Source organism: Virgibacillus sp. 7505, from assembly GCF_002272135.1.
Lineage (GTDB): Bacteria > Bacillota > Bacilli > Bacillales > Amphibacillaceae > Terribacillus.
In genome coordinates this window covers 172,190-229,654 of record NZ_NPBF01000018.1, presented here as the reverse complement: position 1 = coordinate 229,654, position 57,465 = coordinate 172,190, and the positions used below count along the sequence as shown (strand labels likewise).

Annotated in this window: 63 protein-coding genes and 1 other RNA gene (2 of these 64 only partly in view); 10 read left to right on the top strand and 54 right to left on the bottom strand. The window is 44.5% G+C overall.

Going from position 1 to position 57,465, the window contains the following annotated elements:
• A protein-coding gene (locus CHH91_RS06990) for an FAD-dependent oxidoreductase (protein WP_095222729.1) crosses the window boundary here: on the bottom strand, nt 1-88 show its start. Its footprint begins 1,430 nt before the window's first position; the window shows 88 of its 1,518 coding nt (coding positions 1-88); it begins with the start codon at nt 86-88; its stop codon lies off the left edge, out of view.
• 114 nt (nt 89-202) lie between these two features.
• On the opposite strand from CHH91_RS06990, the gene CHH91_RS06985 reads away from it, so the two are divergent.
• A complete protein-coding gene (locus CHH91_RS06985; RefSeq protein ID WP_176465708.1) occupies nt 203-475 on the top strand; it encodes an acylphosphatase in 273 nt (90 codons plus the stop codon).
• Between the two features lie 34 nt (nt 476-509).
• Here CHH91_RS06985 and CHH91_RS06980 read toward each other — a convergent pair whose 3' ends face one another.
• Both CHH91_RS06980 and CHH91_RS06975 read right to left on the bottom strand, forming a co-directional pair.
• The gene (locus tag CHH91_RS06980; protein WP_095222727.1) at nt 510-2,021 is read right to left on the bottom strand and encodes an FAD-dependent oxidoreductase; all 1,512 of its coding nucleotides are present in this window, start codon (nt 2,019-2,021) and stop codon (nt 510-512) included.
• Between the two features lie 87 nt (nt 2,022-2,108).
• Nucleotides 2,109-2,348, bottom strand: a complete 240-nt coding sequence (locus CHH91_RS06975) for a ferredoxin family protein (RefSeq protein WP_093728423.1) — start codon at nt 2,346-2,348, stop codon at nt 2,109-2,111.
• Nucleotides 2,349-2,580: 232 nt separating this feature from the next.
• On the opposite strand from CHH91_RS06975, the gene CHH91_RS06970 reads away from it, so the two are divergent.
• Nucleotides 2,581-3,768, top strand: coding sequence for a M14 family metallopeptidase (locus CHH91_RS06970; RefSeq protein WP_176465707.1), 1,188 nt, complete (start codon nt 2,581-2,583; stop codon nt 3,766-3,768).
• Here CHH91_RS06970 and CHH91_RS06965 read toward each other — a convergent pair.
• The 11 genes from CHH91_RS06965 to CHH91_RS06915 all read right to left on the bottom strand — a co-directional run bounded on the left by CHH91_RS06965 (nt 3,765) and on the right by CHH91_RS06915 (nt 13,922).
• Nucleotides 3,765-4,316, bottom strand: coding sequence for a histidine phosphatase family protein (locus tag CHH91_RS06965; protein ID WP_095222725.1), 552 nt, complete (start codon nt 4,314-4,316; stop codon nt 3,765-3,767). The two genes, CHH91_RS06970 and CHH91_RS06965, sit on opposite strands and share 4 nt — an antisense overlap.
• Before the next feature lie 130 nt (nt 4,317-4,446).
• Nucleotides 4,447-4,650: a DUF6501 family protein gene (locus CHH91_RS06960; RefSeq protein ID WP_095222724.1), complete on the bottom strand. Its 204-nt coding sequence runs from the start codon at nt 4,648-4,650 to the stop codon at nt 4,447-4,449.
• Nucleotides 4,650-5,720, bottom strand: coding sequence for an AbrB family transcriptional regulator (locus CHH91_RS06955; protein WP_095222723.1), 1,071 nt, complete (start codon nt 5,718-5,720; stop codon nt 4,650-4,652). Before CHH91_RS06955 ends, CHH91_RS06960 begins: the two co-directional genes overlap by 1 nt.
• A gap of 5 nt (nt 5,721-5,725) precedes the next feature.
• Entirely contained in the window at nt 5,726-6,484 is a 759-nt protein-coding gene (locus CHH91_RS06950; protein ID WP_095222722.1) for a TerC family protein, read from the bottom strand.
• A 76-nt stretch (nt 6,485-6,560) separates the two neighbouring features.
• On the bottom strand, nt 6,561-7,514 hold the full coding sequence (gene msrA, locus CHH91_RS06945; protein ID WP_095222721.1) for a peptide-methionine (S)-S-oxide reductase MsrA: 954 nt from the start codon (nt 7,512-7,514) through the stop codon (nt 6,561-6,563).
• A gap of 67 nt (nt 7,515-7,581) precedes the next feature.
• Nucleotides 7,582-8,130: a VrrA/YqfQ family protein gene (gene vrrA, locus CHH91_RS06940; protein ID WP_095222720.1), complete on the bottom strand. Its 549-nt coding sequence runs from the start codon at nt 8,128-8,130 to the stop codon at nt 7,582-7,584.
• A gap of 168 nt (nt 8,131-8,298) precedes the next feature.
• Nucleotides 8,299-8,547, bottom strand: coding sequence for a DUF2584 family protein (locus CHH91_RS06935; RefSeq protein WP_095222719.1), 249 nt, complete (start codon nt 8,545-8,547; stop codon nt 8,299-8,301).
• Between the two features lie 13 nt (nt 8,548-8,560).
• Nucleotides 8,561-11,668: an AAA family ATPase gene (locus CHH91_RS06930; RefSeq protein ID WP_095222718.1), complete on the bottom strand. Its 3,108-nt coding sequence runs from the start codon at nt 11,666-11,668 to the stop codon at nt 8,561-8,563.
• Nucleotide 11,669: 1 nt separating this feature from the next.
• Complete coding sequence (locus CHH91_RS06925; protein ID WP_095222717.1) at nt 11,670-12,821, bottom strand: exonuclease SbcCD subunit D; 1,152 nt, start codon at nt 12,819-12,821, stop codon at nt 11,670-11,672.
• Between the two features lie 71 nt (nt 12,822-12,892).
• Nucleotides 12,893-13,630: a YqcI/YcgG family protein gene (locus CHH91_RS06920; RefSeq protein WP_095222716.1), complete on the bottom strand. Its 738-nt coding sequence runs from the start codon at nt 13,628-13,630 to the stop codon at nt 12,893-12,895.
• Nucleotides 13,631-13,703: 73 nt separating this feature from the next.
• The gene (locus CHH91_RS06915) at nt 13,704-13,922 is read right to left on the bottom strand and encodes a WYL domain-containing protein (RefSeq protein WP_095222715.1); all 219 of its coding nucleotides are present in this window, start codon (nt 13,920-13,922) and stop codon (nt 13,704-13,706) included.
• A gap of 113 nt (nt 13,923-14,035) precedes the next feature.
• On the opposite strand from CHH91_RS06915, the gene CHH91_RS06910 reads away from it, so the two are divergent.
• Complete coding sequence (locus tag CHH91_RS06910) at nt 14,036-14,368, top strand: YolD-like family protein (RefSeq protein WP_095222714.1); 333 nt, start codon at nt 14,036-14,038, stop codon at nt 14,366-14,368.
• Between the two features lie 45 nt (nt 14,369-14,413).
• Here the strand turns inward: CHH91_RS06910 and CHH91_RS06905 are convergent, their stop codons facing one another.
• From CHH91_RS06905 to CHH91_RS06865, 9 genes are all read right to left on the bottom strand, one after another.
• A complete protein-coding gene (locus CHH91_RS06905; RefSeq protein ID WP_095222713.1) occupies nt 14,414-15,814 on the bottom strand; it encodes an L-cystine transporter in 1,401 nt (466 codons plus the stop codon).
• Between the two features lie 186 nt (nt 15,815-16,000).
• The gene (locus tag CHH91_RS06900) at nt 16,001-17,833 is read right to left on the bottom strand and encodes an LTA synthase family protein (RefSeq protein WP_095222712.1); all 1,833 of its coding nucleotides are present in this window, start codon (nt 17,831-17,833) and stop codon (nt 16,001-16,003) included.
• The gene (locus CHH91_RS06895; protein WP_095222711.1) at nt 17,833-19,434 is read right to left on the bottom strand and encodes an aminotransferase class V-fold PLP-dependent enzyme; all 1,602 of its coding nucleotides are present in this window, start codon (nt 19,432-19,434) and stop codon (nt 17,833-17,835) included. The genes CHH91_RS06900 and CHH91_RS06895 overlap by 1 nt, the downstream gene beginning before the upstream one ends.
• 6 nt (nt 19,435-19,440) lie before the next feature.
• A complete protein-coding gene (gene plsY / locus CHH91_RS06890; protein WP_176465706.1) occupies nt 19,441-20,037 on the bottom strand; it encodes a glycerol-3-phosphate 1-O-acyltransferase PlsY in 597 nt (198 codons plus the stop codon).
• A gap of 130 nt (nt 20,038-20,167) precedes the next feature.
• Nucleotides 20,168-20,383: a YozE family protein gene (locus tag CHH91_RS06885; protein WP_095222709.1), complete on the bottom strand. Its 216-nt coding sequence runs from the start codon at nt 20,381-20,383 to the stop codon at nt 20,168-20,170.
• A gap of 111 nt (nt 20,384-20,494) precedes the next feature.
• Complete coding sequence (locus CHH91_RS06880; protein WP_095222708.1) at nt 20,495-20,989, bottom strand: dihydrofolate reductase; 495 nt, start codon at nt 20,987-20,989, stop codon at nt 20,495-20,497.
• A gap of 12 nt (nt 20,990-21,001) precedes the next feature.
• The gene (locus CHH91_RS06875) at nt 21,002-21,958 is read right to left on the bottom strand and encodes a thymidylate synthase (protein WP_095222707.1); all 957 of its coding nucleotides are present in this window, start codon (nt 21,956-21,958) and stop codon (nt 21,002-21,004) included.
• Between the two features lie 14 nt (nt 21,959-21,972).
• Entirely contained in the window at nt 21,973-22,587 is a 615-nt protein-coding gene (locus CHH91_RS06870; protein WP_095222706.1) for an HD domain-containing protein, read from the bottom strand.
• 3 nt (nt 22,588-22,590) lie between these two features.
• A complete protein-coding gene (locus CHH91_RS06865) occupies nt 22,591-23,454 on the bottom strand; it encodes a DUF72 domain-containing protein (protein WP_286160708.1) in 864 nt (287 codons plus the stop codon).
• A 380-nt stretch (nt 23,455-23,834) separates the two neighbouring features.
• Here CHH91_RS06865 and CHH91_RS06860 point away from each other — a divergent pair, with 380 nt between their 5' ends.
• The 3 genes from CHH91_RS06860 to CHH91_RS06850 all read left to right on the top strand — a co-directional run bounded on the left by CHH91_RS06860 (nt 23,835) and on the right by CHH91_RS06850 (nt 25,253).
• Complete coding sequence (locus tag CHH91_RS06860) at nt 23,835-24,035, top strand: cold-shock protein (protein ID WP_038560820.1); 201 nt, start codon at nt 23,835-23,837, stop codon at nt 24,033-24,035.
• A gap of 129 nt (nt 24,036-24,164) precedes the next feature.
• On the top strand, nt 24,165-24,848 hold the full coding sequence (locus tag CHH91_RS06855) for a queuosine precursor transporter (protein WP_095222705.1): 684 nt from the start codon (nt 24,165-24,167) through the stop codon (nt 24,846-24,848).
• A 12-nt stretch (nt 24,849-24,860) separates the two neighbouring features.
• Entirely contained in the window at nt 24,861-25,253 is a 393-nt protein-coding gene (locus CHH91_RS06850; protein WP_095222704.1) for a ribonuclease HI family protein, read from the top strand.
• On the opposite strand, the gene CHH91_RS06845 is transcribed toward CHH91_RS06850, so the two are convergent.
• Nucleotides 25,247-25,528: a DUF6123 family protein gene (locus tag CHH91_RS06845; protein WP_095222703.1), complete on the bottom strand. Its 282-nt coding sequence runs from the start codon at nt 25,526-25,528 to the stop codon at nt 25,247-25,249. The genes CHH91_RS06850 and CHH91_RS06845 overlap by 7 nt on opposite strands.
• Nucleotides 25,529-25,719: 191 nt before the next feature.
• On the opposite strand from CHH91_RS06845, the gene CHH91_RS06840 reads away from it, so the two are divergent.
• A complete protein-coding gene (locus CHH91_RS06840; RefSeq protein ID WP_095222702.1) occupies nt 25,720-26,250 on the top strand; it encodes a hypothetical protein in 531 nt (176 codons plus the stop codon).
• A 32-nt stretch (nt 26,251-26,282) separates the two neighbouring features.
• Here the strand turns inward: CHH91_RS06840 and CHH91_RS06835 are convergent, their stop codons facing one another.
• The 17 genes from CHH91_RS06835 to CHH91_RS06755 form a co-directional block, all read right to left on the bottom strand.
• Nucleotides 26,283-27,773: a carboxypeptidase M32 gene (locus tag CHH91_RS06835; RefSeq protein WP_095222701.1), complete on the bottom strand. Its 1,491-nt coding sequence runs from the start codon at nt 27,771-27,773 to the stop codon at nt 26,283-26,285.
• A 17-nt stretch (nt 27,774-27,790) separates the two neighbouring features.
• Entirely contained in the window at nt 27,791-28,924 is a 1,134-nt protein-coding gene (locus tag CHH91_RS06830; protein WP_095222812.1) for a THUMP domain-containing class I SAM-dependent RNA methyltransferase, read from the bottom strand.
• A gap of 94 nt (nt 28,925-29,018) precedes the next feature.
• An RNA gene (gene rnpB, locus CHH91_RS06825) (RNase P RNA component class B) lies at nt 29,019-29,392 on the bottom strand.
• Between the two features lie 62 nt (nt 29,393-29,454).
• Nucleotides 29,455-29,829, bottom strand: coding sequence for a cell division regulator GpsB (gpsB, locus tag CHH91_RS06820; RefSeq protein ID WP_095222700.1), 375 nt, complete (start codon nt 29,827-29,829; stop codon nt 29,455-29,457).
• 75 nt (nt 29,830-29,904) lie between these two features.
• The gene (locus tag CHH91_RS06815) at nt 29,905-30,474 is read right to left on the bottom strand and encodes an SLOG family protein (protein ID WP_095222811.1); all 570 of its coding nucleotides are present in this window, start codon (nt 30,472-30,474) and stop codon (nt 29,905-29,907) included.
• Nucleotides 30,475-30,554: 80 nt separating this feature from the next.
• Nucleotides 30,555-30,980, bottom strand: coding sequence for a CotD family spore coat protein (locus tag CHH91_RS06810; protein WP_176465705.1), 426 nt, complete (start codon nt 30,978-30,980; stop codon nt 30,555-30,557).
• Between the two features lie 80 nt (nt 30,981-31,060).
• The gene (gene fni, locus CHH91_RS06805) at nt 31,061-32,101 is read right to left on the bottom strand and encodes a type 2 isopentenyl-diphosphate Delta-isomerase (RefSeq protein WP_095222698.1); all 1,041 of its coding nucleotides are present in this window, start codon (nt 32,099-32,101) and stop codon (nt 31,061-31,063) included.
• Between the two features lie 23 nt (nt 32,102-32,124).
• Complete coding sequence (locus tag CHH91_RS06800; RefSeq protein WP_095222697.1) at nt 32,125-33,594, bottom strand: phytoene desaturase family protein; 1,470 nt, start codon at nt 33,592-33,594, stop codon at nt 32,125-32,127.
• Nucleotides 33,591-34,712 carry a glycosyltransferase family 2 protein gene (locus tag CHH91_RS06795; RefSeq protein WP_095222696.1) on the bottom strand — a complete coding sequence of 374 codons (1,122 nt, stop codon included), beginning with the start codon at nt 34,710-34,712 and terminating at the stop codon, nt 33,591-33,593. The genes CHH91_RS06800 and CHH91_RS06795 overlap by 4 nt, the downstream gene beginning before the upstream one ends.
• A gap of 14 nt (nt 34,713-34,726) precedes the next feature.
• The gene (locus CHH91_RS06790) at nt 34,727-35,389 is read right to left on the bottom strand and encodes a lysophospholipid acyltransferase family protein (protein WP_176465704.1); all 663 of its coding nucleotides are present in this window, start codon (nt 35,387-35,389) and stop codon (nt 34,727-34,729) included.
• Entirely contained in the window at nt 35,355-36,086 is a 732-nt protein-coding gene (locus tag CHH91_RS06785) for a carotenoid biosynthesis protein (protein WP_095222695.1), read from the bottom strand. Before CHH91_RS06785 ends, CHH91_RS06790 begins: the two co-directional genes overlap by 35 nt.
• A complete protein-coding gene (locus CHH91_RS06780) occupies nt 36,083-36,937 on the bottom strand; it encodes a phytoene/squalene synthase family protein (RefSeq protein ID WP_095222694.1) in 855 nt (284 codons plus the stop codon). Before CHH91_RS06780 ends, CHH91_RS06785 begins: the two co-directional genes overlap by 4 nt.
• A complete protein-coding gene (locus tag CHH91_RS06775; RefSeq protein ID WP_095222693.1) occupies nt 36,906-38,387 on the bottom strand; it encodes a phytoene desaturase family protein in 1,482 nt (493 codons plus the stop codon). The genes CHH91_RS06780 and CHH91_RS06775 overlap by 32 nt, the downstream gene beginning before the upstream one ends.
• Complete coding sequence (locus CHH91_RS06770) at nt 38,384-39,907, bottom strand: phytoene desaturase family protein (RefSeq protein WP_095222692.1); 1,524 nt, start codon at nt 39,905-39,907, stop codon at nt 38,384-38,386. Before CHH91_RS06770 ends, CHH91_RS06775 begins: the two co-directional genes overlap by 4 nt.
• Nucleotides 39,908-40,041: 134 nt before the next feature.
• The gene (locus CHH91_RS06765; RefSeq protein WP_095222691.1) at nt 40,042-40,458 is read right to left on the bottom strand and encodes a cytidine deaminase; all 417 of its coding nucleotides are present in this window, start codon (nt 40,456-40,458) and stop codon (nt 40,042-40,044) included.
• On the bottom strand, nt 40,455-40,844 hold the full coding sequence (locus tag CHH91_RS06760; RefSeq protein WP_286160707.1) for a DUF1798 family protein: 390 nt from the start codon (nt 40,842-40,844) through the stop codon (nt 40,455-40,457). The genes CHH91_RS06765 and CHH91_RS06760 overlap by 4 nt, the downstream gene beginning before the upstream one ends.
• A 45-nt stretch (nt 40,845-40,889) precedes the next feature.
• Entirely contained in the window at nt 40,890-41,141 is a 252-nt protein-coding gene (locus CHH91_RS06755) for a hypothetical protein (RefSeq protein WP_095222690.1), read from the bottom strand.
• A gap of 102 nt (nt 41,142-41,243) precedes the next feature.
• Between CHH91_RS06755 and CHH91_RS20240 the strand changes: the two genes are divergently transcribed.
• Nucleotides 41,244-41,354 carry a spore protein gene (locus tag CHH91_RS20240; protein WP_141234138.1) on the top strand — a complete coding sequence of 37 codons (111 nt, stop codon included), beginning with the start codon at nt 41,244-41,246 and terminating at the stop codon, nt 41,352-41,354.
• Nucleotides 41,355-41,371: 17 nt separating this feature from the next.
• Here the strand turns inward: CHH91_RS20240 and CHH91_RS06750 are convergent, their stop codons facing one another.
• Entirely contained in the window at nt 41,372-42,331 is a 960-nt protein-coding gene (locus CHH91_RS06750; RefSeq protein WP_095222689.1) for a DUF2515 family protein, read from the bottom strand.
• Between the two features lie 92 nt (nt 42,332-42,423).
• On the opposite strand from CHH91_RS06750, the gene recU reads away from it, so the two are divergent.
• Together recU and CHH91_RS06740 are read left to right on the top strand one after the other, a co-directional pair.
• The gene (gene recU, locus CHH91_RS06745; RefSeq protein ID WP_483372389.1) at nt 42,424-43,032 is read left to right on the top strand and encodes a Holliday junction resolvase RecU; all 609 of its coding nucleotides are present in this window, start codon (nt 42,424-42,426) and stop codon (nt 43,030-43,032) included.
• The gene (locus tag CHH91_RS06740) at nt 43,032-45,656 is read left to right on the top strand and encodes a transglycosylase domain-containing protein (protein WP_095222687.1); all 2,625 of its coding nucleotides are present in this window, start codon (nt 43,032-43,034) and stop codon (nt 45,654-45,656) included. The genes recU and CHH91_RS06740 overlap by 1 nt, the downstream gene beginning before the upstream one ends.
• A 51-nt stretch (nt 45,657-45,707) precedes the next feature.
• Here CHH91_RS06740 and nth read toward each other — a convergent pair whose 3' ends face one another.
• The 12 genes from nth to bshA form a co-directional block, all read right to left on the bottom strand.
• Entirely contained in the window at nt 45,708-46,361 is a 654-nt protein-coding gene (gene nth / locus CHH91_RS06735; RefSeq protein ID WP_095222686.1) for an endonuclease III, read from the bottom strand.
• Between the two features lie 15 nt (nt 46,362-46,376).
• On the bottom strand, nt 46,377-47,084 hold the full coding sequence (locus tag CHH91_RS06730) for a DnaD domain-containing protein (RefSeq protein WP_095222685.1): 708 nt from the start codon (nt 47,082-47,084) through the stop codon (nt 46,377-46,379).
• Nucleotides 47,085-47,153: 69 nt separating this feature from the next.
• Entirely contained in the window at nt 47,154-48,446 is a 1,293-nt protein-coding gene (gene asnS, locus CHH91_RS06725) for an asparagine--tRNA ligase (protein WP_095222684.1), read from the bottom strand.
• Between the two features lie 39 nt (nt 48,447-48,485).
• A complete protein-coding gene (locus CHH91_RS06720; protein ID WP_095222683.1) occupies nt 48,486-49,016 on the bottom strand; it encodes a cell wall elongation regulator TseB-like domain-containing protein in 531 nt (176 codons plus the stop codon).
• Nucleotides 48,982-49,155, bottom strand: coding sequence for a YpmA family protein (locus tag CHH91_RS06715; protein ID WP_093728373.1), 174 nt, complete (start codon nt 49,153-49,155; stop codon nt 48,982-48,984). Before CHH91_RS06715 ends, CHH91_RS06720 begins: the two co-directional genes overlap by 35 nt.
• A gap of 200 nt (nt 49,156-49,355) precedes the next feature.
• Nucleotides 49,356-52,121 carry an ATP-dependent DNA helicase DinG gene (gene dinG, locus CHH91_RS06710; RefSeq protein ID WP_095222682.1) on the bottom strand — a complete coding sequence of 922 codons (2,766 nt, stop codon included), beginning with the start codon at nt 52,119-52,121 and terminating at the stop codon, nt 49,356-49,358.
• Between the two features lie 78 nt (nt 52,122-52,199).
• Complete coding sequence (panD, locus tag CHH91_RS06705) at nt 52,200-52,586, bottom strand: aspartate 1-decarboxylase (RefSeq protein WP_093879685.1); 387 nt, start codon at nt 52,584-52,586, stop codon at nt 52,200-52,202.
• Nucleotides 52,587-52,603: 17 nt separating this feature from the next.
• The gene (panC, locus tag CHH91_RS06700; RefSeq protein ID WP_095222681.1) at nt 52,604-53,473 is read right to left on the bottom strand and encodes a pantoate--beta-alanine ligase; all 870 of its coding nucleotides are present in this window, start codon (nt 53,471-53,473) and stop codon (nt 52,604-52,606) included.
• A gap of 2 nt (nt 53,474-53,475) precedes the next feature.
• On the bottom strand, nt 53,476-54,306 hold the full coding sequence (gene panB / locus CHH91_RS06695) for a 3-methyl-2-oxobutanoate hydroxymethyltransferase (RefSeq protein ID WP_095222680.1): 831 nt from the start codon (nt 54,304-54,306) through the stop codon (nt 53,476-53,478).
• A gap of 4 nt (nt 54,307-54,310) precedes the next feature.
• Complete coding sequence (locus CHH91_RS06690; protein ID WP_095222679.1) at nt 54,311-55,291, bottom strand: biotin--[acetyl-CoA-carboxylase] ligase; 981 nt, start codon at nt 55,289-55,291, stop codon at nt 54,311-54,313.
• Nucleotides 55,275-56,444 (bottom strand): CCA tRNA nucleotidyltransferase, encoded by a 1,170-nt coding sequence (locus tag CHH91_RS06685; RefSeq protein ID WP_095222678.1) that lies wholly within the window; start codon nt 56,442-56,444, stop codon nt 55,275-55,277. The genes CHH91_RS06690 and CHH91_RS06685 overlap by 17 nt, the downstream gene beginning before the upstream one ends.
• Nucleotides 56,441-57,465 carry the 3' portion of an N-acetyl-alpha-D-glucosaminyl L-malate synthase BshA gene (gene bshA / locus CHH91_RS06680; protein ID WP_095222677.1) on the bottom strand. The gene runs 103 nt beyond the window's last position, so 1,025 of the gene's 1,128 nt are visible here — the last part of the coding sequence; its start codon lies beyond the right edge, outside the window; its stop codon occupies nt 56,441-56,443. The genes CHH91_RS06685 and bshA overlap by 4 nt, the downstream gene beginning before the upstream one ends.

Here is a 57,465-nt window from a genome sequence, read left to right as displayed (position 1 = left end):
TGACGATTTCACTTTCTGTATCGTAACGGAGTGTCTCAAACTGCGGTATCTCCGTCTTCTCCCGCCAATAGCTTTTATTATGTGTCATGATTATCCTCCATCTGTAGTAATAGCACCATTTTTGCCAAAGAAATGATGTGTTAATCAAATGTTTTTTGTATACGCTATCAGGGAAGACGTTTTGCAAGGAGGCGGTATAGGTATGAAATGCGTTCAGATGGTAGTTGGAGGTAAGGTTCAAGGTGTTGGTTTCCGGCTTGCTGCCGCTGAAATCGCCCGAAATCTTGAGTTAGTGGGTTTTGTCCGGAACGAGGCAGATGGTACTGTTAGAGTTGATGCTGAAGGTGATCCAGAAAAAGTAGAACAATTCATCCAGCAGATTCGCAAAGGTCCGAATAACTTTATAAAAGTGAAACAAGTTGATTTGAAATACTTAGAAAAACAGCAAGGCTTCAGACGTTTTGAAGTAAGGTAAATGAAAAACGCCCGGCATATAGCCGAGCGTTTTTTTAATCTACCTTTTTCAAGTCCTTTACCGCCGGTCCTTCTATAACTTCCCCGCTTGCTCTGAAGCGCGAGCCATGGCAAGGGCAATCCCAGGTTGTTTCTGCATTGTTCCAATGTACTTCACAACCCATATGAGTACATGTAGTGTCTACTTTATGGACAGTACCATCATTATCTTTATAGATACCAACAAGCATGCCATTTTGTCGTATTTTTCCTGCCTCACCACGATCCAGCTCTTCGATGGTCTTTTCTGTTTTCTCGAGTTTTCCGGATACGAGCTCTTTACTCACTTCCACCATATTTTTGGCTAACGTACCAATGCCTTTGATTCCATCCTGCCTTGCCGGATTGTAAATATCGTTATACATACTTTTGCCATTTTCAATCAAAGAAGTGATTTCCTTCGCTGCGGTGATACCCCCGGACATACCCCATTTACGAAATGCGGTGGCAACATAAAGATTTGGAGTCCGTTTCGTTATACGGCCGATATAGAAAAGACTATCCAGACTCATGAAATCCTCTGCGGACCAGTTATAATCAAATTCACCTATATCGAATTCCGATCTGCCCCAATTGCGGAGATTACTATAATGTTCTTTCATATTATTTCCTTTACCGGTTCGATGCCCATCGCCACCGATCAGCCATAATGTATTCCCGCTCTTGTCCTTTGCACTTCGGACAGATCTTGATGGACTGTCAATGGATATATACATACCGCCTGGATAGGTATACGGGCTTTTACCTGCAACAATGTAAGATCTAGCGATATCCAAACGTGCAAAGTAAGCTCCTTTGAAATCATAAAAAGGGAAGTGAGTAGCTATTACCACATGCTTGGCTGTTACACTCCCGCCACCCTTCAGCTTGACAGTAGCTGGTTCACCTTCTTCGATCGTTTCGGCACGAGTGTCTTCATAAATATGCCCGCCATGTGAGCTGATGTATTCTGCCATCGCTTGGAGGAAAAGAAGCGGATGGAATTGTGCTTGATTATCCATCCTTACCGCTTTTTGTACGGAAAGCGGCAGTGCTATTTCGTCTACCAATGCACCTGGTATGCCTAGCTTCTCATATGCTTGCCATTCCTTTTCAATTTGGCGGACATTTTTCTTTTCATCAGTGAAGACATAAGCGGGTTCCTGGCTTATTTGAAAATCTGCCTGTAAATCCTTTTCTGTTTCCCTTACAAAATCAATTGTTTCCATTGCTGCATCAAAATGAATTCGAGCAGTTTCTTCGCCAAATTTGCTGATTAGCTGATCATAGATTAAATCATGCTGAGCTGTCAATTTGGCTGTCGTATAGCCTGTTGTACCATGCCCAAGTTTCAATGCCTCAATTAAAGTGATTTTATAGCCTTTTTTTGTAAGTAAGTAAGCAGTAGTGATTCCTGCGATGCCTCCGCCGACTACGCAAACCTCTGTTTCCGTATCCTCTTGCAGCTTCTCATAGTTCGGAAAACTGCTTGTTTCGATCCAATAAGATTCATGCTTGCCAGTCGACATATAGTGACAACTCCTTTTTTGTTACACTTAACCTATTTGAGGAAAAGATAAACAAAAAAATCCACTGCCTCTTGGCAGTGGATCTGCTTAATTTTCCTGGAAGAACTTGCGGTTGATTTCAATATACTTCGTTTCTTCCGCTGGTACCTCATCTTCCATGAAGATCGCTTCAACTGGGCATACCGCTTCACATGCACCACAATCGATGCAGATGTCAGGATCGATATAGAACATATCTTTACCTTCCGCGATACAGTCAACCGGGCAAACTTCCATGCATTCGCCTGCCTTTTCCGCTTCACATGGGGAAGTAATGACAAAAGCCATGTGTACAGCCTCCTCTACTACTATAAATGAACCGGTCATTCGACACGGTTTTTATCCAGGTATACTGCGACTTCGCAAAATACAACGAACTATATGTATTTATACCCTATCGATTCAAATTATAACAACAATATTCGATAATAACAACGGGCGTACTCAATATTTGACAGCTTGCCTGTTCTGCCTAAAAACTTCATACTTGACATACACTGTAGCTAAGGAGGCGATCCATATGGAGATAACACTGCAGGAAAGCTGTCAATTAAGTACGGTGGCAACACTGTTCCACCTCCCGACGTATGTCCTGTTCGCTGCAAATCCGTTTCTGTCCACGCATGTAAAATCACAGCAGCCTATCCAGGTTCCTGGCTATGCTCCCAAGTCATTCACTCTCGATAAGGAGATGACAGATGCTGCCTTAGCATCTGCTTATAAGCTTCCGCTCCGACTGGTTCAACTATTGTATAACGCATCCCACTTCCCAGCAGGTACTGAGCTCATACTCCCGCAGCAAGTGACCTATCCGGTAACATGCTTCCGCCAGCACTATGATTACGCTACTTGTCTTCATGATATAAGAGCGCTTCATCAGCTTTTTCCGTATATCCGCATGCGTACAGTATACAAATCGGTACTCGGAAAACCAGTAACGGAACTCCAAATTGGCAAAGGGAAGAAAAAGATTCATATAAATGCAAGTTATCATGGCAATGAGTGGATCACTTCTTTGGCTCTTATGAGATTCGTAAATGAATACTTGCTCGCTGTCACACATGACAAAAAGCTTTTCGGTTACCCTGCAAGCAAGTTATATCGAGAAGTGACGCTTTCAGTTGTACCTATGGTAAACCCGGATGGTGCTAATCTTGTCATTCATGGAAGTAAAGCTGCCTATGACTATGAAGAACTCGTCCAATTCTTGAATGAGGGCTCTTCTGACTTTCAAGGGTGGAAGGCAAATATAACAGGTGTTGATCTGAATAAGCAGTATCCTGCCAAGTGGGAATACGAGCAGCTGCGGAAACCGAAACTGCCTGGTTCTCGTGATTTTCCGGGTCTTACGCCTTTGACTGAACCGGAATCGATTGGTATGTATGAGCTCGTTCGCAAGGAAGATTTTAATTCAGTTGTGGCGCTGCACACGCAAGGAGAGGAAATCTACTGGAGCTTCGAGGAGAAAGAGCCGCCTTCTGCGGAAAAGCTAGTCGCTCAGATGGAACATCTAAGCGGATACAAAGCAGTAAAGGAACTCGATAACTATGCTGGATTTAAAGATTGGTTCATTGGATCATATCAACGCCCTGGCTTTACGATTGAACTGGGCAAAGGACAAAATCCCTTGCCCCTAGAACAAGTCGATACAATTTATGAAAAGCTGTGCACCATTTTAATGGTCATACTTACAAGTGATAGTATTTAGGCATTCCAGATTCGTTCGACCATATAACTGCCGCCAGTGCGCTGCACCAGAAATACATCCGGATTAGAAAAGCCTTTCCAATGAGAAAATCCGATATCAGTCTGGAATTCCTTCAAAAGGATTGCCAGAAGATTCCCATGTGTGACCAGGACTACAGTTTCCAGATGCTCTTCAGCTTCCAGTTCATCGATCAGGGCGCGCACCCGGATTCTGGCATCATTTGATGATTCTCCGCCCGGAAGGCGCAGATCAAAGTCGGCAAACGACTCTTCCAATACTTCCAGCCAATCATCAACAGGTTCTTCACTTAAGATTCGCTCCTGCAGCCGCCGGTCGAGCTCTATCGGTATATCTGCTGCATCGGCAAAAGGTTTAATTGTCTCGACGGCCCGGAAGAAGGGGCTGGAGAGGACACGCTGGATCGGATAGTCCAGCCGTTTCAAAAAAGCAGCAAGCGATCGGGCATCATTTATTCCTTCATACGTTAGCGGCGAGTCTTTATGCTGTCCTTGTGCATTGCAATGACGAACAAGAATAATCCTTTTCACAAGCCCCATCTCCTTCTAGCTATGCTTAGCCTTATTATCGGTTAACAATCGGACAATTACAAGCATAGGAAAATACTAGCCAACAAAAAAGGCTAACCTCTACTAGGTTAGCCTTTACCTTGTTCATTTATTACACTTCTTTGAAATAATCTTTCCGAAAAGCACCGACGCGGTTTGTATTGTCGATAATAAAAATGAATTCTTCTGTTTCATTTTTAACATCATATATTTTTCCGGGTGTAAGTGTCGTATTCACGACATATTTTTTTGCATCTGTGTGGACACATTCCACTTGTTTGATTGTTTTCGTATCTTGCCAATGTTTATGGATCATCATGTTTCTTCCTTTCGTTGATGTTTCTCGAGCTTTGGTAGGGTCCATTGCAGCAGAAGCGGTAAAACAAGTACTACTAAAAGCAGCCTTATCGTCTGCAAGGAGCTGACAATGGATGGGTCTCCGCCAGTCGTCTGTGCTGTCAGCGCCATCTCGACAAGGCCTCCAGGCGCCATGCTGAGTACAGAAGTAGCCATGTTCAATGATGTGAACTTGCTGAACAAAAATCCTAGTCCAAAGCAAAGTAAAATAAGCAGTATAGACAGACCGGTATAATAGAGACAAAGTCTGCCAGCTTTTTTTAAATCTCTTATAGAAATAGAATGACCTAAATATACGCCAATTGTCAACTGTGCCGCGACGAAAAACAGATGCGGAAACTGATATAAATGCATCCCGCTTACTTGCAGTATAGCTGTAAGCAGCATCGGAACGATAACAAGCGATGACGGTATAAATCTGTTTGTCAGACGGGCAACTATGTACATGAGGACATATAACCCGATTGTCCACCAAGCTCCTTGCTCTGTCTGGGGCAGCTGTACTGCTCCTTGACTCCCTGTGTCCATGAAGAGATGTGTAGCAGCGAACGGAATGATGAAAAGGATGCTGACTAGGCGAATCGTCTGGAATATCGTTACGAGACCCGTATTAGCCTTCATGGATTCGCTTAGTGCCGATACGGCAGACAAACCGCCTGGTATACTGCCGAGCATGCTTGTTTTCATATCGACATTCACCCATTTACTGACCATATATGCATTGACCATGCAAATTGCAATCAATAGTAATGTCAAAAGCGTATAGATTATTAGGTATGGCTGTACGTTATGGAATGTATGCACCGTAAATGTGTTACCAATCTGGATACCAAGCAGCCAATAGCTCACTTTACGAAGCCGCTGTGAAGCAGCTGTCTTGTTATTCCAGATGATCTTGGAAAGCAAGAGGCCTGTTACCGGCCCAAGTATCCATGGAAGCGGCAAATGCAGCAAAGTGAAAAGGCCGCCACCTATCAAGGCGATCAGATAAGACTTCAGGATGGAGCGTAATTGACCGTTTTCCCCCATGGAAGTCAGGCCCTATCGCTTTTAGGTTTATAAAACCAGCCGCCGATGGCAATAACAGCCATTACGATCCAGAATGTAGCATTCCAGCCAGCAGAGTCAGGGAAATGCTCCGATATGATCTTCAATGCAGGATGTGCCAATGTGTGGATAGCCAATTTGATTGCTACCCAGCCGATGATCAAATACGCAGCTGCTTCAAGTCCAGGACGCTTGTCCAGGATTTTAACGATATAAGACGCAGCTATTCTGATTAAGATCAGACCGATCATGCCTCCTGTCAATACAACAAGGAATTGACCGCCATCCATTCCGCCGATGTGAGGAAGTGGTGTAGCCGATAAGGAAGCCGCGAGAGCAACTGCAGTAAGGATAGAGTCTACCGCGAAAGCAATATCCGCTAATTCCACTTTCAATACTGTCATCCAAAATCCAGAGTTTTTCTTGCTGAACGGACTCTCGGCATCTTCCCCGCTGCCGTTTTTCTTTAATTTGATAAGGTTCGATATACAAATATATAGTAGATAAAGAGCACCTAAAGCCTGGATCTGCCAAATATTCACTAAGAAGCTGACAAAGAAAAGGGAAGCGAAACGGAAGATGAATGCCCCTCCCAGGCCATACAATAAAGCTTTACGCTGCTGTTCAGCAGGTAAATGTTTTACAATTAGCGCCATCACAAGCGCATTATCAGCTGCAAGCAATCCTTCCAGTCCAATCAATACCAGAAGAATCCAGCCGTATTCAATCCATAATGTAGAATCCATTCTCATACTCCTCGTCCAAAACAATGCTCTTGTTCCTTCATATAGCGAACAAGAGCAAAGCTGTTACTGTATTTATTTACTTGAAGAGATATAAATACTCTCCATAACCTTCTTTTTCCATTTCATCAACAGAAATGAAGTTCATTGCTGCAGAGTTCATGCAGTAGCGCAGGCCGCCTGTAGCTCTCGGACCATCATCGAACACATGACCAAGATGCGAATCACTTTCAGCTGCCCTTACTTCGGTCCGCACCATACCATGTGAAAGATCCATATTCTCTTTCACTTCGTAAGAATCGAGCGGTCTTGTAAAGCTTGGCCAACCGCAGCCGGCGTCATATTGGTCCTTGGAAGAAAACAATGCTTTGCCGGATACGATATCCACGTAGATTCCTTCTTTGGTATTATTCCAATATTCGTTTTCGAAAGGACGCTCTGTTCCATTCTCTTGCGTAACGTGATATTGGATCGGAGTCAACATTTCTTTCAGCTTCGCTTTATCTTTTTTAGGACCCCAGTTTTGCTTGATGAAGTCCTCCCGACCGGAACCACGCTTGTACATCTTGTAATGGTACCTGTTCTTCTTGTAATAATCCTGATGTTTCTCTTCTGCCGGATAAAACGGCTTGGCAGGCAGGATCGGGGTTACGATATCCTTCTGGAAACGTCCGCTCTCCTGCAGCTTCGCTTTGGATGCCTCTGCCACTTGCCGCTGTTGTTCATCGTGGTAAAAGATCGCTGTTTTGTAAGATTCGCCACGGTCATGGAACTGCCCCCCAGCATCTGTAGGGTCGATCTGCTGCCAAAATGTTTCTACCAGTTTCTCATAAGAGAATATATCTGGATCGAAAGTAATTTGAACGGCCTCGACATGACCAGTTGTGTTCGAGCACACTTCCTCGTATGTGGGATTCGGTTTGTCGCCGCCAGTGTAACCGGAAACTACTGCTTCGATACCAGGTCGCTCCGTAAATGGTTCAACCATGCACCAAAAACAGCCTCCTGCAAAGGTAGCGTGTTGTAATGCCATAATAAATCCCTCCTTCATCGTATGCTATATATTTTCCTCTTTTGCGGAAAAAAATCAAGTAGCACGCTTAAATATACATTTTCGGAAGGGACTCTCCGGATTCGTTCTTCGCCAGTTTCTGTTTAGATGGTTCTTTTTTTTCCTTTTGGATGGAGGACAATGTCTTCTTGCTATCATCCTCGCTTTTATCCTTACCCTCATCATTGATTTCTGCCCCAGACGCTTCTTCCTCATCATCATCAAAGTTGATATCCTTCAAAGCTTTCATCATCTTGAGCATGGAAGGCAAGTTCTTCACCATCGGTCCATATTCCTGTACCATCGGCATGAAGGACTCAGCCGCCTTTAATGCGCTTTGTGTATGATTCAGCATGTCAAGTAACGATACTCCTCCAGAAGAACTGCTCGTTGCAGGAAGAGCTGCTCTGGCCGTTGGTTGTGCGCCTTTGCTTCCACGGTTCAGAATCTTTTGCAGAATACCAGGTAAGCCGCCTGGTGGGCGCTGTGGCTGCTGCGGTGCGACTCTCGGTTGAGGAAGAAATGGATTCCTCCTTACAGGTGGCTGTGGCTGGCCTCGTCGCCCGAAGACGGAGGGACCAAATGGATTTCTTGCCATTCTCATACCTCTTCTCGCGTCAATATTTCTACCAGTCTACGCAAGCAAGAAGTCTTTTGTTCCATTCTATTCTGGATGCGTGCAATATATTTCCCTCTTTGGCCCTCTATTTCCCGGGCAAGCGCAAGATTCTCCCTCTATCTACTTTTAAAGTAGAATTTTATGTCGTTAATTGACGCTTGATAACGAAACTAGCTGATACGTACAAATAGTTTGTTCCTCTTTCAACGTCAATTCGACAATGATTGCTTTGCCAATTTCATCTGTATCTTTCGCTCGCTTGATATCGATTGGCTGATGCAGGGGAAATAAATGATAACCCTGCAGTTTCAGCTGAAAAATATTTTCTTTGCTGTCAATGCGTTTTTCTTTTCCTTCTGTACGAAGGACTGTTTCAAAATTGATGGGAGTTCCCAAAGTTGTCTCCTCCTTATTGGAAAATGAATTTCGCTGACGAACCTGTCGGCGAAGTATCAATCTGCAGTTTTGTATGAATCTCTTCTTTCAGCTGTGGTACGTGAGAGATGATGCCGAGTACACGATTGCTCGCCTGCAAACCTTTCAGGCTGTCAATTGCCTGCTCGAGCGATACTTCATCCAGTGTTCCGAATCCTTCATCAATGAATAGGGTTTCGAGTTCAACACCGCCTGCATGCGCTTGAACAACATCAGACATGCCGAGAGCAAGCGATAATGCTGCTTTAAAGCCTTCACCACCGGATAATGTCTTGACTGGACGTTCCTGTCCAGTGTGATGATCGATTACTTCAAGATCCAAACCGCTTTGAGCGCCGCGTTTTGCGATCTGGCCGCTTCGTTTCAGCTGATAGCGGTGATCTGTCATTTCTTCTAATCGTATATTCGCCTGCAGGATGATTTCATCCAAGAAGCTTGTCAGCACATAGCGCTCAAAGGAAAGTCGCAGGCTGTTATCCCCTTTAGCCAAATTAGCTAGTTCACCAATATCGTAATACTGTGCTTTTTGATCTGCCGCTTCTTCCTGAAGCCGTATCAGGGAAGTCATGATATCTTCATGATGGGAGGCATAGCTTCTTGCCGTATTCAGACTGCTATTTTTCGCTTCAAAGATTTGCTCTGCTTCTGACACTGCTTGCTCGAACAAAAGTAAATCTGGCTTTTCCTTCTGATTGGTTTGCTTACGCAAAGAGTCGATTTGTTCAGAAACACTGCGTCGCTGCTGTTCATGCTGCTCCAATTCTTGCTGAAGCTTTCTTACGTCCAGCTCCGAACCGCTGGCTTGCCTGAAAGCTTCCGTATCAGCAAATCCTGCATCTTCAAGCTTAGCGAGGAATGCTTTTTCCTCCCGGAAGTACGTTTGCTCCAAATCTGCTGCAAATTTTGCAGTTGATTCAAAAGCCGCTGCTATTTGCTGTCTGCTTATGGTGATTTCCTCGTACTGGTGCTGCAGAGCTTCCCATTCGCTGATCGCAGCTTCAATTGCAGCTTCCTCTAGTTTGATCTGGTGTTCCCATTCAGAATGGTCCTGAAGGACTTCAGGGAGCTGTTTACGTTGATAACTTACTTCTGCCTCGGCGCGAGTGTATGTTTCCTCGAGGGTGCGTAGGTTGTTTTGGAGCTCTTCAGCGGCCTTCAGCTCTTGTTCAAGCGTTTGTTTAAGCTGCTCCAGTATCTGTCTCTTTTGTTCCAGCTTCTTACGCTCTTCCTGCTTCGAACGAAGAGAGGCTGTTGTTTTGTCCTTTTTCGAGTGTATATCATGTTCCAGCTCATCCAGTTTTGTCTGATCGTATGCTGCTTCTCCTGTGATGTTCCGATAAAGCTCATCTGTCACCTGCCGGATGGCCTGCCCATTCGATTTTGCTTCCACATATTTTTTCTGTACTTCATCATATGCACGCTGGGCATCTTCGAGCATCAATCTCTTTTGTTTCAGCGTCTCAAAAGATTGAAGATGCGTTGTTGTTTGAGCCGGTGAAGGATGTTCGGTGGATCCGCAGACTGGGCAAGGTTCTCCAGATGCCAGCTGTCCGGCAAGATGTGCAGCATGATGGGCCGCTTGCGCTTCTTCCATCTCCGAAATCTCCTGCCGCATCTGCTGCACATGATGCTCTTTTTCCTGCAGAAGATTTTTGGTCTGCTGATAAATAGTGCGCATTTCCTGTAACTGACGGACAGCATCCTTCAATCGAGCTGCTTCCTCCAGTTGCCGATCAAGTTTCTCTAGTATTCCTTGATCCTCATAGAATGCTTGAATCAGTGCCGCTTCCTGGCTTAAATCTTGTTCCAGTATATGTTGGTGCTTCTTCTTATCTGTGTGTGACTGTTTTAACTTGAGTAAACGCTGCTGCTTATCTTCAAGCATCTTCTGAATTCGTGTTAATTCCAGTTTGCGTTTTTCATAGTCCTTCCACTGCTCAAGCTGCTGCTTCTGCTTTTGCAGCTGTTCCTGCCGGCTTCTTCGCTGCGGTTCAAGCTCTTTTGCTTTTGTGTAGGAAGTGGAGATAGCGAGGTACTGCTGTTCTAACTGATCTTTTCTTTCCTTCGTTTCCTGCTGCGCTTTTGCCTGGCGCTGCCACTCCTGTTTGCGAGTCGCGAGCTGCTGCTCATAAGGTACTAGACGATTTGCCCGTTCCATATCCCGAAGGCGCTGCTGTTTTTGTTTGATCTCCGGCAGCTTGTGATCGAGTTGTTCTTTTTGGACAAGTGCTTGCTCCAGCTGTTTGAACGTATCAAGGAGCTGCTTTGCTTCGTAATATTGCTGCTGCCGTTCCTGCCAGATGTTTTTATGCTTTTCAAGCTCCTGCTCTCCCTGTGTGACAGCAGCTTTTATAGCATCAAGTTCTATCTGCAGCTTCTTCATCGTATCTGGTACACTGTCTGTCTCAGCGGGCTCCTGTGTACGCCACTCGATTTTGCTGATTTGCTGCTGTTCTTTCCATTCTGTCTGCTGCAAACTTTCCTTCAGCTGTTTGGCTTCGTCCTTCAGAGCCTCCGTCATGCGTTCATAGAAGTATGTGCGGAAGATGCGCTGTAGAATTTCTTCCCTTTCTTTACTGTTCTCAGAGATGAGCTTTCGGAATTCTCCTTGCGGAATCATAATCATTTTACGGAATTGTTCATAATCGAGACCGATCTTCTCTTCGATTGCCTCGTTCACTTCCTTGATTCTGGAGCTGATCAGTACCTGCTCTCCATCTTTCCACTCATAAAATTCCGCTCTTGCCGGATCATCTGTAAAACCGTCACCGCGCTCTTTCTTTTTCTGCTGTTTCGGGTAACGGATAACCTCATACTCCGTACCGCGAAGTGCGAAACGGTAGCGTACCTCCGTCGTTTCACCCGGTGCTGCGAAGTGGCTGCGAAGGGAATCTTGATCACGATCACTTCCGCTGGCACGTCCATACAAGCTGTAACATATTGCATCAAAGATTGTCGTCTTTCCTGCACCAGTCGGACCTGTGATCAAGAAGATGGATTCTGATCCAAGCTCCCGGAAATCTATCGTCTGCGGTTTGTGGTAAGGACCGAAAGCGGTCATATTCAATGTAATGGCACGCATATCAGCTTCTCCTCTCTTGCTCAACCAGACGCTGGATGATTGCTTCCATATGAGTCTTACGGTGTTCCGGTATTTCTTCACCTTTCATTTCCTCATAAAAGGCAGCAAATAGCTGCATATGCGACATACGCTGCTTTTCCTTGATTTCTTTGATGTCGGACATGGAGCTCGCGCCTGCTTTTGCCTTGCGCTCCAATCGAAGGATATTTGGATAAAGTTTGCGCAGTTTCCCCATAGGGTCAAGCAGCTGCCCATCATCCAAGAGGCGTATATGCAGATAATCGTCCGGGTTTCCTGCCGTTCCTTCCATCAGTTCATCAAAGTATCCTTCTACAATACGCATGTCCCGCTCAGGTGTGAGATCGATCTTTTCAAAAGATTGGAATCCGTCAGCATCAAGCTCCACCATTGTCACTGATTTCTTATGGTTTGCCTCTGAAAACGAATATTTAAGCGGTGATCCGCTGTAGCGTATATGATCACTGCCAATCCGCTGCGCCTGATGCAAATGCCCAAATGCTGCATACGTGAATGGTTGGAAAAGAGCTGCATCCACATATGGACTCCCGCCGATCATCGAAAGCCGTTCCTCAGAGTCGGATTCCATACCGCCTGCAAGGAAAGCATGTCCAACAAAAACGTGACGTTCTGTCATGTCATACGTATCAGTAATATAGGAAATGATCTTTTCCATTGCACGTTGATGGGTTGTGATAGTGTCATCTCCGAAGAATGCACGTACGTCAGCAGGCTCTGTGTACGGGATTAGATGAAAATGCACGGGACCATGTGCATCTTCCAGTGTGACCGGAGTCATTCCAGGCCGCAGCTTCGTTTCGATGTACAACTTACTTGCCTTGAACAGCTGGCTGCCGAAATCGAGACGATCCGGGCTGTCATGGTTTCCGCTGATGGACAATACTGGTATTTCCTTATCTCCGATCAGCCAATTCCATGTGTTATTCAGCAGTTCCACTGCATCGCGGGGCGGAATGGCCCGATCATATAAATCGCCTGCTACGATGACTGCATCAGGCTGTTCTCTATCGATTATCGTTTTGATTTGCTCCAGGATGAGAGCTTGATCTTCTGTCATATGTACGCTGTTGACGATCTTGCCAAGATGCCAATCAGCGGTATGCAATAGTTTCATACGAATTCCTCCTGCTATTATTCTAGCACGATTTAGAAAAGGGTGGTATGGGAAGAACCGGCAGGAAACTGCTAGTCTTGCTTTCTTCTATGAAAAGGGCATTTGGAAGGCGAGGTATTGTCATCATGGAGGAAGTACTGCTTCCATTCAAGATTATCCTCATTGCCGTATGCATTCAAATCAGGATGAATATCGCTAGAATCGTAATCGAGGATCCGTTCCCGGATTTTCTGTTTGATGGCAGCTGCAGCTTTCGGTTTTGATTCGAATGTCTCCAGCGCCCACCTTGGCGTAATGGCCAGCATCATACACGGAAAATGCCGGCTTTTCTTACTGGAATGTGCTGGAGTGGCACAAAACATGAAATATTGCTCCCCTCCGAAACAATATTCCCATAATGCATCTTCCGGGTCTTTGGGAATATGAACTGGCCAGCTCTGTGAATCATAAGCGGCCGTCTTGCTGAGCAGGTCCCAAAAAATTTCAAAATAAGCAGGCACATCAAGGTGAAGCTCCTGCTGCTTTGTTGTATCAAAGAAAATAATCAGGGAAGTATAAGAACCTAATTTCTTTGCTTGCCGTCCGTATGCGCACAGAAAATCTGCCAGCTGTTCAGCTGCAGCTGCTGTCGTCGGGTCAGCGGCAAAGCCATAACGGAATTGACCAGTCCTATGACCGACTGTGGCTGGTATGCAGGGGAAATGGAAATGCTGGTCGGATAATTTATCATGAAAAGTGAAAAGTACTTCTTGCTGCCAAGAAGTCTTGGGGTGATTGTCAGCATCATAGCTGTCAAACATGATCGTCATCACTGGTTCTCCTTTTCCTGGCTTAATCCCTAGTACTTTATTCAGGATGGAGACAGCAGGTGACTGACAGGAATTATGAAGACATCCGCCATAATTTACGCTGTGGCTGGATAGCTAGTATTCGATCCATCCGGAAGGTGCGCAGCTGCTTACGCAAATAACAATACCCTGTTAGGGAGGACTCATTGATTCGCTCGATTTTTACTTGACGCTTCGTTAAGGAGCCATCCTTCGCCATATAAATCATTGTGACCTGCTGCTCTACGAATTTTGCCAATGCAATTCTATCCATTACGACCCCTGCCTTCTGTATAAGTTCATACACATATTATATACGAACTTATGTTCTGTGTCACTTGAAAAAGAACACATGTTCGACTATACTGTTTGCAGGAGGAATGACGTATGGTGAATGATCGCGGGAAAATCAAATGGACATCCCTGATGCTGCCGGAGCATGTAGAGATGCTGCAGCAAATGGGACGGGAAATTGGAAAAACAATGCCCCCAATCATAGATGAACAGCAGTTGGAAGAACTGGAACAGAAGATGCGCTCTATCCAGGTTGGCAAAACAAAAGTCAGTATGATGTACAGAAAAGGGCGCGATGCAGAACATGCATCAGGCGTCGTTACAGGACTGAAGCAGTCTGGGCAATATTTGCTTCTGGACACAAAGGATAGCTTGTACCCTCTCCGCATTCCATTCGACCATATTATAGATATTACGCTTCATTGAAAAAAGCCGCTCTCGGTTGAGGCGGCTTTTTTCATAGTGGTCATCTTAACGTGCCATGCTTTTCGCTGGTGTTTCATCAGAAGCATATGTTTTTGTGTCCAATTCGCCAAGTGTCCGGCTGGTTACGAGACCTGATACCATTGATCCGCTGACATTGAGTGCCGTACGGCCCATGTCAATTAACGGCTCAATTGAAATTAGTACGCCGGCTAAAGCCACTGGCAAATTCATCGTAGAAAGAACGATCAAAGAGGCAAATGTTGCTCCTCCGCCTACTCCAGCTACACCGAATGAACTGATCATAACAACTATTATCAAGGTTGCAATGAACGACGGTGATAAAGGATTGATACCTTGAGATGGCGCGATCATAACCGCGAGCATAGCTGGATAAATTCCAGCACATCCATTTTGTCCGATTGTGATCCCAAATGAGGCCGAGAAGTTGGCAATAGATTCTGGTACACCTAATTTATTTCGCTGTGCTTCCACGTTCAGCGGAAGAGTGCCAGCACTCGTACGGGAAGTGAAGGCAAAAGCCAATACTGGAAAGACCTTTTTTAGATACTGCTTTGGACTTAGTCCTAGTACAGCCAGCACAATAAGATGAACAACGAACATGGCAATCAGCGCCACATAAGAAGCGATAACAAATTTACCCAATGTTGCGATTGCGTTAAAATCACTGCCTGCTACCGTCTTTGCCATCAAAGCAAGTATGCCATATGGCGTTAGACGCAATACCAGTGTGACAATACGCATGACAAGACTATGCAGAGCTTCAATCATCTTTTTGAAGAAAGCTGCATGCTCAGGAGTCTTTCTCTTAATCCCAAGGTAAGCTACTCCTACAAATGCCGCAAAAATAACGACCGCAATCGTGGAAGTTGGTCTTGCTCCTGTCAAATCCAAGAACGGATTAGCTGGCAGGAATTCCAATATCTTCTGCGGAACTGTTGTGCTTTCCACTTCCGTCAGACTTGTTTCCAAATCTTCACCACGTGTTATTTCTGCATCGCCAGCTGTTACATCAATCGCTTTCAGGTCAAAACCTGCAGCAGCTGCAATTCCGATTGCTGCAGCAATTGCTGTTGTCACCATAAGTGTGCCGATGACAAGTCCGCTTATTTTCCCAAGATTAGAAGACTTCTCCAGTCTCGTAAAAGCAGCTACAATCGAGATGAAAACAAGCGGCATGACGATCATCTGTAAAAGCTTCACATAACCGCTTCCTACCAAACCAAACCAATCATTCGTCATGACGATGGTTTCAGAGGCTGGGTCATAAACTAACTGCAGTACCACTCCATACACAATACCGAGAGCCAACCCGGTCAGTACCCGTTTGGAAAAGGAAACATGCTTCTTTTGCATGTAAAAGAGTACGCCGATTAAGGCAATAAGAATAATAATGTTCACAATAGTGAATAAGTCCACACAAATCATCCCCCTTATTAAAATATATAATTCCAATCAACTAAGTATGAATTGACCTTATACACAATAACATGATGGAAAGATTATGTAAATATGAATCTGTGTTACTAAAATGGCAGTAACGTATTGGATGCTGTAACAAATATATGAATTCACTCAACAAAAATCCGGTTCCCCAACTGGAACCGGATTTTGTCAATCGGCGAAACGAAGAAGATCACCATTCAGGATAGCATCTGAATAATATAAATCTTGATTCCGTTTCTCGAAGTATGGAGAGCATTTGTCCATTTCTGTTTGTTCTGCAGATGCTTTGTCATAGCAAAGCTGTTTTGTGTAAATAACTTTTTCGGAAACAAAATCACCATCTCGGAACACAACGAACGGATCACGATCAGGTGCCAGCAGATCTTGGCCAAAATTCGGATAAACAGCAGTATCCACGCCAAGCAGATGCAGGATCGTCGGCTGAATATCAATTTGTCCTCCAGGGCTATGGAAGGTTTCTCCTTCCTGTCCTGGTACATGAATGATTAGCGGAACCCGTTGTAAGTCGATTTTCTCCGGTGTTGATAGATTCTCATCCAGATAAGCTGCTATGCCATCATAATAGTTTTCTGATATACCATAATGATCACCAACGAGCACAATGATGGAATCCTCGTATAAGCCGCTTCGCTTTAGTTCAGCAAAAAAATCCTTGAGTGCTTCATCCTCATACCTAACTGTCTGGAAGTAGCGGTCCACGACATCCAAACCTGTGTTTGCTTTATCTAATAATATATCCTCTTCATCCAAAAGAAATGGAAAATGGTTCGTTAGCAGCAGGAACTTGCTGTAAAAAGGCTGTTTCAGTTCTTCGAGATAAGGCATTGATTGCTCGAGAAAGTCCTCATCCTTTATACCATAATTAACAGAATTTCCTTCGGAGACTTGATAATAATCCTTTGAGAAGAAATCGTCATAGCCGAAAGCATCGTATGCTTCTTCCCGATTCCAGAAACTGCCGATATTGCCGTGGAAAGAAGCGCTGTGATAGCCGGATTTTTCAAGGATTTCCGGCATAGCGATAAACTCATTCTCCGGACGCCTCACATAAACAGAACCGCTAGCTAACGGATAGAAAGACTGGTCGAACATAAACTCTGCATCTGAGGTCTTCCCTTGGGCAGTCTGATGATATATCTGGTCAAAATAGAAACTTTCCTTCGTTAAGCTGTTCAGGAACGGCGTGATTTCCTCACCCTTTACTTTTCTTCCGATGACAAATTGCTGTGTGGATTCCAAATTAACTAGGATGACGTTCTTTCCTTTTGCAGCACCAAAATATTCTGAGGCTACATCTGTACCGGCAGCCTCCAAATACGCTGCAGCCTCCCTATAATCCTGCTCTGTCGCGAACGTACTGCTGAGCTCTGCGCGCGCAGTTTGGTAAATATCATACCCGTGATAATAGACAGGTCCCAGCGTACTCACCATTGCTGAGCGGTTATAACTTCCATCATGCTGATCTCCTCCAATATAGGAGAACCCCACATTAACACAAATTAATAATGCCGCACATATAGCGAAGACGCCCTTTCGGCTCCATTTAAAAGCTGCAGGAAACGGCCGTTTAAAGATCCACCATAAAAGAAGAATCACAGCATCTGCGAAAAGAATTAAATCCAGAGGGTCCATCAATTCAGCAGTACTTTGACTGAGTCCCCCGACGTTTTTGAACTGGAAAAGAATAGGGAGTGTCACAAAGTCGATATAAAATCGAAAATACAATAGATTTCCGTACAAAATTCCTGATACGATGATATGCAATAGTAAGAACGCACCAGCACGAAGTTTTCTTGCAAATAGATACAGCAAGACAGTCAATAGGGCAATCGACGACATACAGGACAGGAATAACCGGATGTAATCAAATGGCTCATATAGAGGCAAATCGAAATAGATGAGACAAATAAGGTACATTTTACTTAGTAGGAGAACTGCTCCTGCCGAACAGAATCCTTTAGCGGAAGTGAAAAAATTCATCAGGCGAATGTTTCCTTCTTTCCGATCAGAACGGCAAGTGCATCTGTCACATGCTCCAAATCCTTCTCCTTATGATGTCCCATGACCGAGATTTGCACCCAATTACGTTCGATCAGGTAACTGCTATTACAGCTGATCAAATAGCCTTTCTTTGCGAGTTCCCGACCGACGATATCTGCACGCTGCTCCTTTGGCAGAACGATAGTAACAATCCCCGGGGCCCACGCTACTTCAGCTAAAGGCCTCAGTCCCTTCATTTTACAAAGCTTGATCAGTTTTTTTGTCAATTCGCTGACCTGCTGCAGCAGTTTTGCATCTTCCCATTGATCGATTGCCGCGGATAAAGCGCTGATCAAGTTAGATGAATGCGTGAACGGGGCACTGTCATATGTATGGTAAAGACCCAGATCCAAATAACGAGGAATGCTCGTGGTTAATTCAATTGTATGATGATAAAAGACGAATGCCAAACCGGCATAAGAGGCCAGTCCCTTCCCGCTTCCGGCAGTTGCCAGGAACACATCTCGCAAATCGATTGGTACGTTGCCAAGGGAACTGCAGCAGTCCAGAACCAGCTTGCTGTCTGTTTTCTTTGCTATGTACTTCAGCTGATCTATGTCTTGCAGCACACCGGTTGAGGTCTCTACATGGACAGCCCATATCCAGGCGGCATCACATGCCCTTGCCTCTGCCAATATATGTTCATAATCAAAGCTTTCACCCCAAGGAATTTCCACTGTGTTGAAACGCAAACCTGCCCGTTGCGCATGATCTGTCAGCCTTGAGCCGAACTCTCCATTAACGAGAATCAGCCCCCGCTGATCCAATATGCGTAACTGAGCTGCCACGGCATCGTTTCCTAGTGTTCCGGTTCCCAGCAATATCTGGACATGCGCTGCCTGAGTAAGACTTCTTAGTCGCCCTTGCAGCTGATGAAGGTGATCAAGAAACGCAGGTGCACGATGCGAACATGCTGTCTCACCCATTACTTTTTTTACTTGATTTGCCATTGGAACAGGACCTGGCAAGAAACTTATCGGATCTCGACTTTGCAAAAGAATGCGCTGAAAAGCTCGCGCTTTGCGCTGGAACAATTCTTCCGTCACATACATCGGCTGGAACTGTGCATCTCCTGATCCAGTCAACGGCCCGAAAGCTACGAATCCCATATGCTTGTACAGCTTCTGCTGCCGTAAGACGCCAGAAATAACGGCCATATCAAATCCATTTTCGAGACAATATTGGATAAGCGCTTCTGCTAGCCTGAAAAATACGAAACTGTCACGATAGGCTTTTTCGACTGCCAGTAATCTGATCTCACATTTGGCATTATGAGGAGGCAGATAGTCATCCAGTCCCTCTATTTTTTCATCAAGCGAAAAAGGCCTGACTGAACGGATGGCTATCATTGCAACGACCGTTTCCCCATCCAGGCCGATAATGTATGTATTTTCCTGATTGAACCTATCTATTCTTTTACGCTCCTGATTGGTTTCGTGCTGTGGAATTTCCTCTGTGAAGGTACGATAATTAAGCGCATGCACCTGTTCAAATTCCCACGGTTCGGTAGCAATCTTGTACTTTAATTGTGTCGAATTCATCGTATGTCACCTTTCGTTACGTAATAGCAAATAGCTCCAAGCAGCTTTCAGATGAGTATGATGGGCTGCCAGGATAAGGACGGTCACTACAACGTAAACAGCAATAGTTGTCATGTCCAATCGTAAAAATGGAAGCAGCATGGCTGTAGAGGCATAAGCAAGCAATCCTGAGATACTGAATTTTTTAACAAAAAGATAGATAACTAGAAAAGCAGCAATCAGCAGTAAGGTTGCCTGGTAAGAGAAAATGACAAGTGCCCCAAGGGACACTGCTATTCCTTTACCGCCTTTAAAACGAAGCTGAATCGGGAATATATGACCCAGCACTGCTGCAATAACACTGAAACCTGCAATAATTTCAGTCTGGCCGCTCCATTTGATGAGCACTACAGCTAGCATTCCTTTGGCTATATCGAACACAAGCACCCAAAAGAAACCTTGCTTACCCATTGCTCTGCCAGCATTCGTTGCTCCTGCATTCCCGCTTCCAGTCGTACGGATATCGATTCCATGCTTCCATTTCATCATATAATAGGCTCCATTCAGTGAGCCGAGCAGATATGCTAATATGATTGTTATTAAAGCGAGCCCTACGGCTTCCATAAACTTACACCACCTTGCATTAGTTCCATAGTATAAATAAACATCTGAACTTTCAATGACATTTGACAATTTTCTACCTAAATATGGCATAATAAATGCCTGTATCTGCTGATACAGGCATTTATTTCATTTATTCTGTTGTTTCGTAAGCCCGCCATAGACGATCGAAAACCTGCAGCGCTCCATGGAAAGGACTGTTCCATTCCAAGTATTCACTGATTTCGTCATAAGACGAGCTGTGCTTAGGAAAATTATGATCACTAAACATCCAGTCTGCCAACTGGCTCTCATCCGTTGGCTTCTTCCGTCCTCGATATGTCATCATAAAATGATAAAAAGAACGCATTCATTCACCTTCTTTCGGTTGTACTTCGTTCTTCTTCCTCCACACTGGGTAATAAATTGTCAGCACAATCAATAAGAAGAAAAAAACAGGCGGCAAAAATACATGCAGCATTTAGTGCCTCACCCGATCATATTGTATAAAGTAATAATCGTAAGGATTGCGTTCGTCCTTGGTACCTTTTTCCCGAGAGATTTCCTGCCACTCATCCACCGGAAAGTCAGGAAAGTGTGTATCTGCCGGAAAGCTTTCCTCTATATACGTCATATAAATACGATCAGCGATCTCCAACGTCTGGGAAAAAATCTCACTTCCACCGATAATAAAAATCTCTTTTTCAGCGTGCTTTTCCGCCAATTCATTTATGTCAGCCACATCATGCAAAACTGTGACACCATCCGCTTGAAATGCTTCATCCCTCGTAAGCACAACATTCGTCCGATTCGGCAGCGCACCATTCATGGAATCGAGCGTCTTTCTCCCCATAACGATAATTTGACCGGTCGTCTTCTCCTTGAAGAATCGCAAATCCCTTGGCAGCTGCCAAGGAAGGTCATTTTTATACCCGATACCCCGGTTTTGATCCATCGCAAATAATAATGAAATCATGCTTGTCCCTCCTTATACGGCAACTGGCGCTTTAATGGCAGGATGCGGTTCATATCCAATGATTTCTAAGTCGTCCATAGAAGCATCGAATACTGAGCTGAAGCTATCTTTAATCTGCAATGCCGGCAATGGTTTTGGTGTGCGGTCAAGCTGTGTCTTCACTTGCTCAAGATGATTCGTATATAAATGCGCATCTCCAATTGTATGGATGAATTCTCCGACTTCCAACCCGCACTCTTTGGCAATTAAATGCGTCAGCAGACTATAGCTTGCAATATTGAACGGTATGCCAAGGAAAATGTCGCCGCTGCGCTGGTACAGCTGACAAGAAAGCTTATTGTCCGCTACATAGAACTGGAACATCGTATGACAGGGTGGCAGCGCCATCGATGGGACATCCTCTGGATTCCATGCAGAAACTATCAATCTTCTTGAGTCTGGATTTTTCTTTATCATTTCAATTATGTCTTGCAATTGATCGATACTTTCACCTTGTGAAGTCTTCCAGTTTCGCCACTGCTTCCCATATACGTCCCCAAGATGGCCAAATCGTTCGCTGAAGGCATCATCAGTCAGAATCATCTGTTTAAATTTTTCCATTTGCGTTTCGTATGTTTTCCGGAAGTCATCGTCCTGCAGAGATCTGCGGCCAAAATCGGCCATATCCGGTCCGTCATATGCGTCACTTTCCACCCAATTCTTAAACGCCCATTCATTCCAGATGTTATTGTTATGCTCTAACAAATAGCGGATATTCGTATCTCCCTTTAAGAACCAAAGCAGCTCACTGGCAATCAGCCGGAAAGGGACTTTTTTTGTTGTAAGCAACGGAAAACCTTTCTGCAGGTCAAAGCGCATCTGGTAGCCGAAAACGGAAACGGTGCCTGTGCCTGTGCGATCTTCTTTTTTAGTGCCATATTCCAGAACATACCTGCATAGATCCAGATAAGCTTGTTCAGAGGTTGTCATATAATATCATTCCTTTATCGTATATCATCACACGGCATCTCCCATTCCTCAAAAAATCGGTTCAGGAAGTCCTGCATGTAAGCATGTCTCGATTCAGCCATATGCAATGCTGTTTTCGTGTGCAGTGTTTCTTTCAATTTTAACAGTTTATCATAAAAATGCTGAACGCTCGAATGCTTCGGATCATTCGGCCAATGGATAAGGCGGCTCGCTGCCCCGCCAAACGCGAACGTACGGGCGATCCCGATAGCTCCTATAGCATCAAGACGGTCAGCATCCTGGATGATCTTACCTTCCAATGTATCAGGAGTACGTCCTTTACTGAAGGAAATATTGCGGCATGCTTGGAATATATCTTTAATCCTGTTTTCATCCAACCCGATACGACGGAGAAAACCTTGGGCCTCAGCCACAGCATCAGCTGGCTCATCAAACAGTTTGTGGTCCCCAATATCGTGCATCCAGCCGATCGCCTCTGTCAGGAACGGATCTGCGCCCTCTTCAAATGCTATTTTCCTTCCCATCTTAGCTACCCGCTTCATATGATAAAAGTCGTGCCCTGTCGCATCCTTGCGGAAAATGGTATATGCATAACGCTCCATTTCTTCCAATTGTCTTTTCTGTTCCATCGTTCATCGCCCTTCCTGGTCAAATAGGTTCAGCTGTTCTGGCGGAGGATCCGGCAGCTTCTGACCAAGGAGCTGCATCATCTCCTTGGCATTATCACTGGCATCACCGCCGGAATTATTATTGAATAGTAAGATGACACGTGCGCTGGAATGCTCCAGCTTTAAAGCCGTATCCCGCCACTCCTTCAATTCAGCTTGATTGTATCGATAAAGAAAGCGGACCTTTCGCCAGTCCTCGCGACCGTTTTGATTCCAGCCATGCACATTCCGCCCATGAAAGCGTACTAGCGTCAGCTGATCATTTGTAACTGCGGAAACAGCCGGAACAGAACCGCTCCCTGCCTGTGGTTCATCGCAAACTGTATGTATGAATTCCAGCTCACGCAACAGATGAAGTGTCCTGTCCCTGTATTCGTCCGCATACCAAGACTGATTTCGAAATTCAATCGCTACTGGCAGTCCTTTCATCAGCTCACGAATAAACCGGAGCCGATCGATACTTGTCTTTTCCACTTGGAACCACGGAGGAAACTGGAAAAGGACCGCAGCTAGCTTATCTGCTTCTATAATGGGCTGGATCGATGTCAGAAAGTCATCAAATAGTGATGCTGCTTCTGCCCGTGTCATCTTTTTCCGACTCTGGCCAGTCATGTCCTGGTGCGCTTTTATGATAAAGGAAAAATTATCCGGTGTTTCTTCTGCCCATTTCGTATAATTACTGACAGACTGAATGGCGTAAAAGGAAGAATCCACTTCGACAACATCAAAATGGGTTGCATATGTTTTCAATTTCTGCTGCCTGGTTTTCGTATCCGGATATAATTTATCGTGATCTCCCCAACCGGTCACACCGACTTGTATTGTCAAACCTTCTCCTCCTTTCGACAATATACGATTTATTATATTGTAATGTAATCGTATCAAGCCATCAACGAAGAGCAATGCCTTGCCATGAAAAAACATTAAATGTCGCAAAATGACGAAAGAAGACATAATATAACCTTCAATCTAATCAGAAAGCGATTACTTTCCCAATATAACCCCATTTTTCCGTACTTGACGCATTTTTCAAAATAAGCTATATTTGTGTCAAGCAAACAAGATGAGCGGAATAAGAACGATGGCAGCTTGTTAGAAGAGCTAAGAAATTCCGCCCTTCTAACAGACTGCCTTTTTCAATTCATGCACGTCTTATTTGTATTATTACATGCGTTTTCTGTGAAACGTCTTTTAGGAGGATTAGGAATATGCCAAACGGTATTGTAAAGTGGTTCAACGCTGAAAAAGGTTACGGATTCATTCAAGTAGAGGACGGTAACGATGTGTTTGTACATTACTCCGCCATCCAGGAAGAAGGCTTCAAGAATCTTGAAGAAGGTCAGGAAGTATCCTTTGAAGTAATCGAAGGAGAAAGAGGCCCTCAAGCAGCTAACGTAGAAAAAGTCTAAAATAATCGTAAGCGGCAATCCAATGGATTGCCGCTTTTCTGTATACACTTCCTTCCATAAGTTGCATCCGTTTGGAAAAGCGCGTATACTCTTCCATTGTCTATAGTTTTTTCACTAGGAGGAGCAGCATTGAATAATGATTTACTATGGATTGTCTTTTCGATTATAAATTTTGTCCTGCTGTTAATCATGTATCGGCTGTTCGGACGTCTCGGTTTGTTCGTATGGGTCGGTATGGCTACAGTACTGGCAAATATTCAGGTGACGAAGACAATCGAGCTGTTTGGTTTAACAGCAACAATGGGAAACATCATATATGGAACCATCTTCTTGGCTTCAGATATACTGAACGAGAATTATGGTAAGAAAATAGCCAGAAAAGCTGTCGGTCTAGGCTTTGCTACCCTTATCATCATGACGATCATCATGCAGGTTGTTCTTGTATTCGACCCGGCGCCAAGCGACATTGCGCATTCATCTCTCAGCACGATTTTCGGATTCCTACCTCGAGTCGCACTTGGGAGCCTGATTGCATACGGCATCAGCCAATATGTTGATGTCTGGCTGTATGCATTGCTCAAGCGAATGCTGCCAGATGATAAATTTCTTTGGGTGCGAAACAATGGAAGTACAATGCTCAGTCAGCTGCTGGATACGCTCGTCTTTTGCACAATTGCATTTGCAGGGACATATGAAGGATCGGTATGGATGGAGATATTCATCTCGACGTATTTGTTGAAATTCGTGGTCAGCATCATTTCGACACCGTTTCTTTACGGGGCAAAACGTATGTACAGGCAAATCAACGATTAGGGGGAATGGATATTGATCGAGGTATATACGGATGGTGCCACTAGTGGTAATCCAGGGCAAAGCGGTGCAGGTATCGTAATTATAAATGATGGAACACGCCAGACTTACAGCGTAGCGCTCGGTATGATGACAAATCATCAAGCGGAGTTTTGGGCCATCATCAGAGCACTGGAAATCTGTCAGAGCGATTACCCCGACGATATCATCTCCTTACGCTCGGATTCCCAAACGGCAGTACAAGCAATCGATAAGGAACATACGAAGAACAAGGAATTCCAGCCACTATTGGAACAAATCATGCAGCTTAGTCGGCAGTTTCCTTATTTCTTCATTAAATGGATACCAGAAAAACAAAACAAAGCAGCTGATCAGCTTGCGCGGGAAGCGATTCGGCAGAATCAATGATATTGAAGCTGAAATCCTTTTCTCGCAAGCAGATCTTCTGCTTGTTTTTTTGTATGTATCTTATCTTCCCCTATTAAATCGAGCACACTAAGATAGAAGCTGCCGTCAAAGGCATGCTGGAAGCGCAACGTCATTTGCACAGCAAAAATAACCTTCCAATCAGGAGCATTGGCATAATTTTTGCCAAAATAAATGAATTGTACGTCTTCGTCAGTCAGTTTGAATCCTTTTGCCCATAAATCGTCCAGAAAATAGGCCAAGCTATGTTTCGTCAACTCGCAAAACCCCTTTATCAGAATCCGACTATTATTATAGCATTCTTGTTTCCGGTTTCAATGATTTTATGATAATTCCGTTTTATTGCATTTGTTAGATTTTTCTAACTTGCGCAACATTTCTACTAAGTATTTACAATTCAAAAAGTTAGCATTAAACTAATAAAGCCAATCAGAAAGGGGATGTTAGCGTGAAAAAGCTTATGTATTTGCTTGCGTTAACGGCTATCGTAGCCATCTTTGCAACAGGTTGTTCAAATGCTGATTCACAAAGTAAGTCAGACAGCGGTTCAGAAAAAACAGAAACGACCGATGTCAAAAAGGAACTTCTGCGTACACAAATGGATTTCACAGCAGATTTCAGTCCTAACTATGCACCGATTGCAGCTTACCAAACTGCACTAGCTGACGAAGAGTCAGCAGACGATGTTATCAAAACGTCTGCTGAAGCTGCTAAAAAAGCAGCTGATGAAGGTGCTGCAAAGCTTGCAGATTACAAGCTGGAAAGCAATCTTCCAGATGAAGAGAAAGAAGCCTTCACTGCTTCACTTGAGTCTTTGAAAGCATACTTCGAGGAAGTTAGTAAAGCAATCGATGCTTCTCAAACAGAGCCTAACTTAGATGCAGCTCAGAAACAATTCGACACTTTCCAGTCCGACTTAGAAGAACTCTATAAAGATGCTGGATTGCAAGTGCCGGATATGGCAACAGCTCTAAGCTAAAAAAACGATGCAGATCACTCTGCATCGTTTTTTTATAATTGATAGATTTTACTGTATTTCTCAGTCAGATAGCTTACAAGATGATTGGCATTCAATCCTTCACCCGTTACATCCTGCAGCAATTCCAAAGGTTTCTTAGCTTTACCGTATTGATGGATTTGTTCCGTTAACCATTCTTTGATCGGAGCGAAGTCCCCTTTTTCAATCAGTCTGTCCGTATCCAAAGACTCCTGCATCTTAGCATGGAACTGCGCTGCGTACATATAACCTAATGCGTATGAAGGGAAATAACCGAAGTCCCCTCCTGACCAGTGAATATCCTGCAGCACACCTTGGGAATCGCTTTCTGGCACAATTCCAAGGTACTCTTCCATTTTACTGTTCCAGATTTCAGGCAGATCTTTCACCTCGATCTCATCTTTGAATAGTGCTTTCTCCAGTTCATAACGGATCATGATATGCAATGCGTACGTCAATTCGTCTGCCTCAATCCGGATGAATGAAGCTTTTACCTCATTCACTGCCTGATAGAAAGTCTCAAAATCAATCTCCTGCAGTGATGCAGGCGCATAAGTTTTGAATTCCTCAAAATGGCCTTTCCAGAATGCCTCGCTGCGTGCGACGAAGTTTTCCCAGAATAAAGACTGAGATTCATGAATTCCCATGCTCGTTCCGCTTGCTAAAGGTGTCGAAGCTAATGTTTCCGCTATGTTCTGTTCGTACAGCGCATGACCGCCTTCATGAATCGTACCGAAGACAGCCATCCGGAAATCTTCTTCATCATAACGCGTCGTGATACGGACATCTTTCGGATTCAATGTGATTTCAAATGGATGAATTGTATCATCCAGTCTTCCAGCTTCAAAGTCATAGCCCATTTTTTCCAGAACAGAAATAGTAAAAGCTTTTTGCTGATCCTTCGAGAAATGTGTCTGCAGCACACTAGTGTCTGGTTTCACCTTTGACTGTTTGATTTGTTCAAGTAAATTTGTAAGGGCTTTACGCAATGCTGGGAACACTTCATCCAGCGTCTCCATTGTCACGCCAGGCTCATACATATCCAGCAGAACGTCATAAGGATGCTGATCAGCATTCCAATAAGAAGCGAATTTCTTTTTGTAGGCAACCAGTTCCTCCAGATATGGCTGAAGCAAATTGAAATCACCTTTTTCCCTTGCTTCTCCCCAAACAGATTCGGCTTTGGACTGAAGCATGATATACGCTTTAAATTCTGCTTCAGGAATTTTCTTGTTTCGATCGTATTCTTTTTCACTCTCAGCTAATGATTTGACCAGTATTTCATCCTCTGCGATCGGCTTCAGTTCGTCTATCAGTTCTTTCAGTTTGTCAGATGTGGATAGACGATGCGACTGCTGTGATAAGTAGCTGATCGCTTCAGCCCGATATTCCATACCAGCTTTCGGTGCTTTTGTCCGCAAGTCCCAATGCATGAGGGCTATTGCTTCTTCATACGCTTTTTGTTCCTTGATCAAGTCCCAATACTGCTGTGTTGCATCTGACATACTATCCGCTCCCTTATTTAGATATGTTTACCGAAATACTGATAATAGTCGGTTTTGATAAAACCATTGAAAAGCTTGCGTTTCTTCGTTGCCTGCTTGCCGTAGAATGTTTCGAAACCTTCATGAGATGTCAAGATATAACCGCTCCATGAAGGGTTATCCTTCATGATAGAGCCGAGCTCTTTGTAGGCTTTTTCCACCTCAGGGCGATCTCCCATTCTTTCCCCATAAGGCGGATTCGTTATCATGTAGCCATTATCCTGCTTCGGATTCCAATCTGCCACCTGCATCTGTCTCCAGTTGACTAATTCCCCAAGGCCTGACTCAATACTGTTTGCCTTTGCGATTTCCACCATTTTATGATCGATATCCGAACCGGAAATATGGAGTTCCTGATCATAATTGGCTAAGTCCTCGGCTTCTTCCAGTGCCTTTTCCCAAAGGTCAGATTTCACCCAATGCCAGTTTTCGGCATCAAATTCACGGTTAAATCCAGGTGCAATGTTCTGCCCTATCAGTGCTGCTTCGATAGCAATCGTACCGCTTCCGCAAAACGGGTCGTGAAGCGGGAATTCCGGACGCCAATTCGTCAATAGCACCATTGCGGCTGCGAGTGTTTCCTTGATAGGAGCTTCGCCTTGCCCGACGCGATAGCCACGTTTATGCAAGCCCGTCCCGCTAGTGTCCAGTGTAAGGCTAACCGTATCCTTCAAGATAGCCACTTCAATCCGGTGTCTTGGACCGGACTCCTCCAGCCAGGAAGCAATACCGTGCTTTTGCTTCAGCCTCTCTACAACAGCCTTCTTTACGATACGCTGACAATCCGGGACGCTATATAACGTCGATTTGACGCTTTTTCCGATAACCGGGAATTCTCCATTTTCCTGTATGTACGTTTCCCAAGGCAATGCCTTCGTCTGTTCAAAAAGCTCATCAAAAGTAGTCGCTTTGAATTCCCCAACAAGCACTTTGATACGATCAGCTGTCCGCAGCCAGAGATTGCAGCGTGCAATGGCGGACGGATCTGCCTGGAATATTACTTTGCCATTGTCTACTTGAACATCTTCATAGCCCAGCTGCTTCACTTCGCGTGCAACGACAGACTCCAATCCCATCGCCGCAGTGGCAATCAGGGTCACTTGCCTTTTCATCATGTAAAACCTCGCTTTTATGTATTAAAAAGCCCTCTCTAGCTGAAACCAGTTAGAAAGGGCTGTTTGTTGTATACAGTGGACCAAATGAATGTTCTGTAAGCCATGTTCTGTACCGATGCACTGCGAGCGGTGGTCAGCCTCGTACAACGGCAGTAATCATCTATCTACAAGCTCATCACTTGTCCCTTTTTAGGTTGAATTCCCATAATCAAGGGTGCCCCTACCAACATTTGGGTTGCTCACTCGTGGGGTTTACCTCGTTCCACTCAGCAAGTTTCCAAGCTGACTACGTCACTGTGGCACTTTCAAGACATGTCAGCCATATCCGAAGACTTAGGCTTTCTGCCTGCCGTTAGCATTGCTACTACCTTGGCTTATGAATTCGCCAAGCACGAACACTACAAGCATCTCAGCCTGTGTGAGCATGGACTTTCCTCTGCATCACTGCAGCGATTACTCAAACATTCATTTTTAAGTTGCTAACCTATTGTACGCGGTTCGACGTCAATAGTCAAGACCGCCCAGCATCAAACATCATTCTCAGCGAATTTTTTTCCGAAAACGGCCTTCTCCAAATTGGACAGACGTTTAAGGATGTCATAATTCACTTGATGATTTGTCTGAGTCTCTCGCTCACGTACTGGAGCAGCCGGCTGTGGAGCTTGTTCTTTCGGCTGCTGTACAGATCTGGTTGATCTCACAGTGTCGTTTGAGGACTGCTGCTGTCTAAGACGTTCGTTTTCACTTTTCAGTCGATCGATTTCTTTTTGGAATGTTTCGTAATCCTGAATGATTTTGTCCAGATACTCATCGACTTCATCTTGGTTATAACCACGCATACCTGTTTTAAAATTCTTTTCAAAGATATCTTTTTGTGTCAGTTGGATGTTTGCCAAAGCCATACACAAGTCACCTCATTTATACAATTGTATATAAGTCCATTCTTTCAAAATCAGTTGAGATTGTCAATTTTCTTCTCATGTCTGATCCCAATATGTAGGATCATTCATCTGTTCCCTCTCAAGTGTGTCCTGCAAATCCAGCGCAGTTATATAGTAGAGCTCATAATCAAGCGCTTCTTGATAGCTGCGTGCTTCTTTGAGGAAGAAGTCGATACTGCCTGTCTGATTTTCGTCATACATGACAAGTGCACCCTCCGTTTTGGACAGCATCCATTTATCTCGTGCTTTGAATTGGTAAGGTCCCTTATAATCACCTTCATATATCGGCTGATAGAAATCAGCAAGCATGATCAGTTCCTGGTACTCTTCCTGCAAATCTTCTGACCAGCGTGCGTCCTGATTATCAAAAGGCGGGATGACAGCAAGCTGTATATCATATTCCTCTTCCTTCAGATCAAGTACAACCTGGGCTGCCCAAAGCTCCACACCCGTCTGTCCGGACAGAAGCACCCATTCCAATCCAGTTTCAATCAGACCGATCAGCTTGTCCCGTATGGTTTGCTTGATATAATGCACACGAGGATCACTCATCTTAAAGATTCCCATTTCGTAGTGCTTGTATCCAGTCACATATAAATTCTTCATCTGGGACATGCGCTCCTCTTCTTTTCACTGTTTCTATCTAAACATAAAAGAGCTGGCTGACGCCAGCTCTAATACAGCTATTAGTACCACTTTTTCTGAGTTGGTTTAGGTTTTGGTGCCATTTGCGGCTGCTGCTGAGGTTGCGGCTGCTGCTGGTACATTTGCGGGCTAACCTGCTGCGGCATTGGCATAGGTGCTGGCATCGGCATTGGACCACAGTCATGACAAGGGTTCGGTCTTGGCGGACTATTATGAGTAGGACTAAGATGTGTCTGCTCCATCGATTTTTCATTGGCAAAAGAAGTCGTATGCGGATACATGTGGACGTTCTTCACCTTATGATGGTTCACCACTGTAGTATGAACTGGGTGTATATGCTCAATTACCTCTTCAGAGTAAGTGTGTTGTACATTGTTGATGACAGGATCGACAATAGTCTTCGTTCCGCAGTGCACTGGACCACAATGTACTGGGCGCGGAGGAGGACAGCAATGTCTTTTACGCATGTTCTTTCCCCTTTCTGTATTGGATTCTCTATAACATATGAAAGGGCGAAAGAACATGTACTATGACAAAAACCTATATTTCAGGCGTTTCGACTGATTAACCTGTCCGTATTTCTTAATGACTCCAAATTATGAGCTCCGATTCCGAACATGCTGATCCTAAGCTCAAGTTCCAGCTGCTCGAATCGTTCCAGCAGTGCCTCTTTCGAATCCACAGCTTCCGGTAAGATGGAACGACCGTAGCCTGCCATATCAGCTCCTAAAGCTATCGCTTTAGCTGCTTCAACGCCAGTCGTGATTCCTCCGCTTGCAATCAGGCAGTCAGGGGCTTTTGGCAATCTGCTCAGCTGCTTGATGCATGTAGCTGTCGGAAGACCCCAATCAAGAAATGCTGACGCAGCTCTTTGCTTTATAGGATTCTGAGAACGATATTTCTCCACTTCGATCCAAGAAGTCCCTCCTGCTCCCGCTGTATCAATGAATTGTACTCCTGATTCAATCAGCAGGCTGCATGTATCAGGAGCGATCCCAAAGCCCACTTCCTTGATGCCGACCGGTACAGATAATGTATCAGCCACTCTTGCGATTTTAAGCAGGAGGCCGCTGAAGTCTGTATCCCCTTCATCTTGGAAAATTTCCTGCATGCTATTAAGATGGAGCACGATAGCATCTGCACCTGTCAAACTTACGATTTGACTGCATTCCTCAGGTCCATAGCCGTAATTCAGCTGGACAGCACCGATATTTGCGAAGATCGGAATGGTCGGCGCTTCTTCCCGCAGCTGAAAGCTCGAAGCAGCTGTCTTATTTTCCAGCGCCACTCGACTGGAACCAAGCCCTAATGCCCAGCCTTTTTCTTCAGCAGCTCTTGCTAAATTCCGGTTTATCTCATGTGCACGGGGCGTGCCGCCGGTCATACTGCTGATCAGAAAAGGTACTTTCACCTGTTTTCGAAGAAATGTGGTGCTAGTATCAATAGTATTGAAGCTGATTTCAGGAAGAGCTTGATGCTCGAATCGGTAAGATTCAAATCCGGTTGAAATTCCTTTTCCTTGCACTTGTTCATTCAACGTAATATGTATATGTTCATCCTTACGGTTATCTATAGATCTTTCTTTCATCCTGTATCCCCCTGGCTCAAAACCTATCCCTGTAATATTGCTTGCGCTGTCAATTTCCCGCTCAAAGTGACCATTGGTGTACCGCCTCCTGGATGTGTCGAACCACCAGCAAACCAAAGACCCTTCAAATGCGTATCTTTATTTGGTATTCGGAAAAAAGCTTGCGTGAAGCTGTTCGAACTCATTCCGTAAATTGCTCCTTGAAAAGCACGCGTTCGCACAGCTAAATCAGCTGGCGTTTGAAGTTCTTCGAAAATGATATTCTCCGACAAACCAACAAGTCCTCTCTCTTCTAGCTGCTGGATCAGCTGATCCTTGTACCGTTCTTTATCCTGCAGCTGGTTCAATCCAGTAAGAGACGGTGCATTTGCAAGCACGAACAAATTGCTCATATTGGCAGGTGCCATATCCGGATCACTGGCTCCCGAAAAACAAATATATAGTGCTGGTTCCTTGATATACTGCTTGTCTTTAAAGAGCGACGTGAATTCCGCTTGATAATCGGAAGGAAAGAATACATTATGATGAGCTAATTGAGCGTAACGCTTTTGAACACCTAGGAGCATTGTGAAGCCGGACAGAGAAGGCTCCACTTTCTTAATCTTTTGATCAGAAAAATGCGGTCGATCAGACTTATCCAGCAGTCCACTGTACAAGCTTAGGGCATCTCCGTTTCCGATAAGCGTATCACAAGCATAGTCACCTTTGGTAGTCGTAACCCCTGTCACGGTGCCTCGGCTTGTCTGTATACTGGTCACGTCGGTTTCTTTTTCAATGTGAACACCTAATTCCACAGCTAGCTTTTCAAATGCTTCCACGAGTTTGTATGTGCCGCCTTTAATGCCATACACTCCTTCCCCCGCTTCCAGGAATGCCAGCATGGCAAAGATGGATGGTGCTTGATTAGGAGAGGACCCGACATATGTCGCATACCTGCCGAACAGACGTAATGTATTCGGATGCCGGAAGTATTGTTTTAATAGAGATTGAAACGATTGTATAGGGCGAATTTTAGCAAAATTGCGCAAAAGCTCAGGCTGCAGTTTTTCCTTCAGTAGAAATAGAGGTTTATGAAGAAATGCCCTCTCAGAAATTTGAAACAGCCTCTTGCTTTCGGCAAGAAAAGCAGGATAAGCCCTTGCGTCAGCCTTACTATAGACGGCCAGCTGTTCCTGCATCTTCTCGACGTCTGCGGTCAGCTCGACAATACTCCCGTCAGGAAAAAAATTCTTCCCAATTGGTGTGATTGGGTAGAAGGACAAATAATCTCGGCTGTCTCGTCCTGTATCATGGAATACTTGTTCAAAAATGTGCTTTAGCGTGATTGTACTTGGTCCTAAATCAAAATGGAAACCATCCTGGTTAACCTGTTGAAGCTTGCCGCCAAGTGTTTTATTCTTTTCAAGTATTCTTACATTCCAGCCAGCATGGGCAAGATATATACTGGTCGTCAAACCACCTAATCCGCCCCCGATGATGATAGCACGTTTCATTCGTAATATCTCCTGCCTTTCCATTCGTATCCCTCTTTTTGTTTATGAATCCTTACTGCATCCATAGCAAGCAAAATAAAACAGGTACATGCAATTGGGTAGAGAAAGAATGTATACCAGCTTGTCTTAGCTTGAAAATCAATGAAAAATTTAATGATAGCTCCGATCATATAAGCCAAAGCTGCTGCGAGCGCCGTTTGCGTAGCGCCAATCAATAGAGCAGAAACAAAGCAAACTGTCGGTACAACATATATCAGTGCATATAACACACATATAAATAAAGTAAGGAATATATTGCTTCCCGTCCCCGTGAAAATATTTTTCCGGAATCCGAGCCACACAGAACGGTTAGCCTCGTACATTCGCATACTGGCGAATTTTTCACCGCGCAGCAAAGCGACTGGAAACTGAGACCGTTTCATCAGACGCATAAGTTCCATATCATCCACTATGGCAGATTTGATAGCAGCATGACCGCCAGCATTCTGATAACTTTCCTTGTGAATACAAATGAACGCACCGTGAGCTGCAGTGAATTTAGGATCTTGGGCTTTCGTTACTTGTCGAATTGGTAAGTGGCAAATGACGAGGAAAACCATGAATGGTACAAGCATGCGTTCAAGAAAAGTATGAACACGCTGCCTCGGAAAAGCAGATATCATATGATAACGACCGTCAAGATATGGCTGAAGCAGCACAAGTCCACTTTTCTCCACTGTCACATCCGCATCGAGAAACAGCAGCCAATCCCCTTCCGCATATTGCCCCAATTGATGACAAGCATAGTTTTTACCTGTCCAGCCCGAAGGCAGCTCCTTGCCTTGAATTAGTTTCAAGTTCTTTAGCTTAAGCTGGAATTGCTGCACAATAGCAGCTGTTCCATCCGTTGACTGATCATCCAATACAAGAATTTCTTTTATGTAGTCCTGTTGCGGTATCAGACTCTCAAGTAACTGTCCAATGTTATCTGCTTCATTTCGTGCGGGTATCAGTATGCTCAATGGCTTGACCGCAGGACTTCTTTGCGTGAAGCTTTTCGGAAAAGCGGTGCTGTTATACAGCACCCAAATCAGCTGAAGTAGAAGCAGGAAGTTGATTATTAATACTAGTACAAGCATAACGCATCCCCTTCCTAGCTGATCTGTTCCTGGGACTCCATACGCAGCCCCCCGATGATCGTCTGTTTATGCTCGTCTGCTTGTTCTTCGAGTAGTTTAGATAAATACATACTGACACTGGAACGTGTCATGCTTTCCCAGTTCTCCTGAATCGGTTTACCGAAGTGCAAGGAAGCAATGGGCTTCTTTTCTTCCCCGAAATGATAATGTAAAGTAACCGGGACGACCGGTACCTGCTTCTGATGCAGCAAATAACCTATTCCCGTCCCAAAAAGATATGGACGCTGGTCTTGATGCAAAATCTGACCCTGGGGAAACAGCCAAACGCAGCTGCCCGCTTCCAGCAGCTGTGTTGCATATTGAAGGGAAGCGACAACATCGCGAATTCTTGTTTGGTTAATGGAGAAGGCACCGAGCTTGCGAAAGAAGCGATAATTTTCCAGTCCTTCTTGGGCCATCAGCATATAATGATTGCCTCTCAAATGATCTTCCACAACCTGGAAGATTAGCAGTCCATCCCACCAAGAACTGTGATTTGCAATATAAATGACGGGTACTTCTGGTGACTGGACATGTCCGGTAGCTTCAACACGTTCAAAGTTACGAGGAAGCAAATAATACCGTTGATAAGCAGCGAAAAGTTTAATGAACCATCGCTTTTTTTCTGCTTGAATCAAACACTCTCCTCCCTTCTGTAACAAGAATGAACAGAATGGCCAGACAAGCAACAAGGATGAAACCTTTCTTCAGAGCCAGCAGACCGAAAAACAGGAACATCAATTCCAATAATCGATACGACTGAACTGACGGCTTCACTCCCCTTTGCAATGGAAGCACTAATGACAGAATAGCAGCCAGGAAAAACCATGTAATAAAATTCGTTGCCGGAATCCCATAATAAAAACCGCCATTATCCCATTGCCAAAAGTCCCAAGCTAATGCGACAGGATCAAGTATTAAATCAATGAATACGACCCATATACCAGTTTCCAAAGCCCGCAGCCACTTATTTTGCTGTGTACTGATCATAGTGCTGTTAACGATAAAACCAACCCAGGCAATGGCGATTGTAAAGGGTACTCCCAACACATGATACCCGAGCATGGTCGTATATCCGTAATCGCCGAACGGAAATCCTGTATAAACACTTAGTGCTTCAATGAGCAATGTAGTAAAACCGATGATTAACAGAACAGCGGTCGTTTTGATCTTTTTCGTGTTATGGAAGAAATATGCTTTGCTTTCTGCCAGAACGGATGCCGTATAAAGAATCATAAAAATACTATTTGCAAAGTAGAGCCATTCCGGCAGCTCCCAGAATAAAAGAAGCACTAGTCCTATAAACAGCCAAACAGCGAAGATACGATACATCATGTAATCGATTCCTTTTTCCTCGCCTTTTTGGCAGCTTTGTAAAGTGCTAGTTTACGTGACTGCGGTACATATGCACGCTTATGGAATACATCATAATCATTTTCCTTGATTGCATCCATGATTGCTGCATAATAGCTGCTTGCCAATGTGATTGCAAATGCACTCGATTCGGGATACGTACTCAAACCTTCCAGACCCTCTTCAAACCAATTGTCAGCAGTAGTTATCAAGTCATCAATCACCTGATTGAACGAAAACGATAGTTCCTGGGCATAAAACGCTTCTTCTGTATAGTCATAGGCTGACATGATAGACAGCGGAACATATCGTCGACCGCGCTCCAAGTCCTCTCCGATATCCCGCAGGATATTGACAATTTGCATTGCCTTACCAAGCTTGATTCCTGCTTGAACAATTTGCTCTGACGGGTAATCATGCAATACCGGCAGCAGCATTTCGCCGACAGATCCGGCTACGTGGTAGCAATAGTTTTCCAGCTGTTCAAATGTTTTGTAATGCGTATGCTCCTCATCCATGCGCTGACCCTTTATCTGGGTGAAGAACGGCGCTGGTTCCAGATTTGGAAAAGTGTCGAACAGCCAGCGAAGGGAAGGCCAGATAAAATGCCCTTCCGCTTGGCTGAGATGGTGAAAGTTCCACTCCAGCTCGTCCAGCGTATAAGCGCTGTTTTCAGGTTCATCCATGCTGTCATCAATCATCCGGCAGAAAGTATAAATAACAAAAACAGCTTCCTTACGCGGAGAAGGAAGCTCGCGAAAAGCTTGATAAAAGCTCGCGGAGTGCTGCTTCATCGCCTTCTCACACGCTTTTGCGTACGGTTTCTTGAGCATAGTCTCCCACCTCACTCTTTATTAGGTCACTTAAATTCTTCGCTCCTTGCATGACGATCGGTACACCTCCGCCTGGATGGACAGAAGCGCCGACAGCATAAAGTCCTTCAATACCGAATGGTTTGTTCTGCGGGCGGAAGCCTCCTGATTGAAGCAGATTCGGAGCTATTCCAAAGCTCCCTCCTTGATACAGCCCAGCTTGACTTGCATCGGCCGGGGTCCTTACCTTCAGCCATTCAATTGATCCCAACAATCCTGGCAGCAGCGTCTGCTCTGCTTTGTGAAGAACACGTTCAACGAGTAAGTCTTGCTGCTGATCCCAATTGATATGGTCGCCGGATGGAACTGGGACTAGGAAATATAATGCCGATTTTCCGGCAGGAGCACATGACGGATCTATTGAACCCGGATTGAATACATAAAAGGACGGGTCATCTGGGATAGTCCTGGACTCAAAAATAGCTTTCATATTTAGCTGGAACTGTTCAGGTAGCACAAATTGATGTGTTTGCAGCTCTTCCCATTTTCGATTGGTACCTGCATAAATGAGCAGGCAGCCACTGGAGGCAGCAGGCTGCTTTTTCTTTTTTGCTTTATTATCATCAAGTAAAGAATGAATGGCAGGAAAGTCACCGTTGAACACTACATTATCAAAAGGCTGGTATACTCCGTCCATCTCGATACCGCTTACTCGTTTCCCATTCTTCCGGATTTTTTCCACTTTCGAATTGTACTGAATAGTGACACCCCGTTTTTCACAATAAGAAACCAACGTTTCGATCAGTCCCGCATAGCCTCCTTTCACATACCAGATACCGTGCTCATGCTCGCTATAAGAAATAAGGCCATAAATTGCAGGAGTCGTATAAGGAGAACCTCCTATATACAAGGATTGGAGTGCATAAGCATCTTGCAGCTTCGGTTCGGTGAAATAATCTCTGATAAAAGAATGAACATTACGGTAAGCTTTTGTTTTATAAAGGAAACGCAGGTTGCTTGTCGTAAAGAAACGTAACCTGTTCGAAAAGCCCCGCTCCAAAAATTGACTCACCCCAAACCGGTATACGTTTTTCATATCGCGCATGAATTGATCAAATTGTGGCGCAGAATCTGGAAACTTCTCCAGTAATTCTTTTTTCTGCTTTGCAGGATCGGCATATTTTGTATACGCAGTACCATCCGCGTAATGAATCCGGTAAAGCGGATCACATTTAATCAGTTCAAGATCCTTCTGGGGAATAGCGCATGACTCCAATACACTGCGAATCATATCGGGCAGAAGGACAATTGTCGGACCTTGGTCGATTCGGAACATGCCGTCAGTTTCGTACTGCATACGCCCACCAGGATTCGACTGCTGTTCAAAGATCGTAACCTCATTTCCCTGTCTTTCCAGAAGCAGTGCAGTTGTTAGCCCACCGATACCTGCACCGATAATTGCCGTTTTCACATCGTCACCTTCTTCCGAGAGGAATTTATCATTTGATAAGTTTTCGCTCCATTATTCTTCTCCACTAGATCGGCACTGATCTTTGCTGACTGAAAAATGGTTGGCAGTCCGCTGCCAGGATGCGTTCCCCCACCAACAAGGTAACAATGGGATAGCTCTTTCACTTGATTATGAGGTCGATTGTACATCATTTGATCAAGTGAATGAGCAAGATTAAATACTGCTCCATGCTTAATATTCATCGCTTCCCAATCTGACGGGGTGATGCAATGCTCCGTTTCAATCAGAGCTTCAATATTATCAATGCCGGTTTCACGAGCAAGGATATCCAGCATTTTCTGCCGCATACGAGGACTTGCTTCGTTCCAATCAATGTCAGCCTCCGTATTCGGCACTGGCATCAGCAAATATGCTGTAGACTTTCCAGCAGGTGCCGTTGTCGGGTCAAGTTTCGTCGGATAGTGAATGTAGACGGACGGATCCTTTGAAAGAACGAACTGTTCTGTCATCTCTTCTACATTCTTTTTGTAGTCATCTGCAAAGACAACTATATGATGAGGAAGGTCGACTTCTTGCTTCAAGCCTAAATAAAGCATGAAGGTTGAGCAGGAATATTTTTTATTCTCCGTTTTCTTCCGGAATTTCTTCTTCCACCTACCATCAAATAAATGCTGCATGCTATAACTGTAATCCGCATTGATAATTACTTCGTCAGCATGAACGACATGACCATCTTCCAGACGTATACCTGTGGCCCGTTTGCCTTCTGTAAGAACTTGAGCAACAGGTTTTCCGGTATGGACAATGCCTCCGTACTCCTCAATCACCTGACGCATCGCTTCACAAATTCGATTTACGCCACCTATGGGATGGTACAAACCGAACTTATGCTCAAGATAAGATAGTATCGTGAATGTGCCAGGACACTTCCAAGGTGACATTCCTAAGTATTTTGCCTGGAAGGTAAAAGCATATTTTAATCGTTCATCATTAAAATAGGTAGAAAGCTTACTATATACTGTCTGAAACATATCCAGTTTCGGCAGCGCATGCAGCACATCCTTAGTCAGATACGTGCGTTTATGTACGAAAGGACGGCGCAGAAGTTTTTCCACTCGGTCGAACTTCTCCCCTTCTTTTTCCATGAACTGAATGAAACCTTCGCTTTCGCCAGGAAAGACCCGTTCGATTTCATCCAGCATATCTTGTCTGTCGACTCGCGGAGTAAAAGTGACGTCCCCAAACCGAAGCGTATATAATGGATCTAGTCGATGCAGCTGGACATAATCGTGAAGATTTCGACCCGCTTCCTCGAAAAGCTCCTCCAGAAGCTGAGGCATCATGAAGAAGGTCGCACCAAGATCAAATTGGAACTCGCCTTGCTTCAAACGTGAAGTCCGGCCGCCAATCACATCATTTTTCTCATATATTTCTACGTTATACCCTTTGGCTGCAAGCAGCATCCCAGCTGTCAGACCCCCAGGACCAGCTCCGATAACTGCTACTTTTTTCTTAGTCAACGGTCAGACCTCCATTCCAATAGTCCCCTTTACCCTGTTCGCCTTATGAAGAAACCTATCGAACGATAAATAAAAAAATAAAAAAAGGACCCAAAGTGTAAAAACACTTTTAGTCCTTGAATCAGTGTCGATTGTTACTGCGCAGCTTTTTCGTCAGAGTAGAGATCTTCTGGCTGGAATGAAAACGGAAGCAGCTCTTCCATAGTAACTGTCTTTGAAACACCATTCATGTTCGAAATGTGGATGACAGCATCCTGCGGGAAGAATTCAGCCATTACCTGGCGGCAAGATCCGCAAGGCGGAACTGGACGTTCTGTATTCGCAACAACTGCGATTTCAGAGAACTCCCTTTCGCCGTTTGCAATTGCTTGGAAAATTGCTGTTCGTTCAGCACAGCATGTAACTGGATAAGCAGCATTTTCGATATTGCATCCTTGATAAACTTTTCCTGCCTTTGTCAGTACTGCAGCACCTACTCCAAATTTAGAATAAGGTATATATGCCCGTTCTCTTGCTTCTTTAGCCAGATTAATCAATTCTTCTTTCGTCATTTGTTTTCTCCCTCTCCGTTGTATCCTTCAATTCGGTCCAAATCTTCATCTAGCAATTGGATGACGTAGCCGATTGATTGGTGATAATCCATATATCGTTCTGACTTGATGTCTATGTAATAACTATGCAGAATGATTAAATGGACATTTTCTTCTGTAGACTGTACCTGCTGCGGATGCACACTGACCTCGCGCTGCTGGACAAATTCCTCAGCAGCCTGGTGCCACTTCCTAAGCAGCAGATACATTGGTTCTGTTTCCTTCTTGACCATCTCAAAAAATGCTTTATCGTGCTTTTCGCTTGGAGGCTCATGCGTAAGGAAGCGCTCTTTCAAACGTGCCATCAAGTCGGATAGCTGCTTATTATATATCGGTAATGTAGTCAATATAACCCCTTCTCTGCTTTTCGTGTTGTTCTATTATACAAGCAGTCAGGCTAATTTACCATGCTCATGATTCCATTTATCATGCTTTTTATCCAGCTGGGACTCTGCTCGGAGCACTCGTTCAATCAAAGGCTGTTTTAACGTCATCCTGGAACGGTTCGCCTGTACGGTGAGTCTTTGGTCCAATTTCCGATATGCGCCAGTCAGCTGGAACAGAGCCAGCTGCAATTCTTCTTTGGTCACACCATTTTGCTTGTTCATCCGTATGCCCCCTTTTTCCTTACTGTTTCTGCCCATTTAAGACAACTCCTGCACAGTTGACAAAACAACAAAAAATACGGGCACATTCGCATGATTCAGAGCTGTTTCGCTCATCCTAACTATAAAGGAGGGTGAAAGATGAAAAAGCAGGAAAGAAAGACATCGACTGGCCAGAAACGGCCGACAGCCCGCACTGCCGGCGACGGGTATGATAAAAAGCTTGATGGACCAAACCGTCCTTCCATATAAGAAAAAAAGCAAAGCGGTCAATTGATCGCTTTGCTTTTTTTCTTGATCAATGCCGCAATCTTCATCAATCGCCTCTTCCAATAAAAGACGGTTCCGGTTGGACGATGACGCTTTTTTTTCTCAGGGATGAGCCAACTTCGTTTGATGCCCCCATATTTGTACCAGTCCGTACGAATAATATCTTTGTGTGTAATGACTGGATAGCACGCTCGTAGTGGACAACTGCCGATGGTTCTAAATCTGCCATAGCGCTCATAATCATCTCGAGAACCTGTGTAAGGAACGCGTTTGGCAAATTGTATAAATGCGGGATAAAGCTGGTCGTCAAAAAGGAGCTGGCTCAACTTCTTCCCCATCTGTATTCGCTCATCCACACTTGTAAAATGGTGAGCATACAGTCCGTACAACTCCCCATCCATTGTCGGGAAGAACACAGTATTCAAACGAAAAAAATCTTGAAGCTGATATGGCCAGCGGCTGAAGACATGCTTTTTATAGAACGGCTGGACGATGACAGGCGAGCCGATGACATGCTGTTCGTTGACGATAAGGCAGTACAGCAGCTGCTGCATGTCACCTTCTTTTATGAATTGCTTCCACGTTTCTTCCATAAAAGCAGACACACGAAAATGATGAAGAAGTGCAATCATGTCAATTTGTCCTTTTTTATGTGACTCATACAACAGCAACTGCGGATAAGCATCAGAGAAAATGAGCCAATTGGCACGTTCGTAAAGAGAAAAAAGCTGTTTTCTTATACGTGCTGACAGTAAGTCCTGAAACATATCCAAATGTAAATCTGTCATATTCCAGCCAGCGTTCCTAGAAACCATGGAAGCCAGGAATGCCCACTTTATCTCTGGATTCCGTTCATAAAAAGCTTGATATGCCATCGTTCTTCGGATATTATCTAAGTTTGCAGCGGCTGTTTTCTCTTCGATGGAAGAAAGCAATTGTGCTATGTCAGTAATTGTCATCGAATTGCCCCTTTTTTCAGTTGAGTTACAGACACAAAGTGAAGTATTCTAAGGATTATGGTATGATCATTCCTATAGTGGGGGGAGAAACTGTGCAATATCCTAACGGGAAAAAGATCATCAGACAAACTGCTGCATCGAGGCTCACACAGCCTGTCGACTTCGGCAACAGAGGGATGACTTTAGAGGAAGATATCAATGAGACAAACGAGTATTATCTCGCTCAGCAAAAGGCTATCATCCACAAAAAACCTACCCCGGTGCAGATTGTCAAGGTCGACTATCCAAAACGAAGTGCAGCGGTCATTAAAGAAGCGTATTTCAAACAAGCATCCACTACGGATTATAATGGCGTATATCGCGGAAAATATGTAGACTTCGAAGCCAAGGTCACCAAAAACAAGACCAGTTTCCCGCTCTCCAATTTCCACGAGCACCAGATTTCCCACATGGAGCATGTATGCAGCCATGGGGCTATCTGCTTCGTCATTATGCGTTTTTCCGCACATAATCAAACATTTTTTTTCGAAGCAGAGAAACTTTTTCCGTGGTGGAAACGTCAATATGATGGAGGCAGAAAATCCATTCCCTACGAAGTGATTTGTGAGCAAGGATTTCTGATTCCAATGAAGTATCAGGCAAAGGTCGATTACTTACACATTATCGACCAGCTTCATTTTAGAACGGAGGAAGAGGAGTAATGGCAGAAAAGGGCCAATCTCGTGCATCAAGAAGAAAACAGAAAAAGAAGAAAAAACCTATTTGGAAGAAAATATTACTTACGATTGTATTAATAGGTATATTATGTGTTATCGCAGGTGGTAGTGTATTTGCTTACTACGCTGCTACAGCTCCTAAGCTGGACGAAGAAAAACTAACCGACCCTGCTTCCAATATCGTCTATGACATGAATGGCGATGAATTTGCCGAATTAGGTTCGGAAAGCAGACGAAAAGTAACGTATGACGATCTGCCGCAGCAGCTGATTGATGCAGTAACTGCTACAGAGGATTCCCGATTCTTTGAACATAACGGAATCGATATCATTCGTACCGGCGGCGCATTAATTTCCAACTTTAAGAATGGATTTGGGGCAGAAGGCGGAAGTACGATCGACCAGCAGGTCATCAAACGCTCTTTCCTATCTCCGGAAAAGACAATCAAACGAAAAGTACAGGAATGGTGGCTTGCCTTCCAGCTTGATCGCAAGTACTCCAAGGAAGAAATTTTAGAAATGTATTTGAATAAAGTTTTTTACGGGGAGTATGCAAATGGTGTATTAACAGCATCAGAAACATATTTTGATAAAGATGACTTGAATGATTTAACACTGCCAGAAATAGCTTTGCTTGCTGGGCTACCACAACGACCTACTGCTTACAACCCATTTGAGAATCCCGATCTTGCTCAGGAACGTATGAACACTGTTCTTGATTTAATGGTACAGCATGGGAAAATCACCCAAGCAGAAGCAGATGAAGCGAAAAAGACAAAGGTTGAGGATTTACTTACTGAGAAGAAGCCACAGTCAAATAAATATGGAGCTTTTCTTGATCAAGTACAAAAAGAGCTTAGCGAGCGTTTTGAAGATACTGATCTTCATCTAGATGGCATGAAGATTTATACAACTTTGGATCCGGATGCGCAAGACACTGTGGAAAATGCACTTAGCGAAGACAGCGGCATTGTCTGGCCCAATGAAGAACTGCAAGCTGGTATTACCCTACTCGATACTAAGAGCGGAGCAATTCGGGCTATTGGCGGTAATCGAAACAACGAACTTGGCGGTTACAACTATGCTATCCAGGGAAATGGTCGTCAGCCGGGATCAGGTATGAAACCGATTCTTGACTACGCACCAGCATTTGAAAATGGTGTTTATACATCTACGTATGAACAAATTAATGATGAACCACTTACTATTGGTAAGTGGACTCCTGGTAACTATGATGATCGATTCCATGGTTGGATGAGCGCAAGAACTGCTTTGGCGAAATCATACAATATTCCAGCAATCAAAACATTCCAAGCTGTTGGTGCAGAAAACGCAGAGAAATTCGCGAATGGTCTGGGTCTGGAATTTCCGGATGGTATCAAAAATGGAGATAGTATAGGTGGAGCAGCTCAGTTCCATACGATTGATATTGCTGGCGCTTATGCAGCATTTGGTAACGAAGGTATCTACACGGAGCCATATGCCATTACGAAAATAGAATTTAGCGATGGCAGTACGTTGGATATGAAACCAGAATCTGAAGCAGCGATGAGCGAATCAACAGCTTATATGGTAACAGACATGATGCGTTCTGTTATGACAGAAGGTACCGGAACATTAGCAAATGTGCCGGGGTTGGATATTGCTGGTAAGACTGGTACAACCAATCTAGAAGACCAAGAAGGAAGTCCTGACTCCTGGATGAATGGCTTGACAACAAATTACACCCTCTCTGTTTGGACTGGTAACGATAAAGGTAGTACAGTAATCCAGGACGGAAACGGTGTAATTGGAACGAATGTTGCAAAACAGCTATTTAAGCAAATCATGACAGAAGTCCATGAAGGTAAGGACACGGAAAGCTTTAAAAAACCCAGCAGCGTAGTGGAGGCGAAAGTCGAAAAAGGCTCTCGCCCTGCTGCTTCTCCTAGTGCTGGCACCCCCTCTTCTGAAATCCTGACGGAATTATTCCTGAAGGGTAATCTTCCTGGTGCTACATCAGAAAGATATGAAGAAAAAGAAATAGCTCCGGTTACCGGACTTTCTGCAAGCTATGATGAAGCAAGCAACAGCATTAGTATCAGCTGGAACTACGATGGCGATGCAAACTTCAGTGTAAGTGCCGATCCAAGCGGCTCTACATCCACGTCTGATACGTCAGCAGTAATTGAGAACGTCCAAGCTGGACAAACCTACAACATTGCGGTTACAGCATCAGTTGATGGCGAAACTAGTGAGGCGAAATCAACTTCTGTCACCGTCCCTGGTGGGGAAGAAAACGCAGAAGAAGAAGAAAATCCTGATGAAAATGCTGAGGATCAGCAAGATCAGAACAATGAAGATCAGCAAAATGAGGACGAGCAGAACCAAGATCAGAATGATGAACAGAATCAAGACCAAAACGCCGATGAAAACAGTGGCCAGAACAATGGTAATAGTAACGAAAATGAGAATAACAACGGCAACGGTAATAATAATGGAAATTCTGATCAAGGCGGGGAATCCGGCAATACCGAGGAAGAAGAAAATCCTGATGGAGACAATCCGGAATCGGATACTGGCGGAGATGCATCGGAAACTGATCAAGGAAATACAGACGAGCAGCAATAACAAAATATCAAACAAAAAAAGACAGTCACTTCAATTTGGAGTGACTGTCTTTTAATTTGATTCGGCCTTCAGACGTTTCCTGCCTTCCCGGCAAATGTCGTTCAAGGGACATGCCAGACAGTTTGGGTTTCTTGCTTTACAATGATAGCGTCCGAAAAAGATCATGCGGTGATGTGTATCGCTCCACTCATCACGTGGTACCTTTTTCATCAATGTGTTTTCTACTTCGGTTACGTTGTCCTTCCAGCGGCAAAAACCGAGCCGTTTGGATACACGCTCAACGTGGGTATCTACAGCAATGGCAGGCTCGTTGAAAGCAACCGATGCTACCACATTGGCTGTCTTGCGCCCTACTCCAGCTAGCTTGACTAGTTCATCACGTGTGTCTGGGACAATTCCATCGTATTGATCAAGCAGCGTCTGACAAAGCTTCTGGATATTTTTCGCCTTGTTGCGATAAAGGCCGATAGAACGAATATCATGCTGCAGCTCTTCAAGCGGAACAGCTAGATAGTCTTCCGGTGTCTTATATTTTTCGAACAGATCTTTCGTTACTTTATTGACAAGGTTATCGGTACACTGCGCAGACAGCAGTACGGCGATCACCAGCTCGAATGGATTACGGTGGACCAGTTCACATGCTGCTTCTGGGAACATGTCTCGCATCGCATCCAATGCCCGTCGTATCTGTGTTTTGTTCAGCATTGTATGCTTTCCTCCTCAATCTTCTTCCAGCCAGTTATAGTAAATACTTACATCACGGGCTGGTGCTTGCTGCTCTGAACGTACTGCAGCTGCTGTAGGCCGCTGGTTCTCATGAAATGATTTACTTTCCTTGCGAGCATGGTCTACGGATCGGATACCTTTACGCTTCCATTCACGCAAAATACGATCTATATAGCGGAAATTCAATTTACTCATTAGTACTGCTTCTCGCAAAGCAGCTTTAATGAGGGATGGCGGCTGCATGTCTTCATCGAGCCATAATGTGACCGTTTCTATTTCAAAAGGTGACAATGGACGGCCGAATTCCTGCTCAAAAAGAATGAATATTGCAGCCTCTTCTTCTTTGTCTGTATTCTTTTCTGGTTCAGGATACACGGTTTCTGCAAACGCGAGATGCCATAATCCGTTCAGACTGTAAGCTTGGCTTCGCACATTTTCTTCCTGCACATCTTCAATCTGCAGCATATTACGCTGAACGAGCTTGCGTAAAACTAAGGCTACATCTCTTTCGGAAAGCGTTACTTTTTTGGCAAGTTGATCTGTTGTCGGAAACATGATACCTTGCTGCTGGAAGAAGCAAATATGCAAAATGACCATCATTTCCGTTTCATTCAATCCAAGGGATACATATCTATTCATCAAAATACCGGGAAAGGAAAATGGATTTCCCAGCATTCGTTGGTAATTCAAGTCGTTATTCATCTGGGTTCTCCTTCCATTAATAGGACAATCCCTCGTCATTCGACAAGGGATCGTCAGGTAATCTATTTATTATGGGTATAGACGGTTCAAAAGACGTGGGAATGGTATAGTTTCGCGAACGTGCTCCACTCCGGAAAGCCAAGCGACTGTCCGCTCCAGACCAAGACCAAAGCCTGAGTGTGGCACACTGCCGTACTTGCGTAATTCCAAGTACCAGTTGTACGCATCGCTAGTCAGGTTATGTTCTTCGTAGCGTTTTTCCATCAATTCAAGATCATCGATACGCTGAGATCCGCCGATGATTTCGCCATAGCCTTCTGGAGCAATCAAATCTGCACAAAGCACGACATCTTCCCGATTCGGATCTGGCTTCATGTAGAATGCTTTGATTGCAGCTGGGTAATGCGTGATGAATACTGGCTTGTCGAAGCTTTCAGCAATCGCAGTCTCATGCGGTGCTCCGAAATCTTCACCCCACTCAATATCATCAAACCCTTTTTCCTTCAATAATTCGATCGCTTTGTCGTACGTGATGCGCGGGAATGGCGCAGTAACTTTAGCCAATTTCTCTGTATCGCGTCCAAGGATTTCAAGGTCCAGTTTGCAATTCTTCAGTACAGAAGCAACTAGGTGACTGATGTAGTTCTCCTGGATTTCCAAGCTTTCTTCGTGTTCAACGAAAGCCATTTCCGGCTCAATCATCCAAAATTCGATCAAATGACGTCTAGTTTTGGATTTTTCTGCACGGAATGTCGGACCAAAGGAGAATACTTTGTTGAATGCCATTGCAGCTGCTTCCATGTAAAGCTGTCCGCTTTGTGATAGATATGCTTCTTCGTCGAAGTATTTTGTATGGAACAATTCCGTCGTACCTTCTGCAGAGGAACCTGTCAGAATTGGCGGATCGATTTTCGTATAGCCATTTTCATGGAAGTATTCATACGTTGCACGGATGATTTCATTACGGATTTTCATCACCGCATGCTGTTTTTGGGAACGAAGCCACAGATGGCGGTTGTCCATCAAGAATTCAGTTCCATGCTCTTTTGGTGTGATCGGGTAATCTGTTGCTGCATGGATTACTTCCACATCACTGACCTGGATTTCATAACCGAAGGAAGAACGGCTGTCCTCTACTACTTTTCCTGTAACATAAAGGGAAGTTTCCTGTGTCATGTTCTTGGCTGTCTGGAACACTTCCTCAGATACGTCGCTTTTCACGACAACACCTTGTACAAATCCAGTTCCGTCACGCAGCTGTAAAAATGCAATTTTACCGCTGGAACGTTTGTTGCGGAGCCACGCTCCGATTGTTACTTCTTCTCCTACATGCTCACTAAGCTTTGCGATCGTTGTCTTCAAAAAGAACCCTCCATTGTCTGTCCTACATATGTAGTTATATTATTGATATTGGTTGGATAGAGCATAGCTTTCCAGCTGCTCGGTGCCATCTAGTGTGTAATAACTGTAGCCGAGGCGATCCTGTCCATCGCGGAATGTGAATTCCCATGCTGGTGCATCATCGTACAATCCGAGCCGGACATCATCCAATTGACAGTCCGCTCCGCACGCTGACTGCCAGCTGCTTTCTGCTTGCTGTTCATCAGCAGTATCTGTTGTATAAATGATCTGCTTAGGATCCTTCTCGCCCTTTTTGACATAAGCGATAGCATCTTCTCCATCAGCCTGCTTGCCTTTGACGACATGATATACATGTTCGCCATTGAAGCGTGTCACTTCATCTGCGGTTTCTAGATCCGTATTATCAAGTGCAAAGTCCTCTGAAGCTTCAAAGCCCTCTGTTCGTGCATTTTGTGCTGTGCTATAAACGTATATACCGCAGCCGAGGACAATGATCAAAACTGCTAAAGCACTGAAAATTGTGATCTTTGCCCATTTAGGTACGGTAAATCGTGAATATCGCCGTATCATGATCTTCCTCATCCAATGCTAATCCGAACATTAAGTCCTTCTCTTTCAGTGTACGGTTCAGTGAGTCAACCAGCTTGTACAGGTCGCTGCTGTATTGTACACGTACAGTGGACAATGTCTCCATCTTATTATTTTCCATCATCGTTACCTCCGAGCAATTCATTTACATGATTTGTTACTCATAGAGATGGCTTTCTGCAGCAAACTAATGTATGTTGAGAAGCAATCCAATTCTTATTATACCAGTTGTACTGGTGTAATTCTAAGACGAGTTCAAAGTTTTTTCAACAAAAATCTTCCTTCTCCCCAGCAGTTGTGCGTCCTAGTGGCGCACTTTTTTTATAGCCATTCCTCTGCTAGCTCCAAAAGTTCAGCTGTACTCTTATAATGTGTGGGTACATCTGGTATCGAAGCCGTGAAGTAACTGCCATATCTTGTCTTCATCATCCTGTCATCACAAACGAACACAATTCCTCTATCACTGGATGACCGAATCAGCCTGCCGAACCCTTGCTTGAAGCGGATGACGGCATTAGGTAATGCAAGCTCCATAAAGGCATTCTTTCCTTCTGCCTTCAATTTGGCTGCCTTTGCCTCATAAATCGGATGATCTGGAGGCTGGAATGGCAGCCTTACAATGACGAGACAGCTTAAATCTTCTCCAGGAATATCGACGCCTTCCCAGAATGAGCTGGTTCCGAACAGGATGGCCTTCTTATTGCTTTGGAAATTCTTTTTCAGCCGATCACGACTGCCGCTCGTAATACCTTGGGCGATCAAAGTATAATCCTGATCCTCTGTCAATTCCTTCACAAGTCCATAAGCTTTTTTCAGCATATCATAGGAAGTGAACAATACTAGCATTCGCCCATCCGTAATGGCTGCAAGGCTCAGAATCGATTCGCAAACCGCATAAATGAAAGGATAGTTATCCTTGCCTCGCACGTCCGGAAAATCATTTGGGACAAGCAGCTGTACTTGCTCCTGATAAGAATAAGGAGAATCGAAACGTCTTGTTACGGTGTGTTCATCCAAGCCTAGCTGTTCCTGAATGAAAGCAAACGATTGCTTCATTGTTAAAGTTGCACTTGTGAGCACAACACTCTTCTTTTCCGAAAAGAAATGTTCCAGTAGCAAATCTGCAATTTCTAATGGTTCACTGTACAAGTAAACAGCGTTTCGCGCGCCGTACATATCGACTTCTATCCATTTCACTTCCTCATCGTCATACATAAGGAACATCCGTTCAATCGCATCAATGATTGTCTGCAGCTGATCCACTGCATTCCGAATGGAATCAGCAATCTTTTTATCCCCCTGCTTATCAGCGGATTTTGTCAGCTGAAGCAAATGGTGGATACAGTCTCGCACACCAAATAATAATCTGTTGCTCATTTCAGCTATTACCAGGACCTGCTTTGTCTGCCGAACATCCTCGAGCCGCAGCTGTAATCTGCCGATGTCGTTGGTTCCGAGCTTCTTTTTATGCTGGGACAAGACAAAATCATGGATGTAGCGGAACATGTCATCTGCTTCTTCTTTAGTCTGATCCCATAAACTTTGCCAAATCAGCATCTCTGCTTGTGTATTTGGAAGCTCATCCGTTGCTGTCTCATATACTTTATTCGCATGAGACAGCATATGGTGGATGCTCACATAATCCAATGCCAATCCAAAATGCTTCGCGGCTGTCGCCTCGAAATGATGTGCCTCATCGATAATGGCTCGCTGATACGATGGCAGGAGCTGGTATTCTTCTTGCATATCGCTGCAAAGCAGCGCATGGTTCGTCACGATCACATCTGCCTGCCATGCTGCTTTTTTTGCCCGCTGATAAAACGAACGGGAAAACCATGGCGAAAATGGATCTTGCGTATCCTCTGCATCCGCAGACATATGCAGGAAAAACCGCTTCCCGCTGGAAGGCAGATTCACTTCATCAATATCACCAGTTTCAGTCATTGTCAGCCATACAAGTAAAATCGCTTTTGTAAGTACGATATCATAATTATCATTTGCTGTTTGCTGAAGCTCTGATTCGAAGCGGCTGAGACTTAAATAATGCTGCTTTCCCTTCAGCAGTGCAGCTTTAAAGGAAAACGGCAGAATACGCTGTAAAAGCGGAATTTCCTTGTCCATCAATTGTGCCTGCAGCTGAGTCAAATGAGTGCTGATAACGATCCGGCTCTTTTCTTTAACTGCTGTGTATACTGCTGGCAAAAGATAAGCAAGTGACTTTCCGGTACCTGTTTCTGCTTCCAGGAGAGCGTGTTTATTTGATTGGAAAACATCAAAGATCTGTTCACTCATCTCCAGCTGACTTTTTCTCGGCTCATAGCCCTCCATTCCCTCTGAAAGCCAGCCACTCTTTTGATACAGCTGATCCGCCATCTCACCGAAAGACTGGGTAATAACAGATACAGTATCATTTTCTTCCTGGACTTTCCGAAATGCCAGCCCTCGATAAACCTCAAGCCCATCGTCTTGTGTATCCTCGAATGCAAGTTCCTCCAAACGGTACTCAAGTAAGCCGCGTAAATCGCTCTTCAATGAGCGTTCCAGTGTCAGTAGATGAGAAATTGTCTCATAAGGCAGCTTTCCTAGCTCATCAAGTAGAGACAGCAGGAGTTCTGCCGTTACAAGCGTATCGGACAGCGCACGGTGAGGCTGATCATGTTCAAAAGAAAGATGCTCACTAAGAACGCTTAATTTGTAGCTCGGTGCCGTTGGCAGCAGAATACGCGCCAACTCGACCGTATCCAGCACTGGGCGCTGGATTGGAGTTAGTCCCGCCTCTTCCAGAGCGCTGTTCAGAAACCGCAAATCAAAATTCGCATTATGAGCGACCACATAGCTATCTTTGAAGAAAGCAGAAATCTCTTCTGCTACATCTTCAAATTGCGGAGCACCAGCTACATCTTCATCCGTAATACCTGTCAGTTGGGAGATGAAAGGTGGAATCGGCATACCGGGATCCAGCATCGTCTGAAATTGATCTGTGATCACACGTCCTTGGATGACGACAATCCCGACCTCTATGATTTTATCGCCATTCGACGGCGCATGTCCTGTTGTTTCAAGATCCACCACTACAAATTTTTCCATACTCCACCCTCCATACTGCTTAGAAAAGAAAGACTCTTATCACAGATAAGAGTCTTATCGTACGATTCTTTTATGCCGTTACATCATAACAGTAAGCGGCGGTTCTTCCTCGATGATTTCCTGAACTGTATTATCTTCGTTCATCAGGGCGATCTTTGGCTTGAAGTCAGCCAGTTCTTCTTCAGATAGCATGGCATAGGAAACGATGATAACTACATCATCTTTTTGTACAAGACGTGCAGCAGCACCGTTTAGGCAGATGACACCGCTATGCCGCTCACCGGGGATGACATATGTTTCGAGACGAGCTCCATTATTATTGTTCACAATCTGCACTTTTTCATGAGGAAGTATGCCTACTTGTTCCAGAATGTGCGTATCGATCGTAATACTGCCAACATAATTCAAGTTTGCTTCCGTGACACGAGCACGATGTATCTTCGCCTTCATCATTGTGCGAAACATCTTATTATCCCCCTATATTAAAAACGGTCCATGATGGAGCCATCAGCTTCTAATACTAGATTGTCGATCAATCTTGCCTTGTCGAAATAGACAGCTGCAGCAATGATGATCCGTTCATCTATTTCCCTGACTGGCTTCAAGGCCGGATATGACAAAATTTCAACGTAGTCTATTCTACCACTTGTTTGGCTGTTTATAAATTCTTTTACAGCAGATGCTACTTTTTCAGGATCCTTTGTTCCATCTTGGATGCTTTGTTTAGCTTGCTGCAGTGCGTGGTGAATAGCTGGAGCTTCTTGTCTCTCTTCCTCTGATAAATAGACGTTGCGGCTGCTTTTCGCTAATCCGTCTGCCTCGCGCACAGTCGGTACCGGAACCACTTCCAGCGGGAAATTAAGGTCGTGCACCAAAGCTTGTACAACTGCTACTTGCTGTGCATCCTTCAGCCCGAAATACGCTCTGTCCGGCTGAATCAAATGGAAAAGCTTCGATAAGACAGTAACCACACCATCAAAATGACCGGGTCTTGATCTGCCGCAGAGCACGTCTACTCTGTCAGCAACATGCAGTTTGATGGTACTGCTGCCTGGATACATGTCTGCTGCTTCTGGCATGAAGACGATATCGACGCCTTCTGCTTCCGCGACAGCCAGATCACGGACTGCATCTCTCGGATAAGTCTCAAAATCCTCGCCCTCACCAAATTGCAGCGGATTTACGAAAATGCTAAGCACAGTGATATCGTTCTCTGCCTTGGAGCGCTTCATCAAGGATTGATGCCCTTCATGCAAAAAGCCCATCGTAGCCACATAACCAATTGATTTCTGCTCCTTCGCCAGTTGCTTTCTTTCTTGCTGCAACGCTTCTAATGTCGAAATGATCTTCATATTCATTCTCCTAATTTAGGTAATGCTGCTTCGTCCATCGTAAAACTCTGTCCGTCATTCGGAAAAATACCATTCTTTACATTTTCCTTATATGTGGAGAAGACATTCGTAACTGTTTCATTTAGATCTGCATAGCTAACAGCGAATTTCGGCAAACGATCAACACCGTACCGACTTAGGTCATGAAAGACAAGTACTTGTCCGTCTACTTCTGCACCGGCACCAATTCCGATGACCGGAATAGAAATATCTTTGGCAATGAGTGCGGCCAATTGCTTTGGTACACACTCCAGCACGACTGCAATCGCTCCGGCTGCTTCAACTTTGCGTGCATCCTCCAGCAGCTGTTTTGCTGTCTGTTCGTTTTTCCCTTGTACTTTATATCCCCCGAGTATATGGACTGACTGCGGTGTCAGACCAAGATGACCTACAACTGGAATACCGCCTGTTGCTAATGCCTTGATGCTGTCCAGGATGACCTGATCTGCTCCTTCCAGCTTCAAAGCCTGTGCTCCGGTTTCCTGGAAGATGCGTTTCGCTTGCGGTATAGTTGCCTCAACCGATACATGGTACGTCATAAATGGCATATCTACTACAACGAACGTATCGTTTCCACCGCGAGTGACGGCTTTTCCATGATGAATCATATCATCCACTGTTACGGGAATGGTGCTATCATAACCGAGCACTACCATCCCTAGTGAGTCGCCGACAAGAAGCATATCGATACCGGCCTGCTGCGCCAATTTTGCCGTTGGATAATCATAGGCAGTGACCATAGTGATTTTCTCGTTGTTTTCTTTCATCTTCTGAAAATCGAGTCTTGTTTTCATTTCGTTACTCCTCTCTCCATTCCAATTCAGCTGAATACAAACGCTGTGTACTGCCATCATCATTTTCAAGGATAAGCTCGCCGTCTTCCCCGATTCCCTTGAAAACTGCATAAAAGACAGTTGATGGAGTAGTTGCTTTCACACGGTGCCCGAGTCGTAAAGCATACTGCATCCATTCGTTCCTGATAATGTGGAAACCTTTTTTTATGTATAGCGAATAGACATCCTCGAACTCTTTCCAAATCATATGAATGAGCTCTTGCCGCTTCCATTCCTTATCTGTCTCGATACGCAATGATGTTGCTTTATCGCGGATATCCGGCGCTAATTCCGCCGCAGTCTGATTGATGTTGATTCCGATACCCAGTACGATATGCTGAATATAATCCTGCTCTGCCTGCATTTCGGTCAGTATTCCAGCGAGCTTCTTGCCGCCCAGATAGATATCATTCGGCCATTTAATGCTAGCATCTATATCGTTCTGACGGAATACGCGTGTGATGGCAACCGCTGCAGCCAACGTCAGCTGTGCTGCTTCCCGGGGTCCAAATTCAGGCCGGATGATTAAACTCATCCATATACCGGTTCCGGCTGGTGAATGCCAACTGCGCCCTTTTGTTCCCTTACCGCTTGTCTGCTGATCAGCGATGACAACAGTTCCGTGAACTGCACCTTGATCCGCCAAAGATTTCGCCAAAACTTGGGTAGAATCAAGCTCTTCTTCAAAGATGATCTTGCGTCCGATCCATTCCGTATCCAGCTTCCAGTTCAGTGTATTTTTGCTGAGTTTGTCCGGCGATCGCTTAACTTGGTATCCCTTGCGAGGAACAGCATCTATTTCATAGCCGTCTGCTTCCAACGCTTTCATATGCTTCCAGACTGCTGCCCTTGAGATACCGAGCTGATCGGATAGGTTCTGGCCAGAAACATACGACGTCTTATGTTCCTGGAGAATTCTTATAAGACGATTACGTGTCGTGTCCATTGTAGACCCACTCCTTCAGCTGCTCTTTATCATTTGGCACCCTGTTTTCCACCACAGCTTTTTCCGCAGCGAGCAGCAGATCACGGATCCAGCTTCCTTTCTTTCTTTCAGGGAACCAGCTGATCAAGTCTGAACCGGAAATAGCCAGCTCCGAACTATTTCGAATCGGAAGTGAATCTCTCAAAGTTGATAACTCATCCTGAATATCTATTTCCTTATAAATTTTCACAAGACGGCAGTAGCCAGTATCCAGATGATCTGGCAACTGATATACCACCCAAGCATCCATGTCGCTTTGCAGTAAGCGCACCAAATTTTGAGCGTCTTGTTTGACAGCATTGGAGAGCTTCCACTCTTTTACCCAATCAAGCACTGGCCTTGTGCTTAATAAAGAACAAAGCGCGATCCATTCTGCTAAACTGCCGAGAGGAACAATTTTGTTGGATAGCTCACCCATCAGCTCAGGATGATTCCTAAAAATCGGCATTGCTTTCCATAATCCCGTATCCTGCAGGAGCTGTACAGCTGTCTTCACATGTTTGCCGCGGCATAATTTCTCCATTTCAATCGCTACACGTTCAATTGCAATACGTGCTAACCACAGACGCTGGTCCTCCATCACTTTTCGTGCATCATGATCCAATTTGTACCCTAGCTGAGAAACAAACCGGACACCGCGCATCATACGCAGAGGATCTTCTTGAAAACGATCAAAGGCCTTGCCTACCGTAACAAGCTCCTTCTTTTCGATAGCGCTCCTGCCATCGAAAGGATCCACTAACTCCCCTGTTCTGGCCATCGCTATCGCATTAACTGTATAATCACGACGTGCAAGATCAGCTGTTACATCCGTCACAAAGTTCACGCTATCAGGATGCCGGTAATCAGAATATGCGCCTTCTATTCGGAAGGTTGTAATTTCGAAGCTTTCCTGCTCAAAACGCACAAGAACAGTTCCATGTTCGATACCTATTGGTATGACTTTATCAAAGACTTTTATTACCTGATCCGGCGTAGCTGACGTAGCAATATCCAAATCGCCGACAGCTTTTCCGATAAGGTAATCCCTCACCGCTCCTCCGACCAGATATGCTTCATAACCATGCTGTTCGAGTTGCTGTATGACCCGGAAGGCTTTTTCAAATATCTTCATTGCAAAACCTCTTCATATATAGCTTCGTATTGAGCAACAATTTGATCAGAATGGAAGTTTTCCGCAGCATACTGAATGGATGCTGCGGAAAATTGCTGCCACAGTTTGTCATTTGTCAGCAAATCCATTGCAAAGGAACCCATTTGCTCTACATCGCCAAGCTGCGTTATAAACCCATTCTTTCCGTGCTGTATGACTTCTGGTATGCCGCCGACATCTGTTCCGATACATGGCACCCCACAGGCCATTGCTTCTAAAAGAACCAAACCGAAGCTCTCTTTTTCAGAAGGAAGCAGCATGATGTCTGCCATATTTAAAAGAGCAGCAACATTATTCTGCTTACCTAGAAATAAGACTTTATCTTCGAGACCACGCTGCTGTACATCCCGCAGAATATCCGAGTATTCCGGGCCGTCCCCTATCAGCATCAGCTTGGCAGGCAGTTTCTCCTGTACATACGAAAAAACCTGTACAACATCCTGTACACGTTTCACTTTACGGAAATTGCTTATATGTACGAGTACCTTTTCGTTTTCTTCGATACCGAACTGCTGCCTAATGTCACGTACATCGGCAGGATGGTACACTTCTTCATCCACAAAGTTGTAGACAACGTCGATTGGACTAGTGACATCGAGCATTTCCCTTGTCTGCTGTACGAGACTTTGTGATACCGCAGTGACGACATCACTTTCTTCAATTGCATGAATGATCATTTTGCGCAGTCCATTATCAATTCCAAGCACCGTAATATCCGTTCCGTGCAGGGTAGTGACAATCTTTACATCCCGCTTGGCAATTGCCTTAGCTAAGATCGCACATATAGCATGCGGAACAGCATAATGGACATGCAGGATATCGAGCTGTTCTTCGTCGATTACCTCAGCCATTTTATTAGCCAGCACCAAATCGTATGGCGGGTATTGGAAGACAGGATAATGACTCATCTCGACTTCATGGAAAAATACATTCGGAAGCAGCATATCCAGCCGGAAAGGGACACTGGATGTAATGAAATGAA

Bases quoted from the DNA above. Each gene is read 5' to 3' on its own strand.
- CHH91_RS06985 (WP_176465708.1), top strand. From the start codon at position 203: ATGAAATGCGTTCAGATGGTAGTTGGAGGTAAGGTTCAAGGTGTTGGT.
- CHH91_RS06980 (WP_095222727.1), bottom strand. From the start codon at position 2,021: ATGTCGACTGGCAAGCATGAATCTTATTGGATCGAAACAAGCAGTTTT.
- CHH91_RS06975 (WP_093728423.1), bottom strand. From the start codon at position 2,348: ATGGCTTTTGTCATTACTTCCCCATGTGAAGCGGAAAAGGCAGGCGAA.
- CHH91_RS06970 (WP_176465707.1), top strand. From the start codon at position 2,581: ATGGAGATAACACTGCAGGAAAGCTGTCAATTAAGTACGGTGGCAACA.
- CHH91_RS06960 (WP_095222724.1), bottom strand. From the start codon at position 4,650: ATGATCCATAAACATTGGCAAGATACGAAAACAATCAAACAAGTGGAA.
- CHH91_RS06955 (WP_095222723.1), bottom strand. From the start codon at position 5,720: ATGGGGGAAAACGGTCAATTACGCTCCATCCTGAAGTCTTATCTGATC.
- CHH91_RS06950 (WP_095222722.1), bottom strand. From the start codon at position 6,484: ATGGATTCTACATTATGGATTGAATACGGCTGGATTCTTCTGGTATTG.
- msrA (WP_095222721.1), bottom strand. From the start codon at position 7,514: ATGGCATTACAACACGCTACCTTTGCAGGAGGCTGTTTTTGGTGCATG.
- vrrA (WP_095222720.1), bottom strand. From the start codon at position 8,130: ATGGCAAGAAATCCATTTGGTCCCTCCGTCTTCGGGCGACGAGGCCAG.
- CHH91_RS06930 (WP_095222718.1), bottom strand. From the start codon at position 11,668: ATGCGTGCCATTACATTGAATATGACCGCTTTCGGTCCTTACCACAAA.
- CHH91_RS06925 (WP_095222717.1), bottom strand. From the start codon at position 12,821: ATGAAACTATTGCATACCGCTGATTGGCATCTTGGCAAGATCGTCAAC.
- CHH91_RS06920 (WP_095222716.1), bottom strand. From the start codon at position 13,630: ATGACGATCATGTTTGACAGCTATGATGCTGACAATCACCCCAAGACT.
- CHH91_RS06915 (WP_095222715.1), bottom strand. From the start codon at position 13,922: ATGGATAGAATTGCATTGGCAAAATTCGTAGAGCAGCAGGTCACAATG.
- CHH91_RS06910 (WP_095222714.1), top strand. From the start codon at position 14,036: ATGGTGAATGATCGCGGGAAAATCAAATGGACATCCCTGATGCTGCCG.
- CHH91_RS06905 (WP_095222713.1), bottom strand. From the start codon at position 15,814: ATGATTTGTGTGGACTTATTCACTATTGTGAACATTATTATTCTTATT.
- CHH91_RS06900 (WP_095222712.1), bottom strand. From the start codon at position 17,833: ATGAATTTTTTCACTTCCGCTAAAGGATTCTGTTCGGCAGGAGCAGTT.
- CHH91_RS06895 (WP_095222711.1), bottom strand. From the start codon at position 19,434: ATGAATTCGACACAATTAAAGTACAAGATTGCTACCGAACCGTGGGAA.
- plsY (WP_176465706.1), bottom strand. From the start codon at position 20,037: ATGGAAGCCGTAGGGCTCGCTTTAATAACAATCATATTAGCATATCTG.
- CHH91_RS06885 (WP_095222709.1), bottom strand. From the start codon at position 20,383: ATGCGTTCTTTTTATCATTTTATGATGACATATCGAGGACGGAAGAAG.
- CHH91_RS06880 (WP_095222708.1), bottom strand. From the start codon at position 20,989: ATGATTTCATTATTATTTGCGATGGATCAAAACCGGGGTATCGGGTAT.
- CHH91_RS06875 (WP_095222707.1), bottom strand. From the start codon at position 21,958: ATGACAACCTCTGAACAAGCTTATCTGGATCTATGCAGGTATGTTCTG.
- CHH91_RS06870 (WP_095222706.1), bottom strand. From the start codon at position 22,587: ATGGAACAGAAAAGACAATTGGAAGAAATGGAGCGTTATGCATATACC.
- CHH91_RS06860 (WP_038560820.1), top strand. From the start codon at position 23,835: ATGCCAAACGGTATTGTAAAGTGGTTCAACGCTGAAAAAGGTTACGGA.
- CHH91_RS06835 (WP_095222701.1), bottom strand. From the start codon at position 27,773: ATGTCAGATGCAACACAGCAGTATTGGGACTTGATCAAGGAACAAAAA.
- CHH91_RS06830 (WP_095222812.1), bottom strand. From the start codon at position 28,924: ATGAAAAGGCAAGTGACCCTGATTGCCACTGCGGCGATGGGATTGGAG.
- gpsB (WP_095222700.1), bottom strand. From the start codon at position 29,829: ATGGCTTTGGCAAACATCCAACTGACACAAAAAGATATCTTTGAAAAG.
- CHH91_RS06815 (WP_095222811.1), bottom strand. From the start codon at position 30,474: ATGAAGAATTTATATGTGACTGGATACAAGCACTACGAAATGGGAATC.
- CHH91_RS06810 (WP_176465705.1), bottom strand. From the start codon at position 30,980: ATGCGTAAAAGACATTGCTGTCCTCCTCCGCGCCCAGTACATTGTGGT.
- fni (WP_095222698.1), bottom strand. From the start codon at position 32,101: ATGAAAGAAAGATCTATAGATAACCGTAAGGATGAACATATACATATT.
- CHH91_RS06800 (WP_095222697.1), bottom strand. From the start codon at position 33,594: ATGAAACGTGCTATCATCATCGGGGGCGGATTAGGTGGTTTGACGACC.
- CHH91_RS06795 (WP_095222696.1), bottom strand. From the start codon at position 34,712: ATGCTTGTACTAGTATTAATAATCAACTTCCTGCTTCTACTTCAGCTG.
- CHH91_RS06785 (WP_095222695.1), bottom strand. From the start codon at position 36,086: ATGATGTATCGTATCTTCGCTGTTTGGCTGTTTATAGGACTAGTGCTT.
- CHH91_RS06780 (WP_095222694.1), bottom strand. From the start codon at position 36,937: ATGCTCAAGAAACCGTACGCAAAAGCGTGTGAGAAGGCGATGAAGCAG.
- CHH91_RS06765 (WP_095222691.1), bottom strand. From the start codon at position 40,458: ATGACGAAAGAAGAATTGATTAATCTGGCTAAAGAAGCAAGAGAACGG.
- CHH91_RS06755 (WP_095222690.1), bottom strand. From the start codon at position 41,141: ATGGGCAGAAACAGTAAGGAAAAAGGGGGCATACGGATGAACAAGCAA.
- CHH91_RS20240 (WP_141234138.1), top strand. From the start codon at position 41,244: ATGAAAAAGCAGGAAAGAAAGACATCGACTGGCCAGAAACGGCCGACA.
- CHH91_RS06750 (WP_095222689.1), bottom strand. From the start codon at position 42,331: ATGACAATTACTGACATAGCACAATTGCTTTCTTCCATCGAAGAGAAA.
- CHH91_RS06740 (WP_095222687.1), top strand. From the start codon at position 43,032: ATGGCAGAAAAGGGCCAATCTCGTGCATCAAGAAGAAAACAGAAAAAG.
- nth (WP_095222686.1), bottom strand. From the start codon at position 46,361: ATGCTGAACAAAACACAGATACGACGGGCATTGGATGCGATGCGAGAC.
- CHH91_RS06730 (WP_095222685.1), bottom strand. From the start codon at position 47,084: ATGAATAACGACTTGAATTACCAACGAATGCTGGGAAATCCATTTTCC.
- CHH91_RS06720 (WP_095222683.1), bottom strand. From the start codon at position 49,016: ATGATACGGCGATATTCACGATTTACCGTACCTAAATGGGCAAAGATC.
- CHH91_RS06715 (WP_093728373.1), bottom strand. From the start codon at position 49,155: ATGGAAAATAATAAGATGGAGACATTGTCCACTGTACGTGTACAATAC.
- dinG (WP_095222682.1), bottom strand. From the start codon at position 52,121: ATGGAAAAATTTGTAGTGGTGGATCTTGAAACAACAGGACATGCGCCG.
- panD (WP_093879685.1), bottom strand. From the start codon at position 52,586: ATGTTTCGCACAATGATGAAGGCGAAGATACATCGTGCTCGTGTCACG.
- panC (WP_095222681.1), bottom strand. From the start codon at position 53,473: ATGAAGATCATTTCGACATTAGAAGCGTTGCAGCAAGAAAGAAAGCAA.
- panB (WP_095222680.1), bottom strand. From the start codon at position 54,306: ATGAAAACAAGACTCGATTTTCAGAAGATGAAAGAAAACAACGAGAAA.
- CHH91_RS06690 (WP_095222679.1), bottom strand. From the start codon at position 55,291: ATGGACACGACACGTAATCGTCTTATAAGAATTCTCCAGGAACATAAG.
- CHH91_RS06685 (WP_095222678.1), bottom strand. From the start codon at position 56,444: ATGAAGATATTTGAAAAAGCCTTCCGGGTCATACAGCAACTCGAACAG.